General features: G+C 65.4%; 56 protein-coding genes (2 of these 56 only partly in view). 23 read left to right on the forward strand and 33 right to left on the reverse strand.

From position 1 onward, the window contains the following. A protein-coding gene (locus AABA86_RS26085; RefSeq protein WP_212249260.1) for a helix-turn-helix domain-containing protein crosses the window boundary here: on the reverse strand, positions 1-1,262 show its 5' portion. 184 nt of this gene lie to the left of the window's left edge; the window shows 1,262 of its 1,446 coding nt (coding positions 1-1,262); its start codon is at positions 1,260-1,262; its stop codon lies off the left edge, out of view. Between the two features lie 230 nt (positions 1,263-1,492). Here AABA86_RS26085 and AABA86_RS26090 point away from each other — a divergent pair, with 230 nt between their 5' ends. From AABA86_RS26090 to AABA86_RS26100, 3 genes are all read left to right on the forward strand, one after another. Then, positions 1,493-3,127, forward strand: coding sequence for an isocitrate lyase (locus AABA86_RS26090; protein ID WP_212249261.1), 1,635 nt, complete (start codon positions 1,493-1,495; stop codon positions 3,125-3,127). Positions 3,128-3,158: 31 nt separating this feature from the next. Continuing rightward, complete coding sequence (locus AABA86_RS26095; protein WP_018323282.1) at positions 3,159-3,368, forward strand: DUF4170 domain-containing protein; 210 nt, start codon at positions 3,159-3,161, stop codon at positions 3,366-3,368. 196 nt (positions 3,369-3,564) lie between these two features. Further along, complete coding sequence (locus AABA86_RS26100; RefSeq protein WP_212249262.1) at positions 3,565-4,122, forward strand: hypothetical protein; 558 nt, start codon at positions 3,565-3,567, stop codon at positions 4,120-4,122. A gap of 98 nt (positions 4,123-4,220) precedes the next feature. On the opposite strand, the gene AABA86_RS26105 is transcribed toward AABA86_RS26100, so the two are convergent. Continuing rightward, complete coding sequence (locus tag AABA86_RS26105) at positions 4,221-5,102, reverse strand: metallophosphoesterase family protein (RefSeq protein ID WP_212249374.1); 882 nt, start codon at positions 5,100-5,102, stop codon at positions 4,221-4,223. Positions 5,103-5,209: 107 nt separating this feature from the next. Between AABA86_RS26105 and AABA86_RS26110 the strand changes: the two genes are divergently transcribed. Together AABA86_RS26110 and AABA86_RS26115 are read left to right on the forward strand one after the other, a co-directional pair. After that, positions 5,210-5,698: an NUDIX domain-containing protein gene (locus AABA86_RS26110; protein ID WP_338308906.1), complete on the forward strand. Its 489-nt coding sequence runs from the start codon at positions 5,210-5,212 to the stop codon at positions 5,696-5,698. A 151-nt stretch (positions 5,699-5,849) separates the two neighbouring features. Beyond that, the gene (locus AABA86_RS26115) at positions 5,850-6,368 is read left to right on the forward strand and encodes a GNAT family N-acetyltransferase (RefSeq protein ID WP_104464559.1); all 519 of its coding nucleotides are present in this window, start codon (positions 5,850-5,852) and stop codon (positions 6,366-6,368) included. Between the two features lie 68 nt (positions 6,369-6,436). On the opposite strand, the gene AABA86_RS26120 is transcribed toward AABA86_RS26115, so the two are convergent. The 6 genes from AABA86_RS26120 to AABA86_RS26145 form a co-directional block, all read right to left on the reverse strand. Beyond that, positions 6,437-8,806, reverse strand: a complete 2,370-nt coding sequence (locus AABA86_RS26120; protein WP_338308907.1) for a TonB-dependent receptor — start codon at positions 8,804-8,806, stop codon at positions 6,437-6,439. A gap of 136 nt (positions 8,807-8,942) precedes the next feature. Further along, positions 8,943-9,356 (reverse strand): DUF2946 family protein, encoded by a 414-nt coding sequence (locus AABA86_RS26125; RefSeq protein WP_338308908.1) that lies wholly within the window; start codon positions 9,354-9,356, stop codon positions 8,943-8,945. Between the two features lie 140 nt (positions 9,357-9,496). Next, entirely contained in the window at positions 9,497-11,560 is a 2,064-nt protein-coding gene (locus tag AABA86_RS26130; protein ID WP_338308909.1) for a hypothetical protein, read from the reverse strand. 7 nt (positions 11,561-11,567) lie between these two features. Further along, a complete protein-coding gene (locus AABA86_RS26135; RefSeq protein WP_338308910.1) occupies positions 11,568-14,372 on the reverse strand; it encodes a DUF4159 domain-containing protein in 2,805 nt (934 codons plus the stop codon). Further along, complete coding sequence (locus AABA86_RS26140) at positions 14,369-15,313, reverse strand: DUF58 domain-containing protein (protein WP_038972158.1); 945 nt, start codon at positions 15,311-15,313, stop codon at positions 14,369-14,371. The genes AABA86_RS26135 and AABA86_RS26140 overlap by 4 nt, the downstream gene beginning before the upstream one ends. Further along, positions 15,313-16,311, reverse strand: coding sequence for an AAA family ATPase (locus AABA86_RS26145; RefSeq protein ID WP_018323293.1), 999 nt, complete (start codon positions 16,309-16,311; stop codon positions 15,313-15,315). The genes AABA86_RS26140 and AABA86_RS26145 overlap by 1 nt, the downstream gene beginning before the upstream one ends. A 295-nt stretch (positions 16,312-16,606) precedes the next feature. Here AABA86_RS26145 and AABA86_RS26150 point away from each other — a divergent pair, with 295 nt between their 5' ends. The 6 genes from AABA86_RS26150 (at position 16,607) to AABA86_RS26175 (ending at position 20,518) form a co-directional block, all read left to right on the forward strand. Next, on the forward strand, positions 16,607-17,218 hold the full coding sequence (locus AABA86_RS26150; RefSeq protein ID WP_338308911.1) for a DUF1285 domain-containing protein: 612 nt from the start codon (positions 16,607-16,609) through the stop codon (positions 17,216-17,218). Then, a complete protein-coding gene (locus tag AABA86_RS26155) occupies positions 17,215-17,886 on the forward strand; it encodes a CoA pyrophosphatase (RefSeq protein WP_212249270.1) in 672 nt (223 codons plus the stop codon). The genes AABA86_RS26150 and AABA86_RS26155 overlap by 4 nt, the downstream gene beginning before the upstream one ends. Next, on the forward strand, positions 17,883-18,146 hold the full coding sequence (locus AABA86_RS26160) for a DUF6111 family protein (protein ID WP_338308912.1): 264 nt from the start codon (positions 17,883-17,885) through the stop codon (positions 18,144-18,146). Before AABA86_RS26155 ends, AABA86_RS26160 begins: the two co-directional genes overlap by 4 nt. Positions 18,147-18,156: 10 nt before the next feature. Then, entirely contained in the window at positions 18,157-19,425 is a 1,269-nt protein-coding gene (locus AABA86_RS26165) for a CCA tRNA nucleotidyltransferase (protein ID WP_338308913.1), read from the forward strand. After that, a complete protein-coding gene (locus tag AABA86_RS26170; RefSeq protein WP_338308914.1) occupies positions 19,422-20,192 on the forward strand; it encodes a sulfite exporter TauE/SafE family protein in 771 nt (256 codons plus the stop codon). Before AABA86_RS26165 ends, AABA86_RS26170 begins: the two co-directional genes overlap by 4 nt. 149 nt (positions 20,193-20,341) lie before the next feature. Continuing rightward, positions 20,342-20,518, forward strand: a complete 177-nt coding sequence (locus AABA86_RS26175; RefSeq protein WP_162832244.1) for a hypothetical protein — start codon at positions 20,342-20,344, stop codon at positions 20,516-20,518. A gap of 54 nt (positions 20,519-20,572) precedes the next feature. On the opposite strand, the gene AABA86_RS26180 is transcribed toward AABA86_RS26175, so the two are convergent. The 13 genes from AABA86_RS26180 to AABA86_RS26240 all read right to left on the reverse strand — a co-directional run bounded on the left by AABA86_RS26180 (position 20,573) and on the right by AABA86_RS26240 (position 31,990). Beyond that, positions 20,573-21,475 carry a universal stress protein gene (locus AABA86_RS26180; protein ID WP_338308915.1) on the reverse strand — a complete coding sequence of 301 codons (903 nt, stop codon included), beginning with the start codon at positions 21,473-21,475 and terminating at the stop codon, positions 20,573-20,575. Between the two features lie 183 nt (positions 21,476-21,658). After that, positions 21,659-21,829, reverse strand: coding sequence for a hypothetical protein (locus AABA86_RS26185; protein WP_154694107.1), 171 nt, complete (start codon positions 21,827-21,829; stop codon positions 21,659-21,661). A gap of 357 nt (positions 21,830-22,186) precedes the next feature. Next, on the reverse strand, positions 22,187-22,537 hold the full coding sequence (mnhG, locus tag AABA86_RS26190; protein ID WP_338308916.1) for a monovalent cation/H(+) antiporter subunit G: 351 nt from the start codon (positions 22,535-22,537) through the stop codon (positions 22,187-22,189). After that, positions 22,534-22,815, reverse strand: coding sequence for a K+/H+ antiporter subunit F (locus AABA86_RS26195; protein WP_338308917.1), 282 nt, complete (start codon positions 22,813-22,815; stop codon positions 22,534-22,536). Before AABA86_RS26195 ends, mnhG begins: the two co-directional genes overlap by 4 nt. Continuing rightward, positions 22,812-23,300, reverse strand: a complete 489-nt coding sequence (locus tag AABA86_RS26200; protein WP_338308918.1) for a Na+/H+ antiporter subunit E — start codon at positions 23,298-23,300, stop codon at positions 22,812-22,814. Before AABA86_RS26200 ends, AABA86_RS26195 begins: the two co-directional genes overlap by 4 nt. Beyond that, positions 23,297-24,919: a monovalent cation/H+ antiporter subunit D gene (locus tag AABA86_RS26205; protein ID WP_338308919.1), complete on the reverse strand. Its 1,623-nt coding sequence runs from the start codon at positions 24,917-24,919 to the stop codon at positions 23,297-23,299. Before AABA86_RS26205 ends, AABA86_RS26200 begins: the two co-directional genes overlap by 4 nt. Continuing rightward, positions 24,916-25,257, reverse strand: coding sequence for a Na+/H+ antiporter subunit C (locus AABA86_RS26210; protein ID WP_212249279.1), 342 nt, complete (start codon positions 25,255-25,257; stop codon positions 24,916-24,918). The genes AABA86_RS26205 and AABA86_RS26210 overlap by 4 nt, the downstream gene beginning before the upstream one ends. Next, on the reverse strand, positions 25,257-28,178 hold the full coding sequence (locus AABA86_RS26215) for a monovalent cation/H+ antiporter subunit A (protein WP_338308920.1): 2,922 nt from the start codon (positions 28,176-28,178) through the stop codon (positions 25,257-25,259). Before AABA86_RS26215 ends, AABA86_RS26210 begins: the two co-directional genes overlap by 1 nt. Positions 28,179-28,717: 539 nt before the next feature. Then, positions 28,718-28,915: a YodC family protein gene (locus AABA86_RS26220; protein ID WP_212249281.1), complete on the reverse strand. Its 198-nt coding sequence runs from the start codon at positions 28,913-28,915 to the stop codon at positions 28,718-28,720. 297 nt (positions 28,916-29,212) lie between these two features. After that, positions 29,213-29,947, reverse strand: coding sequence for an HAD family hydrolase (locus AABA86_RS26225; RefSeq protein WP_212249282.1), 735 nt, complete (start codon positions 29,945-29,947; stop codon positions 29,213-29,215). Continuing rightward, the gene (gene hemF / locus AABA86_RS26230) at positions 29,944-30,762 is read right to left on the reverse strand and encodes an oxygen-dependent coproporphyrinogen oxidase (RefSeq protein ID WP_445083425.1); all 819 of its coding nucleotides are present in this window, start codon (positions 30,760-30,762) and stop codon (positions 29,944-29,946) included. Before hemF ends, AABA86_RS26225 begins: the two co-directional genes overlap by 4 nt. An 88-nt stretch (positions 30,763-30,850) precedes the next feature. Next, positions 30,851-31,483 (reverse strand): 7-carboxy-7-deazaguanine synthase, encoded by a 633-nt coding sequence (gene queE / locus AABA86_RS26235; protein ID WP_338308922.1) that lies wholly within the window; start codon positions 31,481-31,483, stop codon positions 30,851-30,853. A 48-nt stretch (positions 31,484-31,531) separates the two neighbouring features. Beyond that, complete coding sequence (locus AABA86_RS26240) at positions 31,532-31,990, reverse strand: tRNA (cytidine(34)-2'-O)-methyltransferase (RefSeq protein WP_212249375.1); 459 nt, start codon at positions 31,988-31,990, stop codon at positions 31,532-31,534. A gap of 287 nt (positions 31,991-32,277) precedes the next feature. Between AABA86_RS26240 and petA the strand changes: the two genes are divergently transcribed. The 6 genes from petA to AABA86_RS26270 all read left to right on the forward strand — a co-directional run bounded on the left by petA (position 32,278) and on the right by AABA86_RS26270 (position 39,180). After that, positions 32,278-32,808 (forward strand): ubiquinol-cytochrome c reductase iron-sulfur subunit, encoded by a 531-nt coding sequence (petA, locus tag AABA86_RS26245; protein WP_097666153.1) that lies wholly within the window; start codon positions 32,278-32,280, stop codon positions 32,806-32,808. Positions 32,809-32,870: 62 nt separating this feature from the next. After that, entirely contained in the window at positions 32,871-34,934 is a 2,064-nt protein-coding gene (gene fbcH, locus AABA86_RS26250; protein WP_338308923.1) for a cytochrome b/c1, read from the forward strand. Between the two features lie 278 nt (positions 34,935-35,212). Then, a complete protein-coding gene (locus tag AABA86_RS26255; protein ID WP_212249286.1) occupies positions 35,213-35,887 on the forward strand; it encodes a dienelactone hydrolase family protein in 675 nt (224 codons plus the stop codon). 4 nt (positions 35,888-35,891) lie between these two features. Further along, a complete protein-coding gene (locus AABA86_RS26260; protein WP_212249287.1) occupies positions 35,892-36,053 on the forward strand; it encodes a hypothetical protein in 162 nt (53 codons plus the stop codon). 302 nt (positions 36,054-36,355) lie between these two features. Next, positions 36,356-38,521 carry an anthranilate synthase component I gene (locus AABA86_RS26265; protein WP_338308924.1) on the forward strand — a complete coding sequence of 722 codons (2,166 nt, stop codon included), beginning with the start codon at positions 36,356-36,358 and terminating at the stop codon, positions 38,519-38,521. A gap of 119 nt (positions 38,522-38,640) precedes the next feature. Then, complete coding sequence (locus AABA86_RS26270) at positions 38,641-39,180, forward strand: adenine phosphoribosyltransferase (protein WP_142251603.1); 540 nt, start codon at positions 38,641-38,643, stop codon at positions 39,178-39,180. A gap of 15 nt (positions 39,181-39,195) precedes the next feature. On the opposite strand, the gene AABA86_RS26275 is transcribed toward AABA86_RS26270, so the two are convergent. The 9 genes from AABA86_RS26275 to AABA86_RS26315 all read right to left on the reverse strand — a co-directional run bounded on the left by AABA86_RS26275 (position 39,196) and on the right by AABA86_RS26315 (position 49,337). After that, the gene (locus AABA86_RS26275; protein WP_338308925.1) at positions 39,196-39,528 is read right to left on the reverse strand and encodes a GIY-YIG nuclease family protein; all 333 of its coding nucleotides are present in this window, start codon (positions 39,526-39,528) and stop codon (positions 39,196-39,198) included. An 89-nt stretch (positions 39,529-39,617) separates the two neighbouring features. Next, the gene (locus tag AABA86_RS26280) at positions 39,618-40,286 is read right to left on the reverse strand and encodes a hypothetical protein (protein WP_212249290.1); all 669 of its coding nucleotides are present in this window, start codon (positions 40,284-40,286) and stop codon (positions 39,618-39,620) included. Positions 40,287-40,346: 60 nt separating this feature from the next. Further along, on the reverse strand, positions 40,347-41,099 hold the full coding sequence (locus AABA86_RS26285; protein WP_100176303.1) for a hypothetical protein: 753 nt from the start codon (positions 41,097-41,099) through the stop codon (positions 40,347-40,349). A gap of 217 nt (positions 41,100-41,316) precedes the next feature. After that, on the reverse strand, positions 41,317-42,543 hold the full coding sequence (locus AABA86_RS26290) for a M48 family metallopeptidase (protein WP_338308926.1): 1,227 nt from the start codon (positions 42,541-42,543) through the stop codon (positions 41,317-41,319). Between the two features lie 34 nt (positions 42,544-42,577). Next, positions 42,578-43,138: a LemA family protein gene (locus AABA86_RS26295; protein WP_212249293.1), complete on the reverse strand. Its 561-nt coding sequence runs from the start codon at positions 43,136-43,138 to the stop codon at positions 42,578-42,580. A 138-nt stretch (positions 43,139-43,276) separates the two neighbouring features. Further along, the gene (locus AABA86_RS26300; protein WP_338308927.1) at positions 43,277-44,257 is read right to left on the reverse strand and encodes a small ribosomal subunit Rsm22 family protein; all 981 of its coding nucleotides are present in this window, start codon (positions 44,255-44,257) and stop codon (positions 43,277-43,279) included. 111 nt (positions 44,258-44,368) lie between these two features. After that, entirely contained in the window at positions 44,369-47,833 is a 3,465-nt protein-coding gene (gene smc, locus AABA86_RS26305) for a chromosome segregation protein SMC (protein WP_338308928.1), read from the reverse strand. A 217-nt stretch (positions 47,834-48,050) separates the two neighbouring features. Beyond that, the gene (locus tag AABA86_RS26310; protein ID WP_038972146.1) at positions 48,051-48,707 is read right to left on the reverse strand and encodes a DsbA family protein; all 657 of its coding nucleotides are present in this window, start codon (positions 48,705-48,707) and stop codon (positions 48,051-48,053) included. 138 nt (positions 48,708-48,845) lie between these two features. Then, positions 48,846-49,337 carry a DUF721 domain-containing protein gene (locus tag AABA86_RS26315; protein ID WP_028141692.1) on the reverse strand — a complete coding sequence of 164 codons (492 nt, stop codon included), beginning with the start codon at positions 49,335-49,337 and terminating at the stop codon, positions 48,846-48,848. Between the two features lie 199 nt (positions 49,338-49,536). Between AABA86_RS26315 and mutY the strand changes: the two genes are divergently transcribed. Both mutY and AABA86_RS26325 read left to right on the forward strand, forming a co-directional pair. Next, positions 49,537-50,655, forward strand: a complete 1,119-nt coding sequence (gene mutY, locus AABA86_RS26320; RefSeq protein WP_338308929.1) for an A/G-specific adenine glycosylase — start codon at positions 49,537-49,539, stop codon at positions 50,653-50,655. 52 nt (positions 50,656-50,707) lie between these two features. Beyond that, positions 50,708-51,127 carry a PaaI family thioesterase gene (locus tag AABA86_RS26325; RefSeq protein ID WP_212249297.1) on the forward strand — a complete coding sequence of 140 codons (420 nt, stop codon included), beginning with the start codon at positions 50,708-50,710 and terminating at the stop codon, positions 51,125-51,127. A gap of 3 nt (positions 51,128-51,130) precedes the next feature. On the opposite strand, the gene AABA86_RS26330 is transcribed toward AABA86_RS26325, so the two are convergent. Continuing rightward, the gene (locus AABA86_RS26330) at positions 51,131-51,589 is read right to left on the reverse strand and encodes a hypothetical protein (protein ID WP_338308930.1); all 459 of its coding nucleotides are present in this window, start codon (positions 51,587-51,589) and stop codon (positions 51,131-51,133) included. Positions 51,590-52,293: 704 nt separating this feature from the next. Beyond that, a complete protein-coding gene (locus AABA86_RS26335; RefSeq protein ID WP_338308931.1) occupies positions 52,294-53,574 on the reverse strand; it encodes a flavin-dependent oxidoreductase in 1,281 nt (426 codons plus the stop codon). 128 nt (positions 53,575-53,702) lie between these two features. Between AABA86_RS26335 and AABA86_RS26340 the strand changes: the two genes are divergently transcribed. Further along, on the forward strand, positions 53,703-54,323 hold the full coding sequence (locus AABA86_RS26340; RefSeq protein ID WP_212249376.1) for a glutathione S-transferase family protein: 621 nt from the start codon (positions 53,703-53,705) through the stop codon (positions 54,321-54,323). A 199-nt stretch (positions 54,324-54,522) separates the two neighbouring features. Here the strand turns inward: AABA86_RS26340 and AABA86_RS26345 are convergent, their stop codons facing one another. Continuing rightward, on the reverse strand, positions 54,523-55,446 hold the full coding sequence (locus tag AABA86_RS26345) for a LysR family transcriptional regulator (protein WP_212249377.1): 924 nt from the start codon (positions 55,444-55,446) through the stop codon (positions 54,523-54,525). A 91-nt stretch (positions 55,447-55,537) separates the two neighbouring features. On the opposite strand from AABA86_RS26345, the gene AABA86_RS26350 reads away from it, so the two are divergent. The 3 genes from AABA86_RS26350 to AABA86_RS26360 all read left to right on the forward strand — a co-directional run. Beyond that, positions 55,538-55,981, forward strand: a complete 444-nt coding sequence (locus tag AABA86_RS26350; protein WP_212249300.1) for a nuclear transport factor 2 family protein — start codon at positions 55,538-55,540, stop codon at positions 55,979-55,981. 50 nt (positions 55,982-56,031) lie between these two features. Continuing rightward, positions 56,032-56,199 carry a DUF1127 domain-containing protein gene (locus AABA86_RS26355; RefSeq protein WP_080670146.1) on the forward strand — a complete coding sequence of 56 codons (168 nt, stop codon included), beginning with the start codon at positions 56,032-56,034 and terminating at the stop codon, positions 56,197-56,199. 126 nt (positions 56,200-56,325) lie between these two features. After that, on the forward strand, positions 56,326-56,362 hold the beginning of the coding sequence (locus AABA86_RS26360; RefSeq protein ID WP_338308932.1) for a biliverdin-producing heme oxygenase. It continues 548 nt past the right edge of the window; the window shows 37 of its 585 coding nt (coding positions 1-37); it begins with the start codon at positions 56,326-56,328; the stop codon falls past the right edge of the window.

Below are 56,362 nucleotides of genomic sequence, written 5' to 3' on the forward strand. Positions count from 1 at the left end.
AGGCGCGCGGCGTGACGGATCTCGCAGCCGAGGCCGATGGCGAAGCGGGGTTGCGGCAGCGGGTGCGGCGCGACGGGGCGGCGCACCATCTGGGCGATCGAGAAATAGCGCGTGCCGTCGGACAGCTCGATCACCTGCTTGAGCAGGCGATCCGGCGTGTCGAAGGTCGAGTGCACGTTCCACAGGGGGCAGGTGCCGCCGAACTTCGAGAACGGGAAGGTGCCGGAGGAGAAGCGCTTCGAGACGTTGCCGGCATTGTCGACGCGCAAGAGGAAGAACGGAATGCCGCGCGCGTTCGGCCGCTGCAAAGTGGTGAGGCGATGGCAGACCTGCTCGAAGCCGGAATTGAAGCGCTGCGCCAGCACGTGGATGTCGTAATTCAGGGCTTCGGCCGCGGCGAGGAACGCGGGGTAGGGCATCATCACGGCCGCCGCAAAATAGTTGCCGAGCGTGATGCGGAACAGGCGGCGCGGCGCGTCGTCGAGCGGTCCGGCACGGCCGATGATGGTCTCCAGATGCTGCGCACATTCGCCGAGGCCGAGCTGGAAGGCGAGCTGGAAGGCGCGGCCGGGCGGATCGACCAGCTCGGAGATCAGCAACTGGCGGCGATGGCGATCGAAACGCCGCAGCGTCTCGCGCATCACGTCGACCGGCATGACGCGGGTCTGGATCGAGTGCTTTTCGCGCAGCCGCGCCGCGAGCGCCGCATAGAGTCCCTCGGCAGGGACGTTCAACTCATCGCGAAGAGCTTCCGCGGCCTGCTCAAGCTCCGGAAAATAGTTGCGGTTGGCCTCGATCAGCTCGCGCACGCGCTCGACCGGATTGGCCTCATAGCGCGTGCCGACGTCGCGGTCGGCCATCTGCGCCGCCGCCAGCGTCTCGCCCTGACGGGCCTCGGTATAGGCGGCGTAGAGCCGCTGCAGCGCATGGGTGACGCCGGGGCAGAGCTCGGCGAGGTCGCGCAGCTCCTGCTTGGGAACGTCGATCTGGCGGAACAGCGGATCGGAGAAGATCTCGTTCAGCTCGGCGAAGAAGCGGTCCTCGTCGGCGGTGGCGAGGTCGCGCAGGTCGAGATCATAGGTCTCGGCCAGCCGCAGCAGGATCTGAGCCGTCACCGGGCGCTGGTTCCGCTCGATCAGGTTGACGTAGCTCGGCGAGATCCCGAGGCCTTCGGCGATCTGGGTCTGGGACAGCCCCAATTGCTGCCGAATCCTGCGGAACCGCGGGCCGACGAAGAGTTTCTTGCCGGAATTGGCGGGCATTTCTCAGGGCTCCGTGCGCATTAAGGACAGTTCAGTTGACCTAAAATTTTACAAACTTTACAAAATAACATCTATTACATGTTCTTATGTTACATGACATCACCAATAAAAAACAAGCCATCTATACGAAGTTTCTGTTTTCGCGTTTAGCTCCTGACACGCATCTCGCAATGCACTGTCAAGAATGTCGATGGCACGCCATCGCCATCGTCAGCGAAAGGATCAGGCAAATGAACTACCAGCCCCGTGGCATCAGCACTTTCCAGGCGCCGGCCTCGTATCAGAGCGAGATCGACGCAGCGAAGGCGCTCCTCGAGACCCAGCCGACCTGGAACGGGGTGTCGGCCGAGGCCGTCGCACGCATGCGCCTGCAGAACCGCTTCAGGACCGGCCTCGACGTCGCCCGTTACACGGCGGCCCTGATGCGCGCCGACATGGCCGCCTATGACAACGACCCGACCAAGTACACCCAGTCGCTGGGCTGCTGGCACGGCTTCATCGCCCAGCAGAAGCTGATCTCGGTCAAGAAGCACTTCGGCGGCAAGACCGATCGCACCTATCTGTATCTCTCGGGCTGGATGATCGCGGCGCTGCGCTCCGAGTTCGGTCCGCTGCCCGACCAGTCGATGCACGAGAAGACTTCGGTGCCGGCGCTGATCGAGGAGCTCTATACCTTCCTGCGCCAGGCCGACTCGCGTGAGCTCAACGACATCTTCCGCCTCCTCGACAAGGCGCGCAAGGAAGGCGACAAGACCCGCGAGAAGGAGCTGATCGCGAAGATCGACGGCTTCCAGACCCACGTCGTGCCCGTCATCGCCGACATCGACGCCGGCTTCGGCAACGCCGAGGCGACCTATCTGCTCGCCAAGAAGATGATCGAAGCGGGCGCCTGCGCGCTGCAGATCGAGAATCAGGTCTCCGACGAGAAGCAGTGCGGTCACCAGGACGGCAAGGTCACCGTGCCGCACGAAGTGTTCATCGCGAAGATCCGCGCCTGCCGCCATGCCTTCCTCGAGCTCGGCGTCGAAGACGGCGTCATCGTGACCCGCACCGACTCGCTCGGCGCCGGCCTGACGCAGCAGATCGCGGTCAGCCACAAGCCCGGTGACATCGGCGACCAGTACAACAGCTTCCTCGACTGCGAGGAAATCACCGCGGAGAACGCCCGCAATGGCGACGTCATCATCAACCGCAACGGCAAGATGATGCGGCCGAAGCGGCTGCCTTCGAACCTCTACCAGTTCCGTCCCGGCACTGGCGAAGACCGCTGCGTGCTCGACAGCATCACCTCGCTGCAGAACGGCGCCGACCTGCTCTGGATCGAGACCGAGAAGCCGCATATCGAGCAGATCGCCAAGATGGTCGATCGTATCCGCAAGGTCGTCCCGAACGCCAAGCTGGCCTACAACAACTCGCCGTCCTTCAACTGGACGCTGAACTTCCGTTGGCAGGTCTACGACGCGATGAAGGAAGCCGGCAAGGACGTCAGCAAGTACAACCGTGCCGAGCTGATGAAGCCGGAATACGACGATACGCCGCTGGCGCAGGAAGCCGACGAGCGCATCCGTACCTTCCAGGCGGATTCGGCCAAGCGCGCCGGCATCTTCCATCACCTGATCACGTTGCCGACCTATCACACGGCGGCGCTCTCGACCGACAATCTGGCGAAGGAATATTTCGGCGACCAGGGCATGCTCGGCTACGTCAAGAACGTCCAGCGCCAGGAGATCCGTCAGGGCATCGCCTGCGCCAAGCATCAGAACATGGCCGGCTCCGACATCGGCGACGACCACAAGGAATACTTCGCCGGCGAGGCTGCCCTGAAGGCGGGCGGCGCCCATAACACGATGAACCAGTTCGGCTAACGCAGCACGCTATTGGACAGGAGAACTGACAATGACCAAAGGCAGCAATTTCTGGGTGATCGGCGGCGAGTTCGGTTCGATGAACTTCCACAAGCTCGTGGAAGGCTCGGCCCAGGTGCAGGGTCCGTTCAAGACCCGCAAGGAGGCCGAGGATGCCTGGCGCACGGTCTCGGAAGAGAACCGCCACAAGGCCGGCGTCCGCTTCTCCATCGTGGAAGAGCCGTCGCGCGTCTCGGCCTAAGGGCCTGGCTGCCGACCTGAATTAAGAAGACGTCCAAGGACGGATGGTCCCATCCAGGCTCTGCCTGGGTGGGATCGTCTGTTTTTGGCACAGGTCAATCGCCTGTGGGTGCCGTAAGTATCTGGAATTATGGACCCTTTGCGGGCCTCGTGGTTGCTGATAGGTTAATGGAGGAAAGTCGAGGACGAGGCCGACAATGTCAGAGCCCGAAACCAGCGGGACCCATCCCGGCCAGCCACGCCCGGTGCGGCTGCGCGATGCGCTGCTGCGCGCGCGGATCGAGGCGGCCGACCGGACCGGCGTCGTCGTCGATCTCAGGGACGCCGAGGTGGCGCGGCTCGAGATCCTCAACGACGCGCTCGATCCCCTGTTCGCGCAGGTGCCGGATAAGATCGATCTGTTCGACCGCGGCATCAGCCAGGGCGATACGCCCAGACTCTGGATCGACGTCGTCGCCCACATCGTGATGGGGCGCGACAAGCGGATGTACCGTTTCGTTCAGGACACCCGCTTTGGCCGCATCGTGCTGGCCGAATCGCACGACACCGCTGTGATCGTCGAGGCCGTCACCGATTATGTCGCGCGCCGTATGGTCGAGCGCGAGCATGCGATGGTGGTCCCGCCCGAACCGAAGCCCGAAGTCGCGCCGCCGCCGCCGCGCCGCTCGCGCGTGTGGCCGTTCGTGTTCGGCTTCGTGCTCGGCGCCGCCGCTTTGTTCGGCCTCGCCCTGCTGGCGGCGTTGCGGAGCTGGTGAATTTCCCTCCGTCGTCATTGCGAGCGAAGCGAAGCAATCCAGGAATCTCTCCGCGGCGGGACTCTGGATTGATTCGCCTCGCTCGCAACGACGGTGAACTAGATCAACCTTACATGCTTGATCTGCCCAATCTGAAATCCCGCCCCGAGGCTCCGCACCGTCTGTTCGCAGCGCCAGCCGGCATTGTCCTTCTCGATTCTGAAAAGATTATAGGCCGCCGCCGGGTAGCGCCCGTGCGCGAGCGCCGAGGCCGAGGGCACGCCGAGCGCGGGAATGTTGCCGTTGGGGCCCTCGAACCACATCGTCGAATGAATGTGGTCGTGCCCGTGCAGGATCAGCTCGACGCCGTGGCGCTTGAGCAGCGCCAGCAGTGCGGCCGAATCTGTCATCCGTTTCTGCCGCGCATCGGACTTCAAGGGATGGTGCACCAGCAGCACGCGGAAGACGTCCTCGGCCGCGAGCCGTTCGAGCATTGCTGCAAGAGAGTCGAGCTGATCGCGCCCGAGCGTGCCCGTCGCCATCAGCGGCAGGGTCGGCACCGCCGTAGACAGGCTGATCAGCGCGAGCGGCCCGCGACGGCGCACGGATGGAAAGCCGATGCCGCCGTCGTCGCCCGCAAGATAAGGCGCAAACGTCTCGCCGAAGCGATGCGAGGTGGCGCGGACATAGGCGTCGTGATTGCCGGGAATCGTGGTGACGCGGTCGGGCGGGCCGACGCCCTCGAGCCAGGCGAGGGCAGGGGCGAACTCGGCTTCCAGCGCGAGGTTGACGAGATCGCCCGTCACCGCGATGTGGTCGGGCGCCTGCGCCTTCATGTCGGCGACCAGCGCATCGAGCACTTCGCGGCGCTGGTACTTGTGGCGGTTGCGCGTCCAGTTGACGTAGCCGAGCACGCGCTTGCCGGCGAGCTCGATCAGCCGCGGCTTCGGCAAGGGCGCTAGATGCGGATCGGACAGATGGGCGAGCGTGAAGGGGGCCAGCGTGTTGGGAGTCATGGCGTGCGATTGCCTCGCTATTGCTACGTTGTAATGGCAAGGTCGCGGGGACTGTGCAAGCGGGGCCGGGACAGCGGCCTCAAGGAAGCCTGATGGGGGATCTGGACCGCATTCGACGAAAATTCGAGCCGCTGCTGCGGCGAGTCTTCCACGCTTATTTCCTCGTTGTCCGCGGCATGACGCTCGGCGTCCGCGCCGTGGTGCTGGATGCCGAGAATCGGGTGTTTCTGGTCAGGCACAGCTACGTCAGCGGCTGGTACCTGCCCGGCGGCGGCGTCGACTACGGCGAGACCATGGAGCAGGCGATGCGGCGCGAGCTCAAGGAGGAGGGCGACATCGACCTCACCGGCGAGGCCGTGCTGCACGGCATCTTCCTCAACAGCCACGTTTCCCGCCGCGACCACGTCGCGGTCTACGTCGTCAGGCAGTTCAGGCAGGACGGTTTGCCCGAGCCCAACCGCGAGATCGTCGAGTGCGGGTTCTTCGCGATCGCGGCCCTGCCCGAGGGCACCACGCGAGGGACGCGGCTGCGGATCGCGGAAGTGCTGGACGGCAAGCCCCCGATAGCGACGTGGCGCTGAGGGCGGCTTTTGCTAGTGCATCAGGAGTTGCAGTTGAACGAATGCAAGCCGAGGGTTTCAGAACACCTCTCCAGCCGACCTTGAAAAGGAGCTGAGCGCCGTCGCTGCCCGATGGACCGCGCTGCGTTCAGGTGCTATCCCGCGAATTGACATGACCGATCTCTCACTGACCATCCTCCCCGAGGCCGCCGGCGACGCCCAGTCGATCGAGCGGCTGCACGAACGCACCTTCGGTCCCGGCCGCTTCGTGCTCAGCGCCTACCGGATCCGCGAGCACGTCGACCATGTGCTCGAATTGTCCTTTACCGCCCGTATCGGCACGCTGCTGGTCGGCTCGGTCAGGCAATTGCCGGTGCTGGTCGGCGAGACGCCGGCGCTGCTGCTCGGCCCGCTCACGGTCGAGCCGCCGTTCCGCGGCCGCGGTGTCGGCCGTCTGCTGATGGAGCGCGCGCTCAAGGACGCGAAGGCGAAAGGTCATCGCCTCGTGCTGCTGGTTGGCGACGAGCCCTATTACAGCCGCGTCGGCTTCAAGCCGGTCCCGAAAGGCCGTGTCACCATGCCCGGCCCTGTCGACGCCGCCCGTATCCTGGTATTCGAGCTCGTCGACGGCGCCTTCGAGGGCGTGTCGGGCCCGGTCGGCCCCGACTGGAGCAAGGCGCGGGCAGGGTAGGCCGGCCCGCGGCAGTGGGTAACCCGGATGTCGCTGCGCTCCATCCGGGCTACGACGTTCGCAATGACCTAGAACTTAAAGTTAGCGAACGCGCGCACGCCGATGCCGGGCATCAAGACCTCATCCTTGGTGTAGGACACGGAGTTGCGGATGTTCTCGTTGAGCAAATTGTTGCCGACGATGCCGGCCATCATCTCGCGCGCACCGAACCAGTTGCGATCGAGCTTGGTCTTGTAGCTGACCTCGGCCTTCAACAAATTATAGCCCGCCGTCGGCGTCTCCGCGATCATTGCGACGTTGTTCTGTGCGAAGGCGTGCAGCAGGTTGACGCGCATCAGCCAGTTGTCGTCGCGCCAGAACACGCCGCCGCCCATCCGCATCGGCGGAATCCGCGGCACGTTGGTGCCGTCGCTGAAGGTGGCGCGGACCATGTCGAACTGGTTCTCGATGCCCCAGATGCCGCCCTGGAAGGCGGCGACGTCGAGCTGCGACTGGAATTCGCCGCCGCGGAAATTGGCATTGCGCTGCGAATACACGGCCTGGTTCAGCTCCGCGCCCGGATTGCCGCAGGAGGCGAAGTCGTCGTCGCAGGACACGCCGGTGAGGCGTCGGTAGATGAAATTGTCGAAATGCGTGTAGTAGACGGTCGCCTCGAAGCGGAACGGCCCCGTCGCCCTGCGCACGCCGAGCTCGACTGATTTGGCGGTCTCGATGGTGAGGTTGGGATTGCCGATGTCGAAGGTCGCAGTCGCATCATGGCCGCCGCGGGAAAACAGCTCGGCCGCCTTCGGCGCGCGCTCGACATATTGCGCGGTGATGCTGCCGACCATGCCGCCCGGCAGGTCCTGCAACAGGCCGATGCTGCCGCTCTTCGGCGTGAACGACGGATTGCGCGCGATGCCCGCCTGCGGCGTGCCGTCGGGCAAATAATCGGCCGGGAAGTCCGGCGTCGTGCCGTGCAGCTCGACATGCTCGATGCGGCCGGCGATCTGCGCCCGCGTCGCCTCGGTAAACTTGAACTCGTTGAAGGCGTAAGCAGCAACGCGGTTGCTGTTGTTCGGATCCCATAGGCCGTTGAACAGCGTGCCGGGATTGTCCGGGCTCGGCGCGCTCAATTCCTGATGGCCGACCTGGAAGCCCAGCGCCGTCGTCACTTCGGCGAAGCGCGCATTGAACGGCATCAGCTGCACCTCGGTGCGGATCTCCTGCTCCTTGTTGGTGAAGGTCTGCCTGATGCCGTCGCTGTTGAGGTTGGCCGGATCGGCAAGCCCGATCTCGTTGTGCCTGTAATCGGTCGCACCGGCCCAGAAGCGCACCGCGTCGATCGCGGCTGCGTCGGGATGGTACTCTCCCTTGACGTTGATCTTGGTCTGGTGGCCGTCGATCCGTGTCTGGTGGTCGGCGCCGTCGATGCCGGGGATGTGGTAGAGCGAGTCGTTCTGGGTGATCGACGCGCCGATATAGCCGCCCTGGAAGAAATAGGAGCCGCCGATCGAGGCGCCGTCGGAGCGCGTTGCCGAGTTCGGCTGGCGGCCGTTCACGGCGCGCGTCTGGTCGTTCAGATAGGGATAGCTCGGGATGGAATAGTCCGAGGTCGTGCGGCCATAGGCGTCCGCGTGGAACGCGAAATTGCCGCCGCCGGTGTCGAGCAGCACGCCGCTCTCGACGCCGCGATCGACTGAAGAGAACGCGGTGCGGGTCTCGGCGGTAACGCAAGGCGAGGTCGCGGCGCTCGCGAGCGGAGCTTTGGTCGGCAGGCCGTAGGCCTGGAATGACGGCGCGCAGGCAGGTAGCGCGTCCGGAATCCGGTTGTTGGTGGCGCTGACAACGCCGCCGATCGAGGTCGAGCCGTAGCGCAGCGCGGCGGGCCCGCGTACCACTTCGATCTGGTTGGTCGCAAGCGGATCGATCGGAACGAAATGATCCTCGCCGAGATCGGAGGCGCCGCTCGCATTGGTGCCGTTCTCGACGATGCCGACGCGGTTGACGTCGAGACCCCGGATGATCGGCCGGCTCGATGCCCCGGGCGCGAAGCTTGATCCGGTAATGCCGGGCTTGGAGAACAGGAGGTCGCCGAGCTGGCCGCCGCCCTCGCGGCGGATCTCATCGTTCGGGACCACCGTGACCGTCGCGAACTGGTTGGTCACGACTGACAGCACGCCCTGCTGAGGCGCGGCGGGCGCCGAGGCTGCCGGCTCCGCCTCCGCCGTTTGTTGGCGGCTGCGCACCCGCGCGGTCCGCGTGCCGCGCCCGGGATTGCGGGACGGCACCACCGCTCTGCGCACGATGGGGCTCGGCGCCGTCACGGTGACGGCGGGGATTTCGGTCGACGATTTGTCTTGCGCAGGTGTTTGGGCGAAAGCGGGCGTGGCGGCGGCACCGAGCAGGAGCAGGCTTGCTCCGCCAAGACGCTGCGCGCGTCGCGATTGAAATGACATGGTCCTGATTCCAGTCAGGCGCCGTCCGCATGATTGTGTGCTGATCGGAGGCGGCCTGCCGTCGCAGCGCGACGGAATTCGACTTCAACGTCTCCCGGGCACTCTGAGCCCGGGCGTGATCAAGCGATGTTGAGAGTCAGGACGCGGGAGGCGCGCGCGGCTGGAACGCGTGGCCTGCCGATTTCAGATGGAGGAATTCGGCGTCGGTGGTGCGGTAGAGCAGCTCGATCGCCTGCGGCAGCAGCAACACGGGCGGCGTTGCCGATATGACGCTGCCAGCCATCGCGACGACGGCGCAGATCGCGCAATTGTCCTCGCCCGGATGCTCGCGGTCGGGGCCTGAGGGCGATTGCTTCTGGACGGCAGCGCGGTCGGTTGCAGCACCCTTGGCGCCGTCCTTGGCGCCGTCGGTCTGCTGGAGCGAAGCCTGGGCAAGCGGTGCGGCCTGGGCGAACCAATGGCTGTGGCCGAACGTCAGCGCGAACTGCACCAGCATCGCGAAGATCGCGAGCCGGGCGCCGTGCCTGATATTCGACCGGAACCACTTCATCTGGAAAAGCCACCCCGCATCGCGAGATATCGCGATGTAACAATATAACATCGCCCGTTCCGTCTGCGGATGTCAATCGCACTCAGACCGGCCGGCGCCGGTGGCCGGCCGATGTGTCGTTCGGGCAACGGAGCGAGAGATCAGCGCCCCTCGCGCACCCAGGTCGCAGCAAACGCGCCGAGCAGCAGCAAGAGCCCGATCAGGCCGGCGAAGATCGGCAGCACGCCGACGCCCTTGACGACGCTGGCGTCGCGCATCCGCACGCCCATCCAGCCGTCGCCGGCGAAGACGCTGGCCGAGCGCACCGGCAGGATGCGCGGAAGCTCGACGCTGGCGCCATCGACCACGCGCACGGCGTTGCCGCCGGTTGCCTGCGTCAGCGGCTTCAACGTTTCGACGGTCGAGGTGACCTCCGAAAACTCCTTGGGGTTGGTCGGGCCGACATTGATCAGCGCCTTCAGCGTGCCGTCGGTGGCAGCCCACAGGCCGAGCTCGCTTGCGGGAAGGCTGGCGCGCCATTCGCCGGGGTCGCCGGCGCTCAGCGTCAGATCCTGCGACACGCCGGACGGCGAGGTCACGCTCACCGGCTGGACGCTGTCGGCCATGGTCTGGCGCACCACGACGAGGTTCTTGCCCTGCACCTGCAGGCGCAGCGCTTCTTCGTCGAGGTCCGGCTGCTTCATCAGCCAGTGCGACATCCGCCTGAGCAGGTCCAAATGTGGGCCGCCGCCCTCATAGCCGCGCGCCCACAGCCAGATGTGGTCGGAGAGCAGAAGCGCGACGCGGCCCTCGCCGAAGCGCGACAGGAACAGAAGCGGCTTGCCGTCCGCCCCCGTCATCACCGGCGGGTTGACGGAATTGCGGGTGTCGACGGTGCGGAAGAAACGGCTCCAGTGCGGCGGCTCGCTGGCGGAGCCCTCCAGGGCGCGCGTGACGGGGTGGCGTTTGCCGATGTCGGACAGGTGCGCATAGAACGGCTTTTCCGTCACGCCGACCGGTTCGGCCGGCAGCACCGAATCCAGCGGCGTGCGCCAGATGCTGGTGTTGGAGGCGTAGTCGGGGCCGGCCGAGACCAGCACCGCGCCGCCGCCGCGCACATAGCGCGCGATGTTGTCGAAATAGGCGATCGGCAGCACGCCCTGGCGGGCGTAGCGATCGAAGATGATCAGCTGGAATTCGTTGATCTTCTGCTGGAACAGCTCGCGGGTCGGAAACGCGATCAGCGACAATTCGTTGATCGGCGTGCCGTCCTGCTTCTCCGGCGGACGCAGAATGGTGAAATGCACGAGGTCGACGCTGGCGTCGGACTTGAGCAGATTGCGCCAGGTCCGCTCGCCGGAATGCGGCTCACCCGAGACCAGCAGCACGCGCAGCTTGTCGCGCACCCCGTCGATGGCGACGACGGCGCGGTTGTTCACCGGCGTCAGCTCTCTCTCGAGCGGCGAGGCCTCGATCTCGACGATGTTCGGGCCGGCATGCTTGATGTCGACGTCGACGCTCGCAGCCTGGCCGCTCGAGAGCGTGCGCTCGTTGATGACCTCGCCGTCCCTGCGGATCGTGACCCTGGCGCGCTCGCCCGTGACGCCCTGGTCGTCGAGGCGGTAGCTGATGGTCTGGGTCTGGCCGACGATACCGAAGCGCGGCGCCGCGGTGATCGCGATGCGGCGGTCGCGCTCGTCCTTCTGGCCGGTGATCAGCGCATGCACCGGCGCCTGGAAGCCGAGCGCCGTGGCGCTGGCCGGAATGTCGTGGACGCGGCCGTCGGTGATCAGGAATGCGCCGGCGACGCGGTCGACCGGCACGTCCGACAAGGCCGAGGCGAGGGCGCCGAACAGCTTGGTGCCGTCGGTCTCGCCATCGGCCTGTCCGGCCTCGACGACGCGGACTTCGAGTCCCTTGATCTTCTTCAGGCCGTCGACCAGCGCTTCCTGCGCTTGCGCAGCCTCGCGATTGCGGTTGCCGAAATTCTGGCTCGGGCTCTTGTCGACGACGACGGCCGCGACCGAGGTGAGGGGATCGCGGTCCTCGCGGGTGAAGGAGGGATTGGCGAGCGCGAGCAGGAACAGCGCCAGCGCGGCCACGCGCACGGCGGCACCGCGCGCGCGCGCAACCAGCAGCACGAGCGCGATGACGACGATCGCGGCGAGCGCGATCCACAGCACGATCGTGGGGACAAGCGGCGTGAATGCGATGCCGTAATTCATGGCGATCCTATTGCCCCAGCCGTTCGATCAGCGCCGGAGCGTGCACCTGGTCGGCCTTGTAATTGCCGGTCAGCGTGTACATCACGATGTTGGCGCCGGCGCGGTAGGCGAATTCGCGCTGGCGGGTGTCGCCGCCGGTCACCGGCAGCATGGCCTGGCCGTCGGGCCGCACGGCCCAGGCGCCGGCAAGGTCGTTCGAGGTGATGATGATCGGCGAGACGCCGTCGCCGCCCCGCGCCGGCCGCTGCGCGCTGTCCTCGTCCTCGTCGCGCGGCAGGGTCTCGACCCAGGTCTGGCCGGTGACGAAGCGGCCGGGGAAGTCGCGCAGCAGGTAGAAGGTCTTGGTCAGCACGTGCTCGCGCGGCACCGGCTCGAGCTCGGGCACGTCGAGCGACGACAGGATCTCGCGCAGCGTCTGCATACCCGGGGTCTGCGCGGCGCCGTTGGCGCCGGGTGGCGCTTCGATCGCGTCGCGGGTGTCGAACAGCACGGTGCCGCCCTGCTTCATGTAGGCGTCGATCTTGTTGATGGCGTCCTGCGGCGGCTTGGGCGCGCCCGGCACGATCGGCCAATAGATCAGCGGGAAGAAGGCGAGCTCGTCGCGCGCGGGGTCGATGCCGACGGGATCGCCGGCCTCGAGCGCGGTGCGCTGTGCCAGGAACAGCGTCAGTCCGGACATGCCGGCCCTGACGATGGAATCGACGTCGGCATTGCCTGTCACGACATAGGCGAGGCGGGTCTGCGACGTCGCCTTCATCGCGAAATCGTCCGCGGCGCTGTCGGCGCGTGACGGCGCGGGCGAGAGCGAGGCGAACAGCAGGCCAAGCACGATCATCGCGGGCGCGGCGCGGCGGCGCAGCAGCGCGGCGATCCCGCCGCCGAGCACCGCGACGATGATGGCGTCGACCAGGAACAGCGCGAGCGCCGTCGACAGCAGCCAGCCGCGCAGATCCTGCGGCTCGGCATTGGTGTAGGTGGCGTGCCGGGCGCGCAGGCTCGCGGTGTTGAGCGCGGCGATGCGGTCGGCGCTGGCAAGCGTGTTCACGGCGAGCGGTCCTTCGGCCGGGCCATAGAAGCCCGGCGGATGATCTGACGTGGCGCGGTCGCGGTAATCCGCGGGCAGCGGCTTTGCGGTCGCCGGCGGCGGGCCGAACGCGCCAAAACCGTCGAGGATGTGCAGCGGCGCCACCGTCTCGGTGGTCGCTTCGCTGGCAACGCCTGGGCCTGGCTTTGACGTGTAGCCGGACATGTCGACGACCCGCCGCAGCATTTCGACGAAGGTGCCCGACATCGGCAGATCGGACCAGCGCATGTCGGCGCTGACGTGGAACAGGCTGACGAGACCCTTGCCGCGATGCTCGCCGGTGACCAGCGGCGTGCCGTCTTCCAGCGAGGCCCAGCTCTTGGTGGCGAGCACGGCATCGGGCTCGGCCAGCACCTGGCGGCTCACGGTGACGTCCTTGGGAACGGCGACGCCGGCAAACGGGCCGTCGGCCGCGAAGGTCGCAAGATGTTGCGGCTTCTCCCAGGTCAGGCTGCCGCCGAGCGTGCGGCCGCCCTTGCGCAGCTTGACCGGCACGAGGTCGTCCTCGGCCTGCGCCAGCCGGGGGCCGGCGAAGCGCACCAGCACGCCGCCCTGGTCGACCCAGGCATTGAGGCGCTCGCGCAGCTCCGGCGCGATGGTGCCGACATCAGCAAGGATGATCATCGGCAGTTTCTGGTCCAAAAATTGTGTGATGCCCTGCTGCGGCGAGCCCTTGTCGGCGAGCCTGACGTCGGCGAACGGCGCCAGCGCGCGGGTGAGATAGAAGGTCGGCGCCAGCAGCGGCTGCGCGGTCTCGCTGGTCGCCCCCGAGACGATGCCGATGGCGCGGCGGCGCCAGCGCTTGTCGAGCAGCTGCACCGCGCCGGCGGAGCGCTCGCCCGAGATCTCGAGCCGCGTGATGTCGTTGCGCAGCTCGACCGGCAGATCGAACGCCGCGTCGGTCTCCTTGTCCTGCGGACCGAACGTATAGCGGGCCTCTCCGATCGGCGAGGCCTTCTGGTCCAGCGCGCGCACGGTGCCCATGGCGATGCCGCTGTCGGTGCGCAGCACCTTCACCATCATCTTTGCCGCGGCGTTCTCGGCCGCGACCAGCGCCAGCGGTGAGGAGGTGCCGCCTTCGAATATGGTCAGGCTGCGATCGCCGACGGTCTTGCCGAGGCCAGCGACGAAGTCCTCGCCGCGGCCGGTGTCGACGCCGTCGGACAGCCAGGCGATCTCGCAGTCGCCGGTGGCTTTCAGGAAGCGATCGACCGCGGCCAGCGTCTCGACGCGGTCGATCGAATAGGGCTTTGGCGCGAGCTGACGCAGCGCGACGCGCGCCGCGCCCGCCGGCATCAGGGTGATGTCGCGGTTCGGCTCGGATAGCGGCACCAGCGCGATGGCGCGGCGGTCGTTTTCGGCATTGGCGATCAGCTCGTCGGCGGCCCTGATCCTGACGTCCCAGTGCGACGCGGCGCTCCAGCCGTCGTCGAGCATGATCATCAGCGGCGCCTTGCTGTCGGCTGCGCCAACTTGCGGATTCCAGATCGGGCCGGCAGCCGCGAAAATGACCAGAGCCGCTGCCAGGAGACGCAATGCGGTCAGCCACCACGGCGTCCGTGAGGGCGTCTCCTCCCGCGGGGCGATGTCGAACAACAGGCGCGTCGGCGGAAACTCGATGCGGCGCGGCCGCGGCGGCATCACGCGGAGCAGCCACCACAGCACGGGCAGGCTGACGAGGCCGATCAGGAGCAGCGGTTCAGTGAAGGCGAGCGGCAGTCCCATCATGCGGCCGGCCCCACCTTGATCGTCGTGGTGCGGGCGCCCGATTTGCTCACCTGCATGCCGGCATGCAGGAACAGCAGCAGCTCGGCGGCGGAGCGGTCGGTGGCGTGCGTGGTGAACAGCCAGTCCAGCTTGTTCGTCTCGGCGCGGATCTGGTCGCGGTGCAGCGCGAGCCGCGCGGTGTAATCCTGCGCCCAGCTCTCGGCGCGGCCGGCGGTGATCACGCCGAAGCCTTCGGGCTCGACGAACTCGACGCGGCCGGAATAGGGGAACGACTCTTCGGCGGGATCGACGATTTGCACCATGGTGCCATGCGCGCCGGAGCCGGAGAGGCCTGTGAGCGTCGTCTTGATCTCCGCGATCGGCGACCAGAAATCCGACAGCACGATGATCTCGGCCAGCGCCGCCGGCACAAAGGACGGCGGCAGGCTGAGGCGGTCGGCGTCGTCATGCAGCATCGCCTGCGCCATCTTGTCGATCACGCTGCGGCTCGCGGTCGGCGCCATCAGGCCGGGAATGCCGACGCGCTCGCCGCCGGACACCAGCAGCTCGGCCAGCGCGAAGGCGACGATCAGCGTGCGCTCGAGCTTGGACTCGCGCGCGGTCTTCGAGGCGAACGCCATCGACGGCGAGCGGTCCGGCCAGATCCACACCGTGTGCGAGGCTTCCCATTCGAGCTCGCGGACATACAGATGGTCGTCGCGCGCCGAGCGGCGCCAGTCCACGTTCTGCGCCGGCTCGCCGGAGACGAAGCGGCGGTATTGCCAAAAATTCTCGCCGGAGCCGGCGCGGCGCCTTCCGTGCAGGCCGTGGATGACGTTGGCGGCGATACGGCGGGCCTCGAGCACCAAGCGCGGCAAGGAAGCTGCGAGCGTGCGGCTTTCGCCATCGGCACGTCGGATCGCGATGATCTCCTTCGCTGTGTGCCCGTTCTCCGCTGCCATCAACCGATCCGTGTCTTCAATTGCCGGATCACGTCCGGAATCGTGCGGCCCTCGGCGCGCGCCTGGAACGTCAGCGCCATGCGGTGCTTCAGCACGGGCTCGGCGAGGTCGAGCACGTCGTCGACCGACGGCGCCAGGCGTCCGTCGATCAGCGCGCGCGCGCGCACGGCCAGCATCAAGGATTGGCTGGCGCGCGGGCCGGGGCCCCAGGCGATGAACTTGCCGGCTTCGCCGGCGTCCGGACCGGGACGGGCCGAGCGGACCAGCGACAGGATCGCTTCCACCACGGAATCGCCGACCGGCAGGCGCCGGATCAGCCGCTGCGCCGTGATCAGCGCGTCCGCCGTCATCGACCCCCTCGCCAGCGTCTCCTCGGCGCCGGTGGTCTCGAACAGGATGCGGCGTTCGGCGTCGCGATCGGGATAGTCGACGTCGATCTCCATCAGGAAGCGGTCGAGCTGCGCTTCGGGCAGCGGATAGGTGCCTTCCTGCTCCAGCGGGTTTTGCGTCGCCAGCACGTGGAAAGGCTTCGGCAGATCGTGGCGCGCGCCGGCCACGGTGATGTGCTGCTCCTGCATCGCCTGCAGCAGCGCCGACTGCGTGCGCGGGCTGGCGCGGTTGATCTCGTCGGCCATCAAGAGCTGCGCGAACACCGGACCTGCGATGAAGCGGAAGGCGCGCCTGCCGGCGGTGCTCTCGTCGAGCACTTCGGCGCCGAGAATGTCCGACGGCATCAGGTCGGGCGTGAACTGGATGCGCTTGGCATCGAGACCGAGAGTCACGCCCAGGGTCTCGACCAGCTTGGTTTTGGCAAGGCCGGGCACGCCGATCAGCAGCGCATGGCCGCCGGAGAGGATGGTGACCAGCGTGTTCTCGATCACGCGATCCTGGCCGAAGATCACGGACGCGATCGCATCCTTCGCCGCGCGAATCTGGCTCGACACCTGCTCGGCCGAACGAACGATCCCGTCCTCGAGTTTCTCGACACTCTCCGCCATCCGTTTAGCTCCTTCAGCCTGCCGCGCCGCTTGCTTGCGTCGTCACATCACCACATCACGGATCATCACGTCAGATCATCACGTCACTCATGGGCCTATGCTAGACTTGCAGGAAGGCCATGTATTCGTTGAATTAACCTATCCCCACCTTATCGGCTTCGGGTTATGTAGGGCATCACGAAGTGGCGACCTCCCACACCGGACTAATCCGGGGTGGAACCGCGCACCCGATTACAACGTAGACGTACAAGTAGACCTGCACCAATCGTGCCAGAGGACAAAGTCAGGGCAAACCATGGCGAACCAAGGGCAGAGCGCCGATCGCGGTCTTGAGGGGCTGACTGCCGCCGCCAAAAGTGCTGCCAATGCCGAAGGCGCCAAGAGGGGTCTGCCTCCGGTGCATCTGTGGAATCCGCCGTTTTGCGGCGATCTCGACATCCGAATCGCCTCCGATGGTACTTGGTTCTACTTGGGGACGCCAATCGGGCGCCCTGCTCTGGTCCGGCTGTTTTCGACCATCCTCAAGCGCGAGGGCGACAAGCATTTCCTGGTCACGCCGGTGGAGAAGGTCGGTATCCGCGTCGACGATGCGCCCTTCATGGCGGTCGAGATGCAGAAGGACGGCGAAGGCAACCATCGCGTGCTGCGCTTCCGCACCAATGTCGACGACTGGGTCACCTGCGATGCCGCGCACCGGCTGCGCTTCGAGCAGGCCAAAGACGGCGGGCTGACGCCTTATCTGCATGTTCGGGCCGAGCTCTGGGCCAAGGTCACAAGGGCGCTCTATTACGATCTGGTTGACATGGGCGAGGAGCGGATGGTCGATGGCCAGCCGATGTTCGGCGTCGAATCATCAGGCGAATTCTTCGCCATGGCCGATGCGGACGAGGTGAGGGCCGCGCTTTGAACAAGCCTATCCTGAAAAGCGATCCGGTCGCGTTCGGCGCGGCGGATTTCTTCGCCCGCTCGAAGGCGAAGCTCGGCTTCGACGTTCCACTCGGCCTCTACGATCCGAACATCATTCCCGCCTCGGGCGATCCCGGCACCGACAAGATGCTCGAGATCGTCGCCCGCGAGCAGCCGGTGCGCCCCGCGGCGGTCCTGATCGCGGTGGTCGATCATCCCGAGCCGACCATCCTCTTGACGCAGCGCTCGGCCCATCTCAACGACCATGCCGGCCAGATCGCTTTCCCCGGCGGCAAGATCGACGCCACCGATTCCTCGCCGCTCGACGCGGCGCTGCGCGAGGCCGAGGAGGAAGTCGGGCTGTCCAGAGACTTCGTCGAGCCGATCGGCTATCTCGATCTCTACGGCACCGCCTTCGGCTTCCGCATCCTGCCGACGGTCGCCAGGGTCAGGCCCGGCTTCGAACTCGCCATCAACCATTCCGAGGTTGATGATGCGTTCGAGGTGCCGCTATCCTTCCTGATGAACCCGGTGAACCATCAGGTGCACAGCAAGGAATTCCGCGGCATGGAGCGGTTCTACTACGCGATGCCGTTCGCGGAACGCTACATCTGGGGCGCGACGGCGGGCATGCTGCGTGTGCTGTACGAGCGGATCTATTCGTCATGATCCGGCCGATTCTGACCGAGATCGGAATCTTCCTCATTCCCTTTGCCGTCTACGCGCTGTTCCTGGCCGCGACGCGGTCCGGCCTGTTCGCGCGATCGTCGTGGCCGGTCACCATCGTCGCCCGCCTCGTCCTGGCAGCGCTGGTGCTGGTGATTGCGGGGCTGATCGGCTTTGCGCATTTCTCCGGCGCCGCCCCGGATTCGACCTACGTACCCGCCCATATCGAGAACGGCCGGCTGGTGCCGGGCGTGGAAAAATAGGGGCAGCACGATGAGCGCGGAGCCGCACCTTGCACCGATTCTTGCCGATGCGCCCTGGCTGACCGCAGGCGGGACCGCGCGCGTTCTGCAATTGCTCAATGTCGACGGAGAGGAGGCGCGGGTGGTCGGCGGCGCCGTGCGCAACGCGCTGCTCGGTCTTCAGCCCGGCGACATCGACATCGCGACCACCGCGCGGCCGGAGGAGGTGATCCGGCGCGCCAAGGCTGCCGGCATCAAGAGCGTGCCGACCGGCATCGATCACGGCACCGTCACGCTGGTGATCGACAGCCACCCCTATGAAGTCACGACGCTGCGCGAGGACACCGAAACCTTCGGCCGCAAGGCCAAGGTCGCGTTCGGCCGCGACTGGGTCAAGGACGCCGAGCGGCGCGATTTCACCATGAACGGCCTGTCGGTCGATGCGCGCGGCGTCGTCTACGACCACGTCGGCGGCATCGCGGATGCCAGGGCGCGTCGCGTGCGCTTCATCGGCGATCCCGGCCAGCGCATCGCCGAGGATTATTTGCGCATCCTGCGCTTCTTCCGCATCCATGCCGCCTTCGGTGCCGGCGATCCCGACCGCGACGGCTATCTCGCCTGCATTCGGGGGCGTGCGGGCCTCGCCAGCCTCTCGGCCGAGCGGGTGCGCATGGAGATGCTGAAACTGCTGATGGCCGGCGGCGCATCCGCGGCCGCGTTGGCCATGGCCGAGGGCGGATTGCTGCAAGCGCTGATCGGCGGCGTTGCCTATACCGGGCCGCTGTCGGCGATGATCGCGATCGAGCGCGAGCTCGGCCTCGCCGCCAGCAGCACGCGGCGCCTGGCCGCGCTGACGGTCGCGGTGACCGAAGATGCCAAACGCGTTGCCGCGCGCTTGCGGCTCTCCAATGCCGAGACCAAGGCACTGGATTCGATGGGCCACCGCTGGTGGCGTTTCGCCGCCAAGGACGAGGCTAATGCGCGGCGGCTGCTCTATCGGCTCGGCCCCGAGCGCTATCACGATCGCGTGTTGCTGGGCTGGGCGCGGGCCGGCGGCGACGTCACCTCGATGCGCTGGCGCGCGCTCGCAGAACTGCCGCAGCGCTGGACCGCACCGAAATTTCCGCTGAAGGCCGCCGATTTCATCGCGCGCGGTCTGGCGGAAGGGCCCGCGCTCGGACATGTGTTGACGCTTGCCGAGGACGCTTGGCTTGCGGCGGATTTTCCCTTAGAGGAAGCCGCACTCGGTGCCATCGCCGATCAAGCTGCGGCACGAATCAGCCGCGATGAGAGAAATTGACCATCGTCTCAGGCTTCGCCGACATCTCGGTCTTTCAGCTCCTGCTGGTAGCAATGATGGCGTTGTTTGCTTCGATCATCGGTGGTCTCGCCGGTTACGGCACCGGCGCCCTGATGCCGCTGGTGCTGGTGCCGCTGGTGGGCGCCGAGCCCGTGGTGCCGATCATCGCGATCTCCGCACTCTTCACCAATTCCAGCCGCGCCGTTGCTTACTTGCGCTACGCCGACCGCCGTCGTGCGTTGATCGTGCTCGCCTGCGCGGCGCTGACGACCGCGCTCGGCGCCTACGGCTATACGCGTCTCACCAACGCCGGCGCGGCGCTCGTGATCGGCTCCATGCTGATCCTCAGCGTGCCGCTGCGCCGCGTGCTTCGCCGCCGACAGGTGCGGATCGGCGACGCCGGCCTTGCCGCCGGCTCCGTCGGCTACGGCGTGCTGGTCGGCGGCACCTCGGGCTCCGGCGTGATCCTGCTCTCGCTGCTGATGGCCGCAGGCCTCGAGGGCGCCGCCGTGATCGCGACCGACGCGATGATCTCGCTCGGCACCGGCCTGATCAAGCTCTCGGTGTTCGGCCTCGCCGGCGCCGTCACCGCGCAGGTGCTGGCCTTCGCGCTGCTGATCGGCGCGATCGCGATCCCCGGCGCGTTCCTCGCTAAGGCTTTCGTCGAGCGGATGCCGGTGCACATCCACGCCGCGATCCTCGACGTCGCGGTGATCACGGGCGGGCTGGTGATGATCTCGGCAGCTGCGAGGCAACTGATCGGGTAGCTGCTCCTTCAGTGCCGAGGACTCGTCTGAATATCGTTGAAGCTTGAACGCAACACCTTTCGCTTCATTGCGTTGACTCTGGACTTTGGCGTCACAATCCTGGTGGCAGACCTGGTTGGTAGCCAAGTGCCAGACGTGGAGATTAGGCTATGCCCAAGCAGTACGAGACGCCGGAGCAGCGGGAGAAGCGTGAGCTCGACGAGGAACTCGATCGACAATTGCAGCAGACGTTTCCAGCCAGTGATCCGCTGAAAATCACCCGGAGTCCGAACAAACGAACCGCACCAAGGTTGGCTGCCCGCGACGCCGAACGACGACGCCGCTAGGTTCGGCGCCCCTCTCGGCCCTGTGAACGGCACGGGGATGAGCCACGGCACGCCTCACGCCTTCGGTTCGGACGCGGCTGCCTCCTTCGCCATCCCGAGCTTGGGGCTGGCGGGAGGGACGACCAGGACGTCCACGTTCAGCGAGCGCAGGACTTCCTCCGTTACGCTCCCGATCAACGCCCGAAGCAATCCGGATCGGCCGTGCGTACCCATCACGAGCATGTCGGGCCGCTTCTCCTCGACGGCACGGGTGATGATCTGCATGGGTCCGCCTTGGCCGACGCGAAGAGACCATCGCCGCGTGCCGAACTCGTTGGTCACCAGAAAACTTGTCAGTTCCTCCATTGCCCTGTGACGTTCGCTCTCGACATATCCGGTGATGACGGCCGAGCTAGCCCCAGAGCTGATCAATCGCGTCTTGGCCATCGGCGAGAAGGCGTGAAGAAGCGTCGCTCCGTCTTCTTCCAGAAGTCCGGTGGACAGGCCGATGCGGATTGCTTCAGCCGATGTTTCTGACATGTCGACCGGCACCAGAACACGTTCATAGCGCCGCTGGGCCTCGTTGTTCACCATCAGAACGGGATATTTTCCTCCGCGAATGACACGTTCGATGGTGGTCCCTGTAAAGATATCGCGCAGAAATTGCTTGCGATGGCCGCCCATCACGATGAGATCTGCGCCGACTGCTGCGGCCGCGCGCAATATCCCGTCGAAGGGATGGCCCTTGACGACGGTCGGATAGCAGCGAGCGTCATGCAGCTCGGGCATGGACCCGATCTGCTCCACCAGCACCCGTTGTGCCTCCCGCTCTTCCATGCGGACCAGATCGGCCGGCTGGTCTTCATCAACGACGTGAACAAGGTGCAGCTCGGCACGGCGGGAGCGAGCCAGAAGGCCTGCTTGCCGGAGCGCGCGATGGGAGCGCGTGGAGAAATCCGTCGCAGCGACGATGATCATGTCAGGACCCTCATATTGGCCAACGATGGCAGGTCGATTTCGTGCCAGCGGTGGTAATTCGATTGGCTAGGAAGCAGCCCGCGAACGCGCGGACGCGCCGCGAGCTGCGGCGCGCGGTAACGCGTCGCGGTCAAAAGCAAATGGTGTACAGGGCGGCAGAAGGTGACAAAGCACCCTCCAACGTCACCTTTTCGGATCGCGAGGAATCGGCGGCGGACGGCGCGCAAATGCCGCGCGGAATCCGTCGGGATCGCAAATCCAGATGAACATCATCCACGAGGTCAGGACGAGCAGCGCTGAAAATACCGACATGAGGAACTCCCGGCTTGGTTTGGAATCGTCGAGTTGCCGCACCCGGGCGATCCGCAATCGCCCGGGTCACCGGCCGATCTGCAGCCGGTTCCCCTGAATTCGATCTCGTAGCACTTTGGTCATCACGGCCTCTGTTTGGGATGCGGCCGATTTCCGAGCGGCATCCCGCATTGATGGCGTGTCTGAAGCCTCGCCCCTCGGAAACGCCGCGCGTGCCGAACGCCGAGCCAGTTGCTCCGGTCGCACGGCCGGCTGAAGGTTGCGGCGAACTCGCGCGCAGCTCAGCATCATCCACGCACTAGACGTAGGCATTCGCCGCGAGAATCAAATGCGACATTTAGCCGGCCTTGGCCGATCCGCAGAGCCGCCTGCAATCAGCGCGTGGTCGTGTGCTTCGCCCTAATTATTCTCTGGTTCGCGCGCCGGCGCACTTTGTTCGGCGGTATCGCGGAATCGGGCTGCACCGACCAGCACAGTCAGCGCGATAGGGGTGGTCACGACGCCAAGCCCTACAATCAGGATTTCGTGCAACACCGGCCTGCTCTGCAGGACCGAGAAGTAGACCATCGAAGCGGCCGCGATGAAGACGGTGCCGAGCGTCGTCCCCAGCGTCGGCGCATGAACCCGCTCGTAAAATGTGCCGAGACGCAACAGGCCGAGCGAACCGACCAGCGTGACGGCCGCGCCAGTGAGCAGAAGGACTGCCGTGAAAACCGCAGCCCAGGGTGGCAATTGTTCGATGCCGTTCATTCGATCACCTCGCCGCGGAGCAGAAACTTGGCCAGTGCAACCGTCGCGACGAAGCCGAACAGCGCCATGGCCAGAGCCGCCTCGAAATAAAGCGCTTCGCCGGATCGAATCCCGAACGTCAGAAGCAACAACATCGCGTTCACGGACAACGTGTCGAAGCCCAGGACGCGATCCTGTGCCCGCGGCCCGAGAAAGATGCGGAAAGCGCCGCAGCCGATCGCCAACCCCAGCAGCCCTTGCGCGGCATTGAGCGAGTAGGTCAGCATGAGCTGGCTCATTCGAATATCTCCAGCAGACGACGTTCGTAGCGGTCCTTGATCGTGCGGATCCACTCGTCTTCATCGACGAGGTCCAGAACATGGATCATCAACGAACCCTTCTGAGCGTCGAAATTCACCCACAGCGTTCCGGGGGTCGACGTGATGATGCAAGCCAATGAGGCCAGCCCGTACGGGCTGCGCATGTCGAGGGGAATTTTCACGAACCCCGACGTTCGCTGTCGCCGTCCAAAACCGAGAACGGTCTGTCCAACCGCCAGATTGGAGCGGACGATGTCGACCGCTACCAGCCCCAACAGTCGCAGAATGACGCGGGGGCGTCTGACCCGCACGCTCGGTAACTCCAGCACGGTGAGGATCCGCCCGCCGACGATCGCGATGACACAGCCGAGCAGGATGTGCCCGAACGACACTGCTTGATTGAGCAGAAGCCACAATGCGAGCAGGCAGAAGCTCACGATCGGATAGGGCAGGAAGCGGGTCATTTGCCCTCCGCTTTTCGGCTGCCTTGGGGGGCGGCCTCCAGGACGTCGCTGACGTAGCCCGCCGGCGCGTGCAGAGATTGTGCCGTGGCCTGCATGAAACGGATCACGGGACCGGCCAGGACCGTCTGGGCGGCGCAGATGGTCAACAGGAACACGATCGGCGCCATCTCGATCACGCGCACGCGCGGCACGGTGCGATCGGGCGAGGCCCAGAAGATGCGGATTCCCGCGCGGGCCATCGCGACCAACGTCGCGAAACCAGAGAAGATCAGCACGACGAGAAGCGCCCATCCGCTGCCCGGAACGGCGCCGTTTTGATGCGTTTCTGCCGGATTGAGCGCCGCCGCGAGCAGCGCGAATTTAGCGATGAAGCCGGACAGCGGAGGCAGCCCGGCGATGACCAGCGCACAGCCGATGAAAGCGACGCCGAGTAAGCCCATCGTGGCTACGATGGCGGTGCCGACGTCCTCTTCCGCTTCGTCTGTCTCGTCCTCTTCTCCATAGGCTTCCCGGGTGACGGCGATCATGTCCGCTCCAGGTTCGCGGCCGCGTTCGATGAGCTCGACGAGAAGGAAGAAGGCGCTGATGCCGAGCGTCGAGCTGACCAGGTAAAAGAGCGCTGCACTGGTGATGCCGACCTGTCCCATCCCCGTGGCAGCGAGCACCGTTCCGGAGGATACGAGCACCGAAAAGCCGCCGAGGCGTGCGGTATCCTGCGATGCCAACGTGCCAATCGCTCCGAATAGGGTCGTCGCCAAGCCGCCCCACAATAACCAGTCGCTGCCGAAGCCGGCCGATGCGCCGGCGCCTTCGCCGAAAAGCAAAAGCGACAGACGGAGTAAGACATACACGCCGACCTTCGTCATGATCGCAAAGATCGACGCCACCGGCGGACTTGCGGCTGCGTAGGCCGTCGGGAGCCAGAAGCTCAGAGGCCACATTCCGGCCTTGAGCAGGAAGGCGACCGCCAGCACGCCCGCACCTGCTTCGAGCAAGCCCCGGCTCTCGGCGGCGATGGCGGGCACTCTTGCCGCGAGATCTGCCATGTTGAGCGTCCCGGTGACGCCGTAGATCAGGCTGACCCCGATCAGAAACAACAGCGACGCCGCCAGGTTCACGACGATGTAATGCAGCCCCGCCTTCACCCGTGCAATGCCGGAACCGTGCAGCAGAAGGCCGTATGATGCCGCCAGCAACAGCTCGAAGAACACGAACAGGTTGAAAAGATCGCCGGTGAGGAAGGCGCCGTTGAGGCCCATCAGCAGGAATTGAAACAGGGAATGGAAATGCGCGCCTGCCCGGTGCCAGCGGGCGAGGGAGAACACCGCCGAGGCCAGCGCCAGGACGTTGGTCAGGAGCAGCATGAGGGCGGACAGCCGATCGAGAACGAGGACGATTCCGAACGGAGCAGGCCAATTGCCCAGACGATAGACTTCCCTGGTTCCCGCATCGGACATTCCGAGCAAAATCACCGCGATGCAAACGAGTGCGACGGTTCCGGCGACGTTGAGGCCTGCCACGATGGCCCGGTGTCTTTCTCCGTTGAGCAGCAGCATGCCGGCACCAGCCAGCAAAGGCAGGAGGATTGGCGCGATGACCAGACTTGCAGCGCCGCTCACGCTTCCGGCTCCTGACCGTCCACATGATCGGTCCGTGCCAGGCCGCGCGATGCGAGCAGAACCACCAGGAACAGAGCGGTGGTCGCGAAACTGATCACGATTGCAGTCAGCACCAGCGCCTGCGGGAGCGGATCAGCATGCTTGGCGACATCGCCGATCTCCTTTGCGATAAGCACCGGAGCCCCGCTCCGCACCCGCCCCACGGTCACGATGAAGAGATTGACGGCGTAAGAGAGCAACGACAGCCCGACGATGACTTGAAACGTGCGCGGCCGGAGGATCAGCCACACGCCGGACGCCGCAAGCGTACCGATACCGATCGCCAGCACGAGCTCCATCAGACCAGTTCCTCCTTCGACCGCTCGCCGGGCAAGCGCTGGCCGGTCTGGAGTGGACCTCCGTAGCGACGCAACGATTGATGCGCGATTGCGATGAGCATCAGCACCGTGGCACCGACCACGAGCGAGAACACGCCGATGTCGAAAAGGAAGGCGCTGGCCATCGGGACACGGCCGACCAGAGGCAGCTCGGCATACGCAAAGTACGAGGTCAGGAAGGGGTATCCGAAGACGCAGGCGGCGGCCCCCGTGCCCCCCGCCAACAGGAGCCCGAAGCCCATCCAGCGCACGGGCATGACGTGAAGACGAGCTTCCACCCATGCCGTGCCGCGAGCCATGTACTGCAGGATGAATGCGGTCGCCATTGCGACGCCTGCCACGAAGCCTCCGCCCGGAAGGTCGTGTCCGCGCAACAGCAGGAAGATCGCCACGACGCCGATCACCGGAAACAGCAGCCCCATCATCAGCGCCGCAGTCTCCGTTGTATCCTTGGCAGTGTCTCCCTTCTGTCGATCGGGATGCGCTTCGTCGTGGCTATCCTGCGCGTGCTGCTGTTCGGGAACGGGAATGCTCTCGGGCGCCGGACGGAAGCGGCGCAAGAGCGCGTAGACGGTCAGAGCAACGACCGCGAGCACCGTGATCTCGCCCATCGTATCGAATCCGCGGAAGTCCACCAGGATGACGTTGACCACGTTGGTTCCGCCACCTTTCGTGTACGCGTTCTCGACGAAGTATCGCGAGATGCTGTCCGTAGCCGGGTGCTGCATCACTGCCAGCGCAAGCGTGGCCAGCCCGACGCCGGCGAACAGCGCGATAGCGAAGTCACGCACGCGGTGCCATCGGATCCTGCCGGCGGCCTGGCTCGCGCCGACCGGTGCGACGCGCTTCGGCAACCATCGCAAGCCGAGCAACAGGAGAACCGTCGTCACCGTCTCGACGACGATCTGCGTCAGCGCGACATCGGGAGCGGACAGCCACACGAAGCTGACGCAGGTCACGAGACCGGCAGTCCCGAGCAGGATCAGCGCGACGACGCGATGGAATTTAGCCTGGACCGCAGCGCCGATGGCGCAGGCAGCGCCCACCGCCCAGAGCAATGCAAAGGCGAGGTCAAACTTGGCCGCTAGGGGATTCGCCAGCATGATGCCACGTGAATAGAGTGGCAGCAGAGCAGCGACGAACGCCACGCCGGCCAGGATCCTCAACTGTGGCTGGAGATGTCTCGTCCCGAGCTTACTCGCCAGCCAGCGTGCAAGTCGCCAGGATAACGTCACCATCATCCAGTCAAAGATCTGCTTGCCGCTGAAGCGGCCGAGCAAGGGCGGCCCCTCGTTGACGAGGAGGTAGGAGCGCAGCATCACATAGACGCCCACCCCACCCACCATCGCCAGGATGCTCATCAGCAGCTCGGGGGTAAAGCCATGCCATATTCTCAGGCTGTACTCCGGCATCCTGGAACCGAGAACTGCTCCAGCAGCGGTATCGAGGATAGGTGCAACGGTTAACGCGGGGGCGATGCCCACGACGATACATGCGAGCACGAGAAGCTCGGCCGGAAGTCGCATCAGGAGCGGGGGCTCGTGAGGCGTGCGTGGGAGGCCGACGGGGGGCGGGCCGAAGAACACGTCGCGAATGAACCGGAGCGAATAGGCCACGCTGAAAGTGCTCGCGGCGGTGACGATATAGGGAAGCGCTCGATCGACCAGCGAGTTGTCGTGAATCTCGATCGTTTCGGCGAAGAACATCTCTTTCGAGAGGAATCCATTCAGCAGCGGCACACCGGCCATCGACCCGGCGGCGACCATGGCCAGAGTCGCCGTGATCGGCATGAACGCCCAGAGACCGCTCAAGCGGCGAATGTCGCGAGTGCCGGTTTCGTGATCGATGATGCCCGCGGCCATGAACAGCGATGCCTTGAACGTGGCATGGTTCATGATGTGGAAGATCGCTGCGATCTGCCCGAACGGCGTATCCAGTCCGGTCAGGAGCGTGATCAAGCCGAGATGGCTGATCGTCGAGTAGGCCAGCAGCCCCTTCAAATCCTGCTGGAACACCGCGAGAAATGCGCCCAAGAGAAAGGTGATCAAACCAGCCGATCCCACCAGCCATAACCATTCGTTCGATCCGCCCAGGGCCGGCCAGAGCCTGACCAAAAGAAACACGCCGGCCTTCACCATCGTTGCCGAATGGAGATAAGCGGATACGGGCGTCGGAGCCGCCATCGCGTGCGGCAGCCAAAAATGGAACGGAAATTGAGCGCTCTTGGTCAGCGCGCCGAGCAGGATCAGCACGAGTGCAGGGACATAGAGCGCGTGCGAACGGATCGCGTCTCCGGAAGCGAGCACCTTGTCCAGGTCATAGCTGCCTACGATGTGACCGATCAGCAGCACGCCGGCGAAGAGGCAAAGTCCGCCGGTCGAAGTGATCACCAGCGCCATTCGTGCGCCGTCCCTTGCAGCCGAATTGTGATGCCAGTAGCTGATCAGCAAGAACGAAAACAGGCTGGTCAGTTCCCAGAAGAAAACCAGTTGCAACAGGTTGCCGGAGAATACGATCCCCAGCATTGCGCCCATGAACGCGAGCAGGAAGGAAAAGAAGCGCGGAACGGGATCGCTGGGCGACATATAGTAGCGGGCATACAGCACCACCAGAAAGCCAATTCCGGTGACCAGCATTGCGAAGGCCCACGCGAAGCCATCAAGTCTCAGCGCAAACGCGAGTCCGAGTTCGGGCACCCACTCCGTTCGCCACCCGATGACGCCACCATTCGCGACATCGGGATAAGCCGTGGCGATGAGGCCGAACGCGGCGAGTGCAACTCCTCCGGCGAGCCATGCCTCGGCGTTGCGCGCATTGACCTGCAAGAGGGCGGCAATGCAGCTTCCGGCGAAAGGAAGGACGAGAACGGCAAGGAGGAACATTTGCGTTCATTGCCCCAAACTGCGAGGTGGCGAGAGGTCGTCCGCTGGTCCTCAATTGCTTAGCCGACGCAGGCGGATATCTCTACTGCTAGATTTTCGCGATGGTGCCGACTTGAGCGGGCGGAAACTGCGGCCGCGAGAGCGCCGCGCAAAGCATAGAAGCCCCGGAGCGCGATGTGCGCCAGCCTCTCATCTCGACGTGGTGGAAATTCGGAGCGGTGTCACGCTATCTGCCGGAACGTTCGATTGTTCCATCGCAGGTGCGCGTGGATGCTGCGTTCGACTATATCCACCGCGGTCCAAAATTGCGGCTCACAGTCGCGTCAAACTGTCGCCCCTGTCTGCTGGAGAGCGAATGATCGCCTGCAGCGACGTGCGCCCCAGCATGATTCGAAATCAGACGAGCCGCCTACAAAGGCCTTTGGACTTTCACGACATCTGGCGATGTCCGCTATTGCGCCGTTATTGGCAGAGAAGCGGACATCAGGTGCGCCGGAGCGGAGCGCTCCAGCCTGACTAGGATGCGGTCTTAGGCGTGCCTACTCCTCGTCGTCTTCGTCCTCGTCTTCGTCATCCTCTTCCACCTGCACGAGCGTGGCCAGCGGCAGCGTCTCGCGGAACAGGTCGCCTTCCATGCCCATCCAGAGGCAGAGCACCCCGTCCTCCTTCACCTCAGCGACGGTCAGCGGCTGGCCCCCGGATTTCAGCATCACGACATCGCCGGCTTTCAATTCCATGGATTGTCCTTTCGAGTTGATCGACCCCGAGGAGGCTAGCAACTTGTCATGACACGCGGAAAACGGAGGCCGCCGGGAGAGGAGCTCGAGACGGGCTGCGCTGTCCGATGCATCAAGTCTCGGTGCCGGAAGGCCACTTCAGGGCGCTCATCGCAAGCGTCGACGATGGCATCATACCCCTGTTTTGCCCGACGAAGCCATGCCGATTCGAAAAATCCGTAAGCTATTGATTTTGCAGCAGCGCCCTACTGTGCATGGGGTTGTTTTTCGATTTTTTGTTTTTGCGCCCTGGTTGGGTCAGCCCGGCACCAGCTCGGTCAACGAGCGGATGATGCGGTCGGGCCTGACGCTCGAGCCTTCGGGCAGGCCGTCGCCGTGCACGTCGATCCAGATCGAATAGATGCCGAGGCGCTGCGGCGTCACCACTTCCCATTCCAGATTGTCGCCGATCATCCAGGTGTCCTTCGCGGAGACGCCCAGCGCCTCCATCGCGTGCAGATAGGCGCGCTCCTCCGGCTTGCCGAAGCCGTGCTCGCCCTCGATCTGGATGTGGTCGAAGCGGTGCGCCAGCTCGAAGCGCTCGACCTTGGCGCGCTGGGTGTCGGCGGCGCCGTTGGTCACCAGCGCGAGCTTGATGCCGCGCGCCTTCAATTGATCGATCGCCTCATGCGCGCCGGGGAAGACGAACATCTCCTCCTCGCGATAGGCGGTGAAGCGGTCGGCGAGGCGGATGGCAAGGTCGTCGGGCAGGGCGCGGTGGCCGACGGCCGCGAGCGCGGCGAAGCCGCCCTTGACCGTCAGGTGCCGCGCCTCGGCGAGCTTCATCCGCCATGCGGCTTCCGCGTTCGCCCAGAAGTTTCGCGCGAACGCGAGCACCGCGGTTGCGACCTCTCGCGGCGGCAACGGGGCCAGCTCTTCGGCAAACTCGTTCGCGATCGTGTTCCAGGCGATCTCGGGCCGGCCATAGGCCGACAGGATGGTGTCGTCCATGTCGATCAGCATGGCGCGCGGCAGCGGCCTCGAAACAGTCATGGCCACTTCACCTCCGGCGGCATCGACGACAGGATCGAATCCACATTGCCGCCGGTCTTGAGCCCGAAGATGGTGCCGCGATCATAGAGCAGGTTGAACTCGACATAGCGGCCGCGCCGGATCAATTGCTCCTCGCGGTCTGCGGCGGTCCAGCCCGCCGCGAAATTGCGCCTGACGATGTCGGGGTAGATCGTCAGGAAAGCGCGACCGACGTCCTTGGTGAAGGCGAGGTCGGCGTCCCAGTCGCCGCTGTCGTGCCAGTCGTAGAAGATGCCCCCGATGCCGCGCGCCTCTTTCCGGTGCGGCAGGTAGAAATACTCGTCGCACCACTTCTTGTATTTGTCGTAGTCGGCAACGCCGTTCGGCCCGGCGCAGGCCTCTTTCATCGCGGCGTGGAAGGCGATGGTGTCGGCATCGTCCTGCGTCCGCCTTCGGTCGAGCACCGGCGTGAGATCGGCGCCGCCGCCGAACCACGCTTTCGTGGTGACGACGAAGCGGGTGTTCATGTGCACGGCGGGCACGTTGGGATTGCGCATATGCGCGATCAGCGAGATGCCGGACGCCCAGAATTTTGGATCGTCCGCGGCGCCGGGGATCTGGGCGCGAAACTCGGGCGCGAACTCGCCGTGCACGGTCGAGCAGTGCACGCCGACCTTCTCGAACAGGCGGCCATGCATCATCGACATCACGCCGCCACCGCCGGCCGCGCCGGTATGGTCGGTGCGCTGCCAGGGCGTGCGCTTGAAGCGGCCGGCTTCGCCTGGGTAGAGGCTTTGCGGGGCGTCGTCCTCGAGCTTCTCGAAGCTGGCGCAGATGTCGTCGCGCAAGGCTTCGAACCAGCTGCGGGCGCGGGCCTTGCGGTCTTCGATCGTCGACATGTCCATCTGCATTCCCGGTCGCGTCCTATCTGATGCCGAGCGATTTATGCGTCTGCACGCTGAGCCGCCATTGCGGATGGCGCAGGCAGTAGTCGATCGCGCGCGCGGTGTTCTCGATGACCTCGGCCCCGTCCATCGGCTGCAGCGAGAAGCGCTCGAAGGCGAGGCCCTCGAACGTCTCGGGCGCGGCGAGGGCCTGCGGATAGACCAGCTTCAGCTCGTGGCCCCGGCGCAGCACCAGCTCGCTGCCGCCCTTGGGGCTGACGCAGATCCAGTCGAGCCCGTCCGGAGCTGCAATGGTGCCGTTGGTCTCGACGCCGATCTCGAAGCCGCGGGCGTGGAGCGCCTCGATCAGCGCGGCGTCGACCTGGAGCAGCGGCTCGCCGCCGGTCAGCACCACGTAGCGGTTGGCGGCGGCCGCAGTCCATTGTGCGGCGATGGTGTCGGCGAGCTCCGCGGCCGAGCCGTAGCGCCCGCCGAGGGTGCCGTCGGTTCCGACGAAATCGGTGTCGCAGAACTTGCAGGTGGCGTCCTGACGGTCCGCCTCGCGGCCGGTCCAGAGGTTGCAGCCGGCAAAACGGCAGAACACGGACGCGCGCCCGGCATGGGCGCCTTCGCCTTGCAGGGTCAGGAAGATTTCCTTGACCGCGTAACTCAATCGTCTCTCCTCAACATATCAGACTTGAACCAATCAGACTTGAGCCAATCAGACTTGCGGGTTCCGGATCTGCCGCAGCGCCTCGCCGGCGGCCATGGCCGCGGTCATGGCGACATTCAGTGACCGCAGTCCCGGGGCGATCGGGATCACCAGCCGGGCATCGGCGGCCTCGACCACCGTGTCGGTGACACCGGCGCTCTCGCGTCCGAATAGCAGGATGTCCGACATCTGGTAACGGAAATCGCGGTAGTCGGTGGCAGCTTTCGTGGTGAACAGCAGCAGGCGGTAGCGATGTGCTGCGCGCCAGTCCTCGAATTTGGCCCAGGAGTCGTGTCTGATAAGGCTGACATGGTCGAGGTAGTCCATTCCCGCCCGGCGGAACAGGCGGTCGGAGACGGGGAAGCCCGCCGGTTCGATGATATGGGCGGCGATGCCCAGGCAGGCGCAAAGCCTGAGAATCGTGCCGGTGTTCTGGGCGATGTCGGGTTGGAAAAGTGCTATCTGCATGGGTTGTGCGAGGGCTGGATCGGGGGCGATGCGGGCCGGAAATGTCTCAATAAAACATCGCCCGCCCGGGAATTCGTGCATGGCACGCTCCCGCGCCGATAGCGGGCTTGCGCTCGCCCGGCAAGGGTGCCAATAGAACGATTCTGGACTGCTGTTTCGCCTGTTTAGAGGTGGATAAGCGAAGTTCTGCCGCCGCGGGGGGCCGCGGGCGCCGGCAGACTGTTCCGGGGACCTTGGGGGCTCCCGGAGCGGTTCCACCGGTGGCGTAAGAAGAAAGGGTTGGAATCGTGACGACAGCGTCTTCGGCGGACCATCCGACACGCCGTGATTTCTTATTCGTTGCAACCGGGGCAGCTGCAGCAGTAGGGGGCGCAGCCGCGCTCTGGCCCTTCATCTCCCAAATGAATCCTGACGCTTCGACCATCGCCGCCGGTGCGCCGATCGAGGTCGATCTCAGTCCGGTCGCCGAAGGTCAGGACATCAAGGTGTTCTGGCGCGGCAAGCCGATCTACATCAGCCACCGTACCAAGAAGCAGATCGACGAGGCGCGCGGCGTCAATGTCGCGAGCCTGCCCGATCCGGAGACCGACGAGGCCCGGGTCAAGTCGGGCCACGAGCAATGGCTGGTCGTGATCGGCATCTGCACGCATCTCGGCTGCATCCCCATCGCCCATGAGGGCAACTACGACGGGTTCTTCTGCCCCTGCCATGGTTCGCAGTACGATTCGTCCGGCCGCATCCGCCAGGGGCCCGCGCCCGCGAACCTGCCAGTGCCGCCGTACCAGTTCGTTTCCGATACCAAAATCCAGATCGGCTGAGCCTCGGACCCTCGTCCGAAGCTTCGCGCCGTCTCGTCGTACTATTTCCTCAGGATCGCATCATGAGCGGACCATCCGACTACCAGCCGAGCAATCCGGCCCTGCAATGGATCGAGCGGCGCCTGCCGATCCTCGGCCTCATGCACTCCTCCTTCGTCGTCTATCCCACCCCGCGCAACCTGAACTATTGGTGGACCTTCGGCGCCATCCTCTCCTTCATGCTGGGGATGCAGATCCTGACCGGCGTGATCCTGGCGATGCACTATACGCCGCATGCCGATCTCGCCTTCAAGTCGGTCGAGCTGATCGTCCGTGACGTGAACTACGGCTGGCTGCTGCGCAACATGCACGCCTGCGGCGCGTCGATGTTCTTCTTCGCAGTCTACGTCCACATGCTGCGCGGCCTCTATTACGGCTCCTACAAGGAGCCGCGCGAGGTGCTGTGGATCCTCGGCGTCATCATCTACCTCCTGATGATGGCCACCGGCTTCATGGGCTATGTGCTGCCCTGGGGGCAGATGAGCTTCTGGGGCGCCACCGTCATCACCAACCTGTTCTCCGCCATTCCCTATTTCGGCGAGAGCATCGTGACGCTCTTGTGGGGCGGCTATTCGGTCGGCAACCCGACGCTGAACCGCTTCTTCTCGCTGCATTATCTGCTGCCGTTCCTGATCGCGGGCGTCGTCGTGCTCCACGTCTGGGCGCTGCACGTCGCAGGCCAGAACAATCCCGACGGCGTCGAGCCGAAGACGGAAAAGGACACGGTGCCGTTCACGCCGCATGCGACCATCAAGGACGGTTTCGGCGTCGCCTGCTTCCTGCTGCTCTACGCCTGGTTCATCTTCTACATGCCGAACTATCTCGGCGACGCCGACAATTACATTCCGGCGAACCCGGGCGTGACCCCGCCGCACATCGTGCCGGAATGGTATTACCTGCCGTTCTACGCGATCCTGCGCTCGATCCCGAACAAGCTGGCAGGCGTCATCGGGATGTTCTCGGCGATCATCATCCTGTGCTTCCTGCCCTGGCTCGACGCAGCGAAGACGCGGTCGTCGAAGTATCGTCCGCTGGCCAAGCAGTTCTTCTGGATCTTCGTCGTGGTCTGCATCCTGCTCGGCTATCTCGGTGCGCAGCCGCCGGAAGGCATCTACGTGATCGCCGGCCGGGTCTTGACGGTCTGCTACTTCGCCTACTTCCTGATCGTGCTGCCGCTGCTCGCTCGCATCGAGAGGCCGCGGCCGGTGCCGAACTCGATCTCGGAGGCGATCCTCGCCAAGAGCGGCAAGGCCGTGGCCTCGGTCGCGGTGGCGCTGGTTGCCGCCAGCGCGCTGTTCCTCGGCAGCCTGCAGGATGCCCGCGCCTCCGAGGGCAGCGACAAGCCGCCGGGCAACAAATGGTCGTTCTCAGGTCCCTTCGGCAAGTACGACCGCGGCGCGCTCCAGCGCGGCCTGAAGGTCTACAAGGAAGTCTGCGCCAGCTGCCACGGCCTGTCCTACATCGCCTTCCGCAACCTCGCCGAAGCCGGCGGACCCGGCTATTCCGTGGCGCAGGCGGCAGCGTTCGCGTCCGAGTACAAGGTCAAGGACGGCCCGAACGATGCGGGCGACATGTTCGAGCGCCCCGGCCGTCCGGCGGATTATTTCCCCTCACCGTTCCCGAACGAGCAGGCCGCTCGTGCTGCGAATGGTGGCGCGGCGCCGCCCGATCTGTCGCTGATCACCAAAGCGCGCTCCTACGGCCGCGGCTTCCCCTGGTTCATCTTCGACTTCTTCACCCAGTTCCAGGAGCAGGGCCCGGACTACGTCTCGGCGGTGCTGCAGGGTTTTGACGATCACGTCCCCGAGGGCGTGACCATCCCGGAAGGCTCCTACTACAACAAGTACTTCCCCGGCCACGCCATCAAGATGCCGAAACCGCTCAGCGACGGCCAGGTGACCTATGACGATGGATCGCCGACCACGGTCGCGCAGTATTCCAAGGATGTCACCACTTTCCTGATGTGGACCGCCGAGCCGCACATGGAAGCGCGCAAGCGCCTCGGATTCCAGGTCTTCGTGTTCCTGATCCTGTTCGCGGGCCTGATGTACTTCACCAAGAAGAAGGTCTGGGCCAGCTCGCACTGAGCGACGCCTGACGCGACGAAATGAAGAAGCCCCCGCAAGGGGGCTTTTTTGTTGGTGCCGCGTCCCGGACGCGCTGCAGCGTGTAACGCTGCTGCGCAGAGCCGGGACCCATCTTGCTCGAGGCTGGGCCCCGGATCAGCAATGCACTACGCCGCGAAGGGCGGCGCAATGCATAGCATCCGGGGCACGAGAGTGTGTTGTTTGGCGCGATTGCGTCGCGCGAGTACACCCGCCACAATACCCGCCAACCACTCCCACAAAACTCATCGGAGGACACCATGGGAACCGCCATCACCTTCAAGCGCCCGGACGGCAAGGACGCCTCGGGCTATCTCGCCAATGCCGCGCGCGGCAACGCGCCGGGCGTGGTCGTGATCCAGGAATGGTGGGGCCTGTCGGACCAGATCAAGGGCCTGTGCGACCGCTTCGCCCTTTCCGGTTTCGATGCGCTGGCGCCCGATCTCTACAAGGGCAAGGTGGTGCCGTATCACGACACGGACAGCGCCAACAAGGAGATGAACTCGCTCGACTTCATGGACGCCACCACGCAGACCGTGCGCGGCGCCGCGCAATATCTGTCGCGTAACGGCGCCAAGGTCGGGCTGACCGGCTTCTGTCTCGGCGGCGCCGTCACCATCATCGGCGCGACCAAGATCCCGGAGCTCGCGGCCGGCGTCGTGTTCTACGGCATCCCGCCGGAGCAGGCGGCCAAGCCCGCCGACGTCAAGATCCCGCTCCAGGCCCATTTCGCCAACAAGGACGATTGGTGCACACCGGAGCTGGTCAGCAGCTTCGAGAAGGCCATGAAGGCCGCCGGCAAGTCGCTGGAGCTGTTCCGCTATGACGCCGAGCACGCCTTCGTCAACGAGCAGCGCCAGGCCGTGCACGACCGCGAAGCCGCCGAACTCGCCTGGGGACGGGCGACGGAGTTTTTCAGGAAGCATCTGGGGTAGGCGAATGAAGGACAGAATCGAAGCCGATGCGCCTTCAGAGCGTGAGGTCTTCAACGTCCCTGAGGAGCATCGGGCAGCCGTTCTCGAAGGCCTTGATCAGGCGGATCGAGGCGAGTTCGCTACCGATGAGGAGATGGCCGCGCTTTGGAAGCGGTGCGGCCTCTGATCTGTAGCCCGGATGGAGCGCAGCGTAATCCGGGGCTGTCTCATCGCGGCACGAACCCGGATTGCGCTGCGCTCCATCCAGGCTACGGCTCCAGCGCCACCCTTGACGCCGCCCCCGCGCCATGGTGAGTATCCGCCCATGAGCACCGCAGCCTGCCCAGCCCGTCTTTGGTGGCGCACCTCCTAACGAGGTGGCCGGTGCGATTTACCTTTCCCAAATCGTCTGAGGTCGCCTGCACAGTGCGGCGGCCTTCTCGTTTGTCCTGTGTGGCGTTCCCTCGGCAAGTTTCGTAAGAGGACGACATGAACAGGACAGTCTTTGCCCTCCCGGCCAGAAGCGATTACGTGACCCGCGCGGGTCTGGCGATCACGCGCGTGGCGGAGCAGTTTACCGGCGGCGCCAACAGGCTCGACGACCTGATCAACCTGCTCGACCGCCGCCGCGGCGTGGTGCTGTCCTCGGGCACGACCGTGCCCGGCCGCTACGAGAGCTTTGATCTCGGCTTCTCCGATCCCCCGCTCAAGCTCGAGACATCTGGCGTCAATTTCAAGCTGGAGGCGCTGAACGCGCGCGGGCAGATGCTGATCGCCTTCCTCGGCGATGTGCTGCGCGAGCCCTGCGTCGTGATCTCCGAGAAGACGGCTTCGCGCCTTGCCGGCCACATTATCCGCGGCGATGCCCCGGTCGAGGAAGACCAGCGCACGCGGCGCGCCAGCGTGATGTCGCTGGTGCGCGATATCATTGCCGCCTTCTCGGCCAATGACGACGGGTTGCTCGGCCTGTTCGGCGCCTTCGCCTACGACCTCGTGTTCCAGATCGAGGACCTCGTGCAGAAGCGCGCACGAGAGAGCGACCAGCGTGACATCGTTCTCTACGTGCCCGATCGCCTGCTGGCCTATGACCGCGCCACCGGCCGCGGCGTGGTGCTGAGCTACGATTTTGCCTGGAAGGGCAAGTCGACCGAGGGTCTGCCGCGCGAGACCGCCGAAAGCCCGTACCTGAAGACGCCGCGCCAGGGCTTTGCCGATCACGCCCCCGGCGAATATCAGGCGACAGTGGAGACGGCGCGCGCGGCCTTTGCCCGCGGCGATCTGTTCGAAGCCGTGCCGGGCCAGCTGTTCGCCGAGCCCTGCGATCGCTCGCCGGCCGAAGTGTTCCAGCGCCTCTGCGTCATCAACCCTTCGCCCTACGGCGCGCTGATGAATCTCGGCGAGGGCGAGTTTCTCGTCTCGGCTTCGCCCGAGATGTTCGTGCGCTCGGACGGACGTCGGGTCGAGACCTGCCCGATCTCAGGCACGATCGCGCGCGGCACCGACGCGATCGGCGATGCCGAGCAGATCCGCCAGCTCCTGAACTCGGAGAAGGACGAGTTCGAGCTCAACATGTGCACCGACGTCGACCGCAACGACAAGGCGCGCGTCTGCGTGCCCGGCACGATCAAGGTGCTGGCGCGGCGCCAGATCGAGACCTATTCAAAGCTCTTCCACACCGTCGATCATGTCGAGGGCATGCTGCGTCCCGGCTTCGACGCGCTCGACGCCTTCCTCACCCACGCGTGGGCCGTGACCGTCACCGGCGCACCCAAGCTGTGGGCGATGCAGTTCGTCGAGGATCACGAGCGCTCGCCGCGCCGCTGGTATGCCGGCGCGATCGGCGCAGTGAACTTCGACGGCAGCATCAACACCGGCCTGACCATCCGCACCATCCGCATGAAGGATGGTCTGGCGGAAGTGCGCGTCGGCGCGACCTGCCTGTTCGATTCCGATCCTGCAGCGGAGGACCGGGAGTGTCAGGTCAAGGCCGCCGCGCTGTTCCAGGCGCTGCGCGGCGATCCGCCAAAGCCGCTATCGACCTTTGCGCCCGACGCGACCGGCTCGGGCAAGCGGGTGCTGCTGATCGACCACGACGACAGCTTTGTCCATATGCTCGCCGATTATTTCCGCCAGGTCGGCGCCGACGTCACCGTGGTCCGCCATGTGCACGCGCTCGACATGCTCAAGCGAAAGCCATGGGATTTGCTGGTGCTGTCGCCCGGTCCCGGCAGGCCTGAGGATTTCGGGATCAAGAAGACGATCGACGCGGCGCTGGAGAAGAAGCTGCCGGTGTTTGGCGTCTGCCTGGGCGTGCAGGCCATCGGCGAATATTTCGGCGGCGAGCTCGGGCAGCTCACCCATCCCGCTCACGGCCGGCCCTCGCGGGTGCAGGTGCGCGGCGGGCGCCTGATGCGCAATCTGCCGAACGAGATCGTCATCGGCCGCTATCACTCGCTCTATGTCGAGCGCGACAGCATGCCGGAGGTCTTGTCCGTCACCGCCAGCACCGAGGACGGCGTCGCCATGGCGCTGGAGCACAAGACGCTGCCGGTCGCGGGCGTGCAATTCCACCCGGAATCGCTGATGTCGCTCGGCAATGAGGTGGGACTACGTATTGTCGAGAATGCGTTCCGGCTGGATGCTGGGGCGAATTGAGTGCAGGATATTTCACCTCGTCATTCCGGGATGGTGCGTTAGCACCAGATCCGGAATCCCGAGATTCCGGGTTCGATGCTGACGCATCGCCCCGGAATGACAACTGAGATGAGAACCGAATGACCTTTGACCACGATATTAAGGCGAGCGTCCGCACCATTCCTGACTATCCCAAGCCGGGGATCATGTTCCGCGACATCACGACCCTGCTCGCGGACGCGCGGGCCTTCCGCCGCGCGGTCGACGAGCTCGTCAATCCCTGGGCCGGCAACAAGATCGACAAGGTCGCCGGCATGGAGGCGCGCGGCTTCATCATCGGCGGCGCGGTGGCGCACCAGCTTTCGGCCGGCTTTGTGCCGATCCGGAAGAAGGGCAAGCTGCCGCACACCACCGTGCGGATCGCTTACTCGCTCGAATACGGCATCGACGAGATGGAGATGCATGTCGATGCCATCTCGCCCGGCGAGCGCGTCATCCTGGTCGACGATCTGATCGCCACCGGCGGTACCGCGGAAGGCGCGGTGAAGCTGCTGCGCCAGATCGGCGCCAACGTGGTCGCCGCCTGCTTCATCATCGACCTGCCCGAGCTCGGCGGCGCCGCCAAGCTGCGCGCCATGGACGTGCCGGTGCGCACGCTGATGACGTTCGAGGGGCACTGAGAGTCGCTGCGATCCTCAGATCACCTCCGCCTTCAGTTCATCCCGCCAATGCAGCATGCGCTCTTTCAGGAGCGCGTTCCTGACATAGGCGGTCTCCTCATCCTCCAGCCGCTCGCACTCGCCAAAGGTCAGGCCGGTCTCGCCATGCGTGTTCCAGGCAGCCTGGAGGTTGCGGCAATTGTGGTTGCCCTGACGTAGCGAGAACCAGATGCGGTTCTGGATCGTCTCCAGGTTCGGCGCCTGGCCGACCCAGGCCTGCCCCGACGCCGCGCAGTGCACGACGTAGATGCCCGCAATCGTCTTGCGCTCCTTGTAGGCGGCGATCGCTGCTTTCCGGTCGATGCTCACGGGGTGACGGCCTTACTGAGGGGATTTCGATGCCTGCCTCAATAAGCCCGCTCCAGCCCGCAGTCAATATTACCCGGATAAAATAAAGATCAGGACCGCTGCAGGATCAGGCTGAGCTCGAGCTCGCGGAAGGCAAAGTAATTCCGCCTGGTCCATTGGTGCAGCTCGGTCGAGGCGTCCTTCTCCTGGCGCAGGTAGCCGGTAAAGGAGAAGTTCAGCCGGTCGACATAAGTCTTGAGGAAGCCGGGCAAGGCAGGCAGGCGGAACAGCCGGCCGCCGGCCATCGCGGCCGGGAGCTCGCCCCGAATGACGTATTCGTTGTCCACCGTGATCAGGTTCATCCGCGGGATCTGCCCGCGCAGCATCTCGTGGGCGCGGGCCGAGGCGCGGTCGGTGTCGGCGACGAACAGGATCTGTGGTGCGACGTGGCGGCGCGCGGCCTCCTTCAGCAGGCCGATCTCGTCGGTCATCTTGAAGAACTCGTCGAAAGCGTGGAAGCCGAGGTCGATCACCTTGGCCATGCCGTCATCGACGATGACGCGGTCCATCAGCTGCATCTTGCCGTAGGTGTCGATCACGTCGGCGGTCTCCGTGATCTTTGGCAGGTAGTCGAGCAGCGACGGTTCCTTCAGATTGACGTCGAAGGCCGCGACATTGCCGTTCTTGAGCAGCAGAAATTCGGCAAGCAGCCGCGCCAGCAGCGTCTTGCCGACCTGCGGGCGGGGCGAGCAGATGATGTAGACGGGCGTTGCGGGCATCGGCAGCTATATCAGTCGAACCTGGCGACCAATCCAGCCGTATCAGCCCTGCTTGCGCAACTATTTTTCGCTGTTGCGGGTGACGGGCTTCGAACCCACGATATCGGTCAGCCGGATCCGGTCGAACTCGCTCCAGACATTCGCCAGCCAGTGTCGGACATAGCCGCGCAGCACGAACGAATAATTCGCGGCTTCGTCGTTGATGCCCTTGTTGGCGACGAATTTCAGGAACGGGACCGACGACACTTCGACCTGCTCATAGGCCATTTCGTTGAGCTTGGGGATGGTCAGCTCGGTCGCGTCCTTGATCCGGTGGAAGTAGGAATTGTAAGTCGCCTGGTCCCATTGAAAGAACTGGGTGTCGTTGATGAAGTTCTTCACCAGGAAATATTTTGCGCCGGTCATGAAGCCCGCGGTCTCGGCGATCTCGTCCAGCGAGGCGATCGAGGGGCCGAGGATGTGGAACACCGCGAAGGTGATCTGGCCTGCCTTGGCGGCATCCAAGAAGCCGATGTCGCGCAGCGAGGCGAGCGCCGGCGAGAGCAGGCCGGCGCGGACGTCGATCACTGTCACCGACGGGCTGGTCGCGTTGAGCGTATCGAAGATCTTCATCTGATCGGCCGTCGTCGTCATGTCGACGATCTCGGTGATGTCGGGGTGGAAGCGCTTCAGGGTTCCGCGCGGCGATTCCGTGTCGAAGGCGCGCGTCGGCACGTTGTTGGCCGAGAAATAATCGAGCAAGGTGCGCGATACCGTGGTCTTGCCGACCCCGCCCTTGTCCGCGCCCACCACAACCACTGCCGGCTTTGCCATTGCTGTCCCCTAACGCGCCCCCGATCGCGAGGTCGCAATCGGCCGGGCCCCAAATCGATGTCCCAAGGATGTCCCCAGGGGTGTCCCAAGTCTGCTGTTGGGCGCGAACATGGCAGAAACAAGGGAGAATTCAAATCCTCGGCACGTCGATACGGCAATTCCCGAAGTTTTTCCCAATCGCGGTGAAACGCGCCACGCATGGCGGGACATCGCGTGCTTAATGACGGTCCCAGGGACCCATCGGATTGCCGATGCGATTGCCCGCCGGCTTGCTGCTCGCGGTCCCGGAGGAGCCCGGTGCCGGCAGGGGCGGGGGAGCGGCCGGGCCGCTCGCATCGTCCCACGGGCCATGACGCAGCGGGGGTGGGGCGTCCTGCTGGTCAGCTTGTCCCTCGGGCTCGTCCGTTCCCTCGGCGAGCGGCAGTGGACCGGGATCGTGGCCGCCGGCAAACTTGACCAGCGCGTCGACCCGGGACTGCACGGAGGGGTGGGTCGCGAACAGATCGGCAAAGCCCTCGCGGGGATTGTCGACGCAGAGCTCCATCACGGCCGAGGTCGCGCCGGGCAGCTCGCCGCGATTCTCGATCTTGCGCAGCGCCGAGATCATCGCATCAGGATCTTTCGTCAGCTCGACGGAGCCTGCGTCGGCGAGATATTCGCGCGAACGTGACAGTGCGAGCTTGACCACCTGGGACAGCAGCCAGGCCACCACGATCAGCACGATCGCGATGATGATCACGATTACCGCGCCGCCGCCGGAACTCTTGCTGTCGCTCGATGACGAGGACGACCGTGACGACGAGGAGGAGCCCGAGGACCATGAGCCGCCGGAGTTCCAGCTCAAATTCGTGAACAGGCGGAAGAACAATTCGCCGAAGAAACCGACCACGCCGGCGATGATGACGGCGACCACCATCAGCTGCACGTCGCCATTCTTGATGTGGGTCAGCTCGTGGCCGAGTACCGCCTCGATCTCCTTGTCATCAAGCGCATCGAGCAGACCCGTGGTGACGGTGATCGAATATTGCCGCGGATTGAGGCCGGTCGCGAACGCATTCAGCGCCGGGCTCTCCATGATCTTCAGCTTCGGCATGGTGATGCCGCGTGAGATGCAGAGGTTTTCCAGCAGATTGTAGAGCCGCGGCTCCTCCTGCCTTGTGACGTCGTGGCCGCCGGTCACCGCGTCGATCATCGACTGGTGGAAGAAATAGGCGATCACGACCCAGACCGCCGCCACGACCGTCGCGACCGGTGCGGCCACGATCAGATCGTGGAGGGCGCGCCTTAGATAATAGACGACGGTCTCATTGCTGTTGATGACGACTTCGGCGACCAGCGCGCCGGCATAGACCAGCACATAGACCAGCGCGAACAGGCCGGCGAGCAGCAGCATCGAACGAAACTTGTTCGAGGCGATATGCGTGTAGAGACCATACGCGGCCATGACGCGGGTGCCCTGCCGGCCTATCGGCTCAACTTTAGAACTTCACCTGCGGCGTGGCCTCGACTTCGGTGCGGCTGGCGCCGAGATCGAAGAAGTCCTTCCTGGTGAAGCCGAACATGCCGGCGAACAATGCCGCGGGCATCTGCTGGATGCCGGTGTTGTATTCCTGGACCGCGTTGTTGAAAAAGCGGCGGCTCGCCGCGATCTTGTTCTCGAGATCGGAGAGCTCGGATGCGAGCTGCTGGAAATTGGCGTTGGCCTTGAGGTCGGGATAGGCCTCCGACAGCGCGATCAGCCGGCCGAGCGCGCCGGAGAGCTGGTTTTCCGCCGCGGACACCTGCGCCGGGCCCTGCGCCGACATCGCCGAATTGCGTGCCTTAATGACGTCGTCCAGCGTGCCGCGCTCATGCGAGGCATAGCCTTTCACGGTCTCGACCAGGTTCGGAATCAGATCGTGGCGCTGCTTGAGCTGCACGTCGATATCGGCAAAGGCCTGGCCGACCCGCTGGCTCAGCGCCACCAGGCGGTTGTAGGCGCTGAACGCCAGGAATACGAGAACGACGATGACGCCGAGAACGATCCAGCCGGTCGACATGGAGAACTCCTGATGGGGGAAGAAGCTGGGCGCTAGCCTAGACCAAATTGACGCGAGATGAGAGCCCGGCGCAGAGGGAAGGTAAGACTTGGTCGAATGGGGAGCCGCCCGAGTTCAAGGCAAAAGCGGGTCGCGAGGTTAACTTTCGGCAATGACTGCGTCGCCCCAGCGCCAACGCCGGGCACCTGCATAGGCGGCCTTGTCCCGCCGGGGGACCTTCGCGAGTTCGACACCGTGCACCGTGCAGAGCTTCGCGGTAATCTCAGCCTTGCCGACATCCGGCGGCGCCAGCACGCGCGCGGCGCGCACGGCGGGCGGCGTGCGCGTCAGCGCGACGTAGATGAAGCGCTCGTCCTCGAACGGCACCTCGGCGCCCTTGATCTGGCGGTGTGCCTGCGAGCGCGGCAGGCGCTGGTTGAAATGACACCAGTCGGGCGCGCTGAGCGGGCAGGGCTTTTCGTGCGGGCAGGGCGCGGCGACAAAGGCACCCAGCGCGATCAGTTGCTGACGCAGCGCGAGGATGCGGGCGTAGCCGGCGGGCGTGCCGGGTTCGATCACGACCAGGGCGTGACGCGCTTTCGTCCACATCGCTTCCGCAAGCTTGCGCTGATCGCCTTCTGTGAGCTCGCCGACGACGTAGCTGGCGACGACGAGATCAGCTGGCGAGACCTCCGTGAGGTTGCCGCCGGCGTCGCCGGGCAGATAGCGGCATTCCAGGAGTCGCGTGCTGCCGCGCGCCAGTTCCAGCGCAAGCCGGCTCAGCGCGGCGTTGGCGTCGAGCAGGGTAAAATCCTGTAGCGAGGGAAAGGCTTCCGCAGCGGCCCAGCTCGCGGTGCCCGGGCCCGCGCCGACGTCGAGTAGCGTTTCCGGAGTGAGATCCGGTGCGATCTGCGTCAACGCATTGAGGCTTGCAGCGACGGCCGCGTAGGTCGCCGGCATGCGCGCCAGCGCATAGGCGAGCGCATCGGCGTCCGACTTGATCGTGCCGGAGCCGCCGCCGGTGCGGTAGCTGGTCGAGATTTTCTGCGAACGCTGCGCGGCGTCGGTGCGGGAGAAGCCCTGAAGCTTGCCGTCAAGGGCGGCCTTGAGTTCAGCGGGGAGGGTGGGGGAGATCATCATCAACCTCACGTCATTCCGGGGCGCGCGACGCGCGAACCCGGAATCCAGAGATTGTGGTTCGAGATTCCGGGTTCGATGCTGCGCATCGCCCCGGAATGACGGTCAATCTTCTCAAGCCACGTTCTGGTCGAGAATGTCCACGGCCTCTGACAGGCTGACCGACACCAGCTGCGACACGCCGCGCTCGGCCATGGTAACGCCGAACAGCCGGTTCATCCGCGCCATCGTGATCGGATTGTGCGTGATGATGATGAAGCGCGTGTCGGTCGAGCCGGTCATCTCGTGGAGGAGGTTGCAGTACCGTTCGACGTTGTGGTCGTCGAGCGGTGCGTCGACTTCGTCCAGCACGCAGATCGGCGACGGGTTGGTCAAGAACACCGCGAAGATCAGCGCCATCGCAGTCAGCGCCTGCTCGCCGCCCGAGAGCAGCGACAGCGTCTGCGGCTTCTTGCCCGGCGGTTTTGCGATGATTTCGAGGCCGGCTTCCAGCGGATCGTCGCTCTCGATCAAATGCAGCGCGGCTTCACCGCCGCCGAACAGCTCGACGAACAGGCGCTTGAAGTGGTTGTTGACCACCTCGAACGAGGTCAGCAGCCGCTCGCGCGCCTCCTTGTTGAGGCTCTGGATGCCCTGGCGCAGACGCTTGATGGCTTCGACGAGGTCGTCGCGTTCGGTGACGAGGCCGGTGTGCTGGGTCTCGACCTCGCGCAGCTCTTCCTCGGCGCGCAAATTGACGGCGCCGAGGCGCTCGCGGTCGCGGCGCATCTTTTCGAGATCTTCCTCGATGTCGTGCAGCGGCGGCAGCTCCGCGCCGGGTTCGATCTCGGCGAGGCCGGCGACGGCCTGCGGCTCGACCTCAAGCATGTCGCGGATCTCGCGCTCGATGTCCTCGAGCCGGCGCCGCGCGCCTTCCATACGCTCCTCGGCGCGGGCGGTGGCCTCGCGCGAGCTGGAGAGCGCTTCCAGCGTCAGCTTCGCGGCACGATCGGTTTCCGCCATCAGGGATTCGGCGGTGGCGAGCGCGTCGGCGGCCATGCGGCGGTCGTTCTCGGCGTATTCGATCTCGGTGATCAGCGCGCTGCGCTTCTCGGCGAACACTTGCGGCGCGTTTTCGAGCTCGCTGCGCTCGATCGTGAGCTCCGCAATGCGAGCCTGGATGGTGTCGATGTGGGAGGCCGCGCTCTCCTTGCGGTTCTGCCACTCGGTGCGTTCGGCCAGGATCGCCTGCACGCGGCGGTCGGCCAGCTCAGCCTCGCGTGCCAGCGCCTGCGCCTCGGCGCGGACCTGGGCCGCCATGCGGCGATGGCCTTCGATGTCGCTGCGGACCGCGGCGAGACGGGTCTCGGTGTCCTCGCTTGACGGCAGCTCGGAGATGCCGGCTTCGGCGTATTCGTAGGCGGCCTCGGCCTCGGCGCGGTCGGCGGCGAGACGGCTGTGCGCTTCCGACAGCGTCGCCTTGCGCGCGGCGTGGCGGCTGATCTCGCGCTCGGCGGTGGCATGACGCTCGCGCGCGACGTTGAGCTCGCGCTGCGCGGCGCGCCAGGCTTCGCGGCTGGCACCTTCGGTGCTCGCTGCCATCTGCAGCTCGGACTCGGCGTTCTCCAGCGCCTGACGCTTGATCTGCGCGTCGATGCGGGCCTGCTCCAGCTCGTTCTCGATGTCGACGAGACGGGCGCGCTCGGCAAGGCGCCGCGCGGCACCGGTCGGCGCATGAGCCGCCGCGACAAAGCCGTCCCAGCGCCAGACGTCGCCCTCGGGCGAGACCAGCCGCTGGCCGGTCTTGAGCTGCGAGACCAGCTCGGCGCCGCGCTCGCGTGGCACCACGCCGATCTGGGCCAGACGGCGCGTCAGCTCGGCCGGCGCCTGCACATGATTGGCGAGCGGCACGGCGCCTTCCGGCAGCTCCGGATCGCCGTCGGTGTGTCCGACATTGGTCCAGCGCATCGGCGCCGACGGGTCGATCGGGGCATCGAGGTCGTCGCCGAGCGCGGCGCCGATCGCCTTTTCAAAGCCCTTGTCGACGGTGATGCCGTCGATGATCGGCGGCCACAGATTCTTGGTCTCGCCGTTGAGGATCTTGGAGATCGTGCGCGCCTCGGTCTCGAGCCGCTGTGCGCGCTTGTCGGCTTCGACGAGCGGCGAGCGCGAGGATTCCAGCGTCTGGCGGGCGGCGACGTGCGCGGCTTCGCTCGCTTGCGCCGCGGCTTCCGAGGCGGCCAGCGTCTGCTCCGCGGTCTCGACCGTCGCGGTCAGCTCGTCGAGATCGCCAAAGCCGCCGGTCTCGGCGGCAAGCTTCTGCTCTTCCGCGGCGACGTTCGCGATCTCCTGGTCGAGCCGGGAAAGCTTGTCGCGGTGGGTGCGGACGTTGGCCTCTAACTGGTTGCGCTTGGCGGTGAGGTCGGCGAGCGCGGTGGTGAGCTCGGCGAATTGCTGCTCGGTCTCGGTCAGCACCGCCTCGGCTTCGCCGACGCGTTCATCGACGCCTGAGCGCTTCTCGACACGCGACTTGATCTCTTCCTTCAGCTCCGAGTCTTCGGTGTCGAGCCGCTGCAGCGCGACGTCGGCGTCCATGGTTTGTTGCTGCGCACGGGAAATGTCGCCTTCGAACTGGGCGAGGCGGCGCTCGAGTTCGGCGACGCGCTCCTTGGCGCGCTCCTCCTCGCGGTCGAGCAGCTCGCGGGCATTGGTCAGGCGCTGGAGGCCTGCCGCGGCGCGCGCCTCGGCATCGCGCAGCGCCGGCATTTCGGCGGCCCGGATGGCCTGGATGCGAGCGGCTTCGGCCTGATGCTGGGTGCGCTCCGCCATCTCGCGGACGGCGAGATCGTGGGTCTGGCCGGATTCGTTGACGTCGGCATGGGCGCCGATCCAGCGCAGGTGGAACAGGGTTGCTTCGGCCTTGCGGACCTTGGCCGCGACTTCGCGGTAGCGCACGGCCTGGCGGGCCTGCTTCTTCAAGCCTTCCATCTGGCCTGCGAGCTGGCCGATCACGTCCTCGACGCGGGTGAGATTGGTTTCGGCCGCCTTCAGCCGCAGCTCGGCCTCGTGGCGGCGGGCGTGCAGACCGGCGACGCCGGCGGCGTCTTCCAGCACGCGGCGGCGCTGCTCGGGCTTGGCCTGGATGATCTCGCCGATCTTGCCCTGGTGGACGAGGGCCGGCGAGCGCGCGCCGGTGGCGGCGTCGGCGAACAAGATCTGCACGTCGCGGGCGCGCACGTCGCGGCCGTTGATGCGGTAGACCGAGCCGGCTTCGCGCTCGATCCGGCGGGAGATTTCGAGAAGCTGGCTGTCGTTCATCGCCGCTGGCGCGGTGCGATCGGCATTGTCGATCGTCATCGTCACTTCGGCGTGGTTGCGCGCGGGACGGTTGCCGGAGCCGGCGAAGATCACCGCGTCCATGTCGGCGGCGCGCAACGACTTGTAGGAGGTCTCACCCATCGCCCAGCGCAGCGCTTCGACGAGATTCGACTTGCCGCAGCCATTGGGTCCGACCACGCCGGTCAGGCCGGGCTCGATGACGAAGTCCGTGGGCTCAACGAAGGACTTGAAGCCGTGAAGGCGCAGGCGGGTGATTTTCATAAGCACGCATCTCTGTTGGCAGGCGCGAATCCCCCTGCCGGGACAATACCATGGAAGGCAGTGTCGCTATCCGGGCGAGTCGCGCGAGGCGCCTCATGCGGCTGGACAATGGCCGCGGTGCGCCGCGAGGGCAACCGGCGAAAGCCGCTTTTCCCAAGGGATTTATGCCGGGAAAGATACGGCTTTCGAGATGCGAATCAGAACTGGGGCGTGCGAATCAGCTCTTCAGCAGCGGATTGATCTTCTTGGCGAATTCCTCGAACGAGGCCTCGCCCTTGATCTTCTCGCCGTTGATGAAGAAGGTCGGCGTCGAATCCACCTTCAGAACGTCGCTGGCATACTTCTGGTCGGCGGCGATCTTGTCGAGCAGCGCCTGATCCTTCAGGCAGGCCTCGACCTGCTGCTGGGTGAGACCGGCCTGCTTGCCGATCCGCGTCAGGGTCTCGGTGGTGTTCTTCACCACCCAGTCGTTCTGCTGGCGGAACAGCATGTCGGTGACCGCGAAGTATTTCGGCCCGTCGCCATTGGCGATGCAGCGCGACAGCATCGAGCCGGCGGCGGCTTTGATGTCGAGCGGGAACTCGCGGAAGATGTAACGCACCTTGCCGGTGTCGATGTATTCCTTCTTGATCTTGGGGAACACCTGCTCGTTGAAGGCGGCGCAGTGCGGGCAGGTCATCGAGGCGTATTCGGTGATGGTGACGGCGGCATCGTTCGGGCCGAGCGCCATGTCGGGCAGTGACACGGGCTTGGTGACGTCGGCGGCGGACTGCGCCGCAGCCTCGGAGATGAACCGCAGCGGCGACAGCCCGGCGAGCGCGGCAAGCCCGGTCAGCGACAGCATCGTGGTGAAGGCGCGGCGGGTGATGATCAAGGTCGGCTCCCGAATTGGCAAAATGTCGCCCCAGGGGTCTATGAAGTTCCCGCCCGGGCGGCCTGTCGCTAGCTTGAAACGTAGCTTGAGGCAATGGCGAGCGGTAGAGACGGGTCCAGATTGGCCGCGAAATAAGGCTCAATTTCGCTTGATGGCGGCCCCCAGCCGCGCCAGCGCCGTCTTCAGTTGTTCATCTTCGATATCGCCCAGGCTCTCCGCCACCTTGGCCACCGATTTGGGATCGGGCGGGCCGGGTCGGACCGGTCGGCGCGGGCGCGATAGCGGAGCCTGGCGGAAGGCGAGCTTGCCGACCGCGCTCCAGCCGAAGAAGCGGTTGACGCGCTCCAGGATCACGTCCGCGGAATGCTGGATCTCCAGCGCCATCGGTCCCTCGACCCGCAGCACCAGGGTCGCCGGCTCCTGCGGCTGGCCCTCCACCGGTCGCGGCCATTGCATCTTCAGCGGCTCGGCATGGGCGGCGATTTCGGGACCTGCGATCTGCGCCCACCGGGTCACCAGCTCGCGTGCCGCAAACCCCTGCTTGGCATAGGCCTCGGCAAAGACGTCGTTGAGCAGGATGCCCAGCGGCTTGGCGCTGATCGGACCGGGTTTGGGAGGGAATTTGGACATGGGTCCTTATAGCACTTCGGCGGGCGGACCACAGACCCGCGGCGCGTCATGGCCGGGCTTAGCCGTCCGAAGGACGGCGTCGCTTTCGCTCGCCTATGTCCCGGCCATCCCCGTTCTTCGCTCGAAGAAAGGCGTGGATGCCCGCGACGAGCGCGGGCATGACGTAGAGAGGCTGGTGCATTGCCGTTACAGTGCAGGAATGAGCTCCAGATCCGTCCGTAAGCCGAAGCCGGAACCTTCTCAGCCGGAGACATCATCACGCCCGGTGGCGTTGCTCGCCTGGTACGACCGTCACCGGCGCCGGTTGCCCTGGCGGGCCGCGCCCGGCGAGACGTCGGATCCCTACCGCGTCTGGCTGTCGGAGATCATGCTGCAGCAGACTACGGTGAAGGCGGTCGGGCCTTACTTCGAAAAATTCGTCGCGCGCTGGCCGGATGTCACCGCGCTCGGACGGGCCTCGCAGGATGATGTGCTGCGGATGTGGGCCGGGCTCGGCTATTACTCGCGCGCGCGTAACCTGCACGCCTGCGCGGTCGCTGTGACGCGCGAGCATGGCGGCAGCTTTCCCGCCACCGAGGAGGGGCTGCGTGCGCTGCCGGGCATCGGGCCGTACACGGCGGCGGCGATCGCGGCGATCGCCTTCGATCGCCATACCATGCCGGTCGACGGCAATATCGAGCGCGTGGTGTCGCGGCTCTTTGCAGTTGAAGATGAACTCCCGCAGGCGAAACCTCTGATCCAGCAACGGGCGGCGGCGCTGCTTGCAAACTCCCGCGCCGGCGACAGCGCGCAGGCGCTGATGGATTTGGGCGCCTCGATCTGCACGCCGAAAAAGCCGGCTTGCTCGTTGTGTCCGTTCACTGAGGATTGCACCGCGCGCCTCCAGGGCACGCAGGAGACCTTTCCGCGCAAGGCGCCGAAGAAGAGCGGAACGTTGCGACGCGGAGCGGCCTTCGTCGTCACACGCGGCGAGGAGCTGCTGGTCCGCAGCCGGCCCGAAAAGGGCCTGCTCGGCGGCATGACCGAAGTGCCCGGCTCGGACTGGCTCGCCGGCCAGGACGACGCGGCGGCGAAGCTGCAGGCGCCGGCGCTGAAGGGGCTGTCGCGCTGGCAGCGCAAAATGGGTGTCGTCACCCACGTCTTCACGCATTTTCCGCTGGAGCTGGTGGTCTACACGGCCAATGCCGCAGCCCGCACCGGCGCGCCCGAGGGCATGCGCTGGGTCCCGGTCGCCACCCTTGCGGACGAGGCACTGCCCAACGTCATGCGCAAGGTGATCGCGCACGCGCTCAACCTTTCAGCGGGCTCGTCCTCCTGACAGCACGCTGGCAGCAGCGCTACGCTATCGGGGTGGGAAATGGAGGCTACCAATGGTCAAGACCGCGCTCGACAATTTTCCAAGGCCCCCCTGTGCGGAGCTGTTGGGATGGCGCCTGCTCGATGCCCGCCCCGAGGAGGGCTGGATCAAGCTCGGCTTCGAGGGCAAGCCGGAGTTCTGCAATCCGGCCGGCTTCATCCAGGGCGGCATGCTCTCGGCCATGCTCGACGACACCATGGGCCCGGCGGTGCTGGTGATGAGCGAGGGCCGGCTCTACACCACCACGATCAGCATGACCGTGAATTTCCTCAGCCCCGCAAGACCCGGTCCGATCATCGGGGAGGCGAAGGTGACGCAGCTCGGCAAGACCATTGCGTTCGTCGAGGCCAAGCTTATGGCGGAGAACGGCACGGTGCTGGCGACGGCCAGCGCGACCGAGCGGTTGCTGGAAGCGGCAAGGGTGGTGCGGTAGTCGTTACCGTCGGGGCCGTGTCGCGGAGTGCTGCGCGCAAGGCTTATACAGCGCCTGAAGTGCTTTGCCGCGCAGCAAGATGAGTTGCGGCCTCAACCCGCCGCGCGCCGCGATCCAACGCTGCACCGGCCCGGGATACATGGAGTATAGGTAATTGGTGGCGTCAGGGTCGGTAATCGTCCTTCCCTTCCGACCGAAATCCCAAGCAGCGTGGAAGCCGAGAGCGGCCTTCGAGGTCACACAGATTTTGTCAGCGGCAACTGCACCGAGAACGATGGTGCACGATGAGGCACAAAGTCCATCGATGATGACGGTCTCTCCGGAAGTGCGCAGGCGTTCATATCTGTCAACATAGGTGTCGATTAGTCCGCCACGATCGCCAGCGATCCGTATCGCCGCATGACTTGCGTGCACTTCGGCCAGCAAGATAGCCGCCGCAAGCAACCCCGCCCGGAACTTCATGATCGCAGCCTCGGTTATTCGCGTCTATCGAATGGACAAATTTCTCTCGCATCCAAGGATTGGCTTAGATCGAAGCGCACCAGCGGGCGGTTGCGGCCGCTCATGGTCTTCAGCCTCGGCCTGAAAGCGCTGGACCATCCCGGGTCTTTGAAACAGACAGGCGTTGATCTAGGTCAATTGGACATGCAGGGCGCGCCAAATGATGGGGCAAGTGCCTGTCCCGTTGACGGCATCACCCTGCGGATAGAACCGGCACTCCAATGACGGGAGGACGCCCATGTTTCGATATGCTCTGGTTGGCTTGGCCGCAGCCGCTCTTGTCGGCGCAAGCCTTGTTCCCGATGACGCACTCGCGCGCGGCGGCCGCGGAGGAGGTGGCGGCTATCGGGGAGGGGGATTTCACGGAGGAGGCGCGCACTACAGAGGCGGTGCCGTTCACGCTGGTCGCTACGGCGGCCGCGCTCACGTCTCCCGGCCGATAGCAGGGTACCCCGTAGCACGTACTGCGGCGCGCAGAGGCGTCTACCGGGGAGCCGCATACGGAGCCGCGGCAGTAGGAGTCGGAGCGGCGGCGGCAGGTGCGTACGGCTACTACAACAACCGTTGCTACGATGCCTACGGCAATTGGGTGTGTTCCGGACAGTATGGATATTGACGGGCCGTGACGGACGCGGGGCGGTTGGACAACTCTTACCGCCCCGCCTTCAGGCGCTCGCGCGCTTCGCATCTCCACTGACGATCGGCGGTTTCGCGTTCAGCGCCTCGACCTGGAAGCCCGCAACGCGCTTGTAGTTGGCGGCGATGTCTTCCAGTTCCTTCTGCGACAGCACGTCGGTGACGACCTCAAAGCCGTCGGGCGCGCGCTCCTCGACCAGCTGCATCACCTGCTCAGGTCCGTTCTTGCGGTTGAGCAGGACGAGGTCGGTGGTCGCGGGGCGGCGCTCGGCCTCATAGGCGAGCAGCGCCGCGGTCGTCGGTCCAAGCGCGAGAATCTCGCGGGTGATGGTGCGGGCATCGAGGATGGCCTGCGAGGCGCCGTTCGAGCCGATCGGATACATCGGATGCGCGGCATCGCCCATCAGCGTGACCTTGCCGAAGGTCCATTGCGAGACCGGATCGCGGTCGACCAGCGGATATTCGTAGGCGTGCGGGCAGTTCTTGATCAGGCCGGGCACGTCGAGCCAGTCGAACTGCCAGCTCTCGAACCAGGGCAGGAACTCCTCCAGCCGCGCGGTGCGGTTATAGTCCTCGCGCCGCCACTGATAGGTCGGCGGCATGTGGCGCTCGGCGACCCAGTTGATCAGATGGTTGCCCGCCGCGTCCGGCGCCTTGCTGATCGGATAGCAGACGAATTTCAGGATCTCATGGCCGGCCATGATCATGGTGCGGCCGGTCAGGAAGGCCTTGGAGGGCGTGACGCCGCGCCAGAGGATGCGCCCGTTCCAGATCGGCGGGCCTTCATGGGGATAGAGCTTTTCGCGCGCGGCGGAATGGATGCCGTCGGCGGCGATCAGGATCGTGCCTTCGTAACTCCCGGCGGCCTTGCCGGTTGTCCGGTCGATGAAGTCGGCGCGCACGCCGTCTGCCGTCTCGGTCCAGCCGGTCAGATGGTGGCTGGTGAGGATGTTGTCGGGGCCGAGCCGCTCGATCGCAGTGTCGAGCAGGAGCTGTTGCAGCGTGCCGCGATGGATCGAGAATTGCGGCCATTTGTAGCCGGCCTCCAGCCCGCGCGGCTCGCTCCAGATCGGCTTGCCGTGCTTGGAGAAATAGGCGAGCTCGCGCGTCCGCACCCCGCTGGCGTCCAGTCTGTCCATCAGCCCGAGCTCGATCAGCTCGCGCACCGCATGCGGCAGCACGTTGATGCCGACGCCCAGCGGCTTCAGTTCCGCGACGCTTTCGAAGACTTTTGCGGGAACGCCGATCTGGTGCAGGCTGAGCGCAAGCGTCAGCCCGCCGATGCCGCCACCGGCGATGAGTACGGTCATGACAAAATCCCCCTCCGATTGACGGCGTCTTCGCACAGCCGGGCGGCCGTGGGCAACTGCGAAGAGGCCCCCCTATGGACGGCGCGGCGGAGGGCCGTTAACCTCGGGTTTTCCCCATGAGGTCCGACATGCTCAAGCTCTACTACGCAACCGGCACCTGCGCGCTCGCCACCTACATCACCCTGGAGGAGGCCGGTGCCGACTACACGGCCGAACGGCTGAGCTTCAAGGACAACCAGCAGAGCAGCCCGGATTATCTCAAGATCAACCCGAAGGGCCGTGTGCCGGCGCTGGTGACCGATCGCGGCGTCCTCACCGAGACGCCGGCGATGCTGGCCTATCTCGCGCAGACCTTTCCCAAGGCGAAGCTCGCGCCGCTCGACGATCCCTTCGACTTCGCCCAGGTACAGTCGTTCAACTCCTACCTCTGCTCGACCGTGCACATCAATCATGCCCACAAGATGCGCGGCCCGCGCTGGGCGACGCAGGAGAGCTCGTTCGCCGACATGAAGGCGATGGTCCCGAAGACCATGGCCGCCTGCTTCGCCCTGATCGAGCAGAAGATGTTTCGGGGGCCCTGGGTGATGGGCGATCAGTTCACGATCTGCGATCCGTATCTCTACACGCTCTCGACCTGGCTCGAAGGCGACAGCGTCGACATCAACGCAACCCCGAAGATCGCCGACCATTTCAAGCGCATGTCGGATCGTCCCGCCGTGGCAAAGGTGATGGCCGCGCAGAAGGCGTAAGGACAACATGCTCCGCTGTCGTCCCGGGCAAGCGTAAGCGTAGACCCGGGACCCCATACCGCGGAAGCTATCGATTGTGATCGGTAGAAATCCCGAACGACCAGTCTTCGCCAGACCGCATCCTGTGGTTATGGGTCCCGGATCGGCGCGCGCCTGGGGCGCGCTTCCGGGACGACACCGTGTTTGTTGAAGCTGCGTCCTACCCAGCACGCCGTTCTTTCTTCTCCAGCTCCCGCCCCGTCTCCAGCATCAGCCGCCGCAGCCAGATCGAGCCGGGGTCCATCTGCGCGCGGGTCGGGTAGAACATGAACTGCTCGTCGATCCCGGGGTCGAGCGGCGGCGTTACCGCGACGAGGCCGAGCTGTTTCGACAGTGCCGCGATCAGCCGGCGCGGCACGAAGGCGACGAGATCGGTGCGGGCGGCCACGTGCAGCGCTTCGAGATAGCCTGACACGACCAGCGAGATGTGCCGCTCGATGCCCTTGGCCCTGAGCCAGGTGTCGATCAGATCCTCATTGCTGCCTCGGATGATCACGCCGACATGGCGCGCGGCCAGGAACGTCTCGCGCCGCTTCAGCTTCGCGGCCAAGGGGTGGCCGCGCCGCACCGCCAGCGCGTCGCTGTCGACGTAGAGCAACTGGCGGTGAAAGCCCTTGAAGGCGTTGCCGATCGAAATCACGAGGTCGATGGTGCGGGCGAATTCGGCGTGGAAGATCGCCGATCCCCGCCATGGCACGACGTCGATGCGGACGTTGGGCGCGGCCCGCGTCACTTTCTCCATCAGCGGCGGCATCAGCAGCTCGACTGCGAGATCCGGCATCATCAGGCGGAATTGCCGCTCGCTGCGTGCGGCATCGAACTCGTCAGGCACGAACAGCCCGCGCACCTGATCGAGCGCCTGTGCCAGCGGCGCGCGCAGGGCCTGCGCCCGCGGTGTCAGCTCCATTCGCGCGCCGGTGCGCACCAGCAGCGGATCGCCGAGAATGTCGCGCAGGCGCTGCAACGCGTGGCTGGCCGCCGGCTGCGACAGGCCCATGCGAAGCGCGGCGCGGCTCACACTGGCCTCGCGCAGCAGGGCGTCGAGCGCGGTCAGCAGGTTGAGGTCAAGCGAATTCAAATTCATCAGGCGAATAGATATCATATTCTCTATCGATTTGAAGAATTTTGATGCCGCGGCGATCATCTGCGCGTTCCCACCAAACGGAGATGCCGCCATGAACGCGAGCGCCAACAAGAAACTGATGCAGGACATTTTCGCCGCCGCCGCCAATCCCGATCCGGCCGCACGCGATCGCGCCCTGTTCACCGCAAGCCTTGCCGAGGATGCCAAATGGATCGTGACCGGCCAGTATTCCTGGTCGCGCGTCTTCTCTGGCAAGGAGTCGATCCTCAATGATCTGCACGGCTATGTGCGCACCCGCCTGCGCGACCGCACGCGCACGGTCGCGCACCGCTTCATCGCCGACGGCGATGTGGTCGTCGTGGAGGCCAAGGGCGACAACGTCACGCCCGAAGGCGTGCGCTACGACAACGACTATTGCCTGGTGTTTCGTCTCGAGGACGGCAAGATCAAGGAGATCCGCGAGTATTGCGACTCGATCCTGACCGAGCGGGCGCTCGGTCCTTTTCCGCAAGCACCGGCGAGGGCTGCGAGCTGAGTGGATTGCGCGTCACGTCCGCCCGCCGACTTCATCAGGCCGAGCCGGCGATGGTCGTGCGGGCCTGGCGGGCGCTGGTCGAAACGGTCCGTATCAGGCGCGAACGGTCCCGGGCCCGGGATCAACTCGCCGCCATGAGCGAGCGGGAGCTTCTGGACTGCGGGATGACCAGGGCGGAGATCGCGTACGAGCTGCACAAGCCCCGCCGGCGGAAATAAAGGGTCGAGGGTACGGCCCGCGCCTCTCCAGATATTCCAGTGCCGGCGGAACCTTCGGATTCCGCCGGCGTTTCCTTCGCTTCCGGGGCAATCGCGCCCCCGGCATTGCGCGCGTGTGGGAATTTCATGCTGGCTGGGGTTTCGGACGTCTCGACACAGGTGA

The sequence above is a fragment of the Bradyrhizobium sp. TM233 genome (assembly GCF_036247965.1).
GTDB lineage: Bacteria > Pseudomonadota > Alphaproteobacteria > Rhizobiales > Xanthobacteraceae > Bradyrhizobium > Bradyrhizobium ottawaense.

Coding starts and splice junctions, on each gene's coding strand:
- AABA86_RS26090 (WP_212249261.1), top strand. CDS start 1,493: ATGAACTACCAGCCCCGTGGCATCAGCACTTTCCAGGCGCCGGCCTCG.
- AABA86_RS26095 (WP_018323282.1), top strand. CDS start 3,159: ATGACCAAAGGCAGCAATTTCTGGGTGATCGGCGGCGAGTTCGGTTCG.
- AABA86_RS26100 (WP_212249262.1), top strand. CDS start 3,565: ATGTCAGAGCCCGAAACCAGCGGGACCCATCCCGGCCAGCCACGCCCG.
- AABA86_RS26110 (WP_338308906.1), top strand. CDS start 5,210: ATGGGGGATCTGGACCGCATTCGACGAAAATTCGAGCCGCTGCTGCGG.
- AABA86_RS26115 (WP_104464559.1), top strand. CDS start 5,850: ATGACCGATCTCTCACTGACCATCCTCCCCGAGGCCGCCGGCGACGCC.
- AABA86_RS26120 (WP_338308907.1), bottom strand. CDS start 8,806: ATGTCATTTCAATCGCGACGCGCGCAGCGTCTTGGCGGAGCAAGCCTG.
- AABA86_RS26125 (WP_338308908.1), bottom strand. CDS start 9,356: ATGAAGTGGTTCCGGTCGAATATCAGGCACGGCGCCCGGCTCGCGATC.
- AABA86_RS26130 (WP_338308909.1), bottom strand. CDS start 11,560: ATGAATTACGGCATCGCATTCACGCCGCTTGTCCCCACGATCGTGCTG.
- AABA86_RS26135 (WP_338308910.1), bottom strand. CDS start 14,372: ATGATGGGACTGCCGCTCGCCTTCACTGAACCGCTGCTCCTGATCGGC.
- AABA86_RS26140 (WP_038972158.1), bottom strand. CDS start 15,313: ATGGCAGCGGAGAACGGGCACACAGCGAAGGAGATCATCGCGATCCGA.
- AABA86_RS26145 (WP_018323293.1), bottom strand. CDS start 16,311: ATGGCGGAGAGTGTCGAGAAACTCGAGGACGGGATCGTTCGTTCGGCC.
- AABA86_RS26150 (WP_338308911.1), top strand. CDS start 16,607: ATGGCGAACCAAGGGCAGAGCGCCGATCGCGGTCTTGAGGGGCTGACT.
- AABA86_RS26160 (WP_338308912.1), top strand. CDS start 17,883: ATGATCCGGCCGATTCTGACCGAGATCGGAATCTTCCTCATTCCCTTT.
- AABA86_RS26165 (WP_338308913.1), top strand. CDS start 18,157: ATGAGCGCGGAGCCGCACCTTGCACCGATTCTTGCCGATGCGCCCTGG.
- AABA86_RS26175 (WP_162832244.1), top strand. CDS start 20,342: ATGCCCAAGCAGTACGAGACGCCGGAGCAGCGGGAGAAGCGTGAGCTC.
- AABA86_RS26180 (WP_338308915.1), bottom strand. CDS start 21,475: ATGATCATCGTCGCTGCGACGGATTTCTCCACGCGCTCCCATCGCGCG.
- mnhG (WP_338308916.1), bottom strand. CDS start 22,537: ATGAACGGCATCGAACAATTGCCACCCTGGGCTGCGGTTTTCACGGCA.
- AABA86_RS26195 (WP_338308917.1), bottom strand. CDS start 22,815: ATGAGCCAGCTCATGCTGACCTACTCGCTCAATGCCGCGCAAGGGCTG.
- AABA86_RS26200 (WP_338308918.1), bottom strand. CDS start 23,300: ATGACCCGCTTCCTGCCCTATCCGATCGTGAGCTTCTGCCTGCTCGCA.
- AABA86_RS26210 (WP_212249279.1), bottom strand. CDS start 25,257: ATGGAGCTCGTGCTGGCGATCGGTATCGGTACGCTTGCGGCGTCCGGC.
- AABA86_RS26215 (WP_338308920.1), bottom strand. CDS start 28,178: ATGTTCCTCCTTGCCGTTCTCGTCCTTCCTTTCGCCGGAAGCTGCATT.
- AABA86_RS26220 (WP_212249281.1), bottom strand. CDS start 28,915: ATGGAATTGAAAGCCGGCGATGTCGTGATGCTGAAATCCGGGGGCCAG.
- AABA86_RS26225 (WP_212249282.1), bottom strand. CDS start 29,947: ATGACTGTTTCGAGGCCGCTGCCGCGCGCCATGCTGATCGACATGGAC.
- AABA86_RS26240 (WP_212249375.1), bottom strand. CDS start 31,990: ATGCAGATAGCACTTTTCCAACCCGACATCGCCCAGAACACCGGCACG.
- fbcH (WP_338308923.1), top strand. CDS start 32,871: ATGAGCGGACCATCCGACTACCAGCCGAGCAATCCGGCCCTGCAATGG.
- AABA86_RS26255 (WP_212249286.1), top strand. CDS start 35,213: ATGGGAACCGCCATCACCTTCAAGCGCCCGGACGGCAAGGACGCCTCG.
- AABA86_RS26260 (WP_212249287.1), top strand. CDS start 35,892: ATGAAGGACAGAATCGAAGCCGATGCGCCTTCAGAGCGTGAGGTCTTC.
- AABA86_RS26265 (WP_338308924.1), top strand. CDS start 36,356: ATGAACAGGACAGTCTTTGCCCTCCCGGCCAGAAGCGATTACGTGACC.
- AABA86_RS26270 (WP_142251603.1), top strand. CDS start 38,641: ATGACCTTTGACCACGATATTAAGGCGAGCGTCCGCACCATTCCTGAC.
- AABA86_RS26280 (WP_212249290.1), bottom strand. CDS start 40,286: ATGCCCGCAACGCCCGTCTACATCATCTGCTCGCCCCGCCCGCAGGTC.
- AABA86_RS26285 (WP_100176303.1), bottom strand. CDS start 41,099: ATGGCAAAGCCGGCAGTGGTTGTGGTGGGCGCGGACAAGGGCGGGGTC.
- AABA86_RS26290 (WP_338308926.1), bottom strand. CDS start 42,543: ATGGCCGCGTATGGTCTCTACACGCATATCGCCTCGAACAAGTTTCGT.
- AABA86_RS26295 (WP_212249293.1), bottom strand. CDS start 43,138: ATGTCGACCGGCTGGATCGTTCTCGGCGTCATCGTCGTTCTCGTATTC.
- AABA86_RS26300 (WP_338308927.1), bottom strand. CDS start 44,257: ATGATGATCTCCCCCACCCTCCCCGCTGAACTCAAGGCCGCCCTTGAC.
- smc (WP_338308928.1), bottom strand. CDS start 47,833: ATGAAAATCACCCGCCTGCGCCTTCACGGCTTCAAGTCCTTCGTTGAG.
- AABA86_RS26315 (WP_028141692.1), bottom strand. CDS start 49,337: ATGTCCAAATTCCCTCCCAAACCCGGTCCGATCAGCGCCAAGCCGCTG.
- mutY (WP_338308929.1), top strand. CDS start 49,537: ATGAGCTCCAGATCCGTCCGTAAGCCGAAGCCGGAACCTTCTCAGCCG.
- AABA86_RS26325 (WP_212249297.1), top strand. CDS start 50,708: ATGGTCAAGACCGCGCTCGACAATTTTCCAAGGCCCCCCTGTGCGGAG.
- AABA86_RS26330 (WP_338308930.1), bottom strand. CDS start 51,589: ATGAAGTTCCGGGCGGGGTTGCTTGCGGCGGCTATCTTGCTGGCCGAA.
- AABA86_RS26335 (WP_338308931.1), bottom strand. CDS start 53,574: ATGACCGTACTCATCGCCGGTGGCGGCATCGGCGGGCTGACGCTTGCG.
- AABA86_RS26340 (WP_212249376.1), top strand. CDS start 53,703: ATGCTCAAGCTCTACTACGCAACCGGCACCTGCGCGCTCGCCACCTAC.
- AABA86_RS26345 (WP_212249377.1), bottom strand. CDS start 55,446: ATGAATTTGAATTCGCTTGACCTCAACCTGCTGACCGCGCTCGACGCC.
- AABA86_RS26350 (WP_212249300.1), top strand. CDS start 55,538: ATGAACGCGAGCGCCAACAAGAAACTGATGCAGGACATTTTCGCCGCC.
- AABA86_RS26355 (WP_080670146.1), top strand. CDS start 56,032: ATGGTCGTGCGGGCCTGGCGGGCGCTGGTCGAAACGGTCCGTATCAGG.